We start from the raw sequence: 57671 nt of genomic DNA on the forward strand, positions 1-57671 counted from the left end.
AGTGTTTTCTCTCTAAGAATGTATCTCCCTAGAAAGGAGGTGATCCAGCCGCACCTTCCGGTACGGCTACCTTGTTACGACTTCACCCCCCTCACCCTCCACACCTTCGGCGCCTCCCCCCTCGCGGTTGGGCCGGCGACTTCGGGTGCAGACGACTCGGGTGGTGTGACGGGCGGTGTGTACAAGGCCCGGGAACGCATTCACCGCGGCATGCTGATCCGCGATTACTAGCAACTCCGACTTCATGGGGGCGGGTTGCAGCCCCCAATCCGAACTGGGGCCGGCTTTCCGGGATCCGCTCCCCCTCGCGGGGTGGCATCCCTCTGTACCGGCCATTGTAGCACGTGTGCAGCCCAGGGCATAAGGGGCATGATGACTTGACGTCGTCCCCGCCCTCCTCCGCCTTGACGGCGGCGGTCCCGCGTGGGTTCCCGGCATCACCCGATGGCAACACGCGGCGGGGGTTGCGCTCGTTGCGGGACTTAACCCAACATCTCACGACACGAGCTGACGACAGCCATGCACCACCTGTATGGGCTCCTCTCGGCCACGGGGTCTCCCCCGCTTCACCCATATGTCAAGCCCTGGTAAGGTTCTTCGCGTTGCTTCGAATTAAGCCACATGCTCCGCTGCTTGTGCGGGCCCCCGTCAATTCCTTTGAGTTTTAGCCTTGCGGCCGTACTCCCCAGGCGGGACGCTTAATGCGTTGGCTGCGGCACGGGGGGATCGTCCCCCCACACCTAGCGTCCATCGTTTACGGCTGGGACTACCAGGGTATCTAATCCTGTTCGCTCCCCCAGCTTTCGCGCCTCAGCGTCGGTCTCGGCCCAGAGGGCCGCCTTCGCCACCGGTGTTCCACCCGATATCTGCGCATTCCACCGCTACACCGGGTGTTCCACCCTCCCCTACCGGACCCAAGCCGCGGAGGTTCCGGGGGCTTCGGGGGGTTGAGCCCCCCGCTTCGACCCCCGGCCTGCCGGGCCGCCTACGCGCGCTTTACGCCCAATGAATCCGGATAACGCTCGCCCCCTACGTATTACCGCGGCTGCTGGCACGTAGTTAGCCGGGGCTTCTTCTGCAGGTACAGTCTCGTCTCTTCCCTGCTGAAAGCGGTTTACGACCCGAAGGCCTCCGTCCCGCACGCGGCGTCGCTGCGTCAGGGTTCCCCCCATTGCGCAAGATTCCCCACTGCTGCCTCCCGTAGGAGTCTGGGCCGTGTCTCAGTCCCAATCTGGCCGGTCGGTCTCTCAACCCGGCTACCCGTTGTCGGCACGGTGGGCCGTCACCCCGCCGTCTACCTGATGGGCCGCGGAGCCATCCCCTCCCGTCGGGGCTTTAGCCGGGGTGCCATGCGGCACCCCGGGGTATCCGGTATTACCCGTCCTTTCGGGCGGCTATCCCGGGGGAGGGGGCAGGTTCTCCACGTGTTACTCAGCCGTTCGCCACTCGCTTCCCTCCGGAGAGGGGTGCCGTTCGACTTGCATGTGTTAGGCGCGCCGCCAGCGTTCATCCTGAGCCAGGATCGAACTCTCCGTCCAAAATATATGGGCTTCGAGCCCGTCCGGTCCTCTCAGTCCATCGCTGATCGGTTCCGTTCGATTCATATGGTTCTATTTGATAGGAAAAGGAATTTCTCGGGGCCGCCTCTCGGCGGCCTTGCGAAAAACAAATCCAAGTTAGACCATTTCAAATGGTTCGATGTCTGCCCGGATGCGACACTCGTAAGTGTCCATCCTCGCAGTATCCGGTTCTCAAGGTGCACGCCTGGCGGCTGATCCGGTCCGACCGGGCTGCGCGGCAAGGAGATATATTGCCAGACCGCGAAGCGATGTGGGACGTCAATTCCACTCTTCACAAGTCCTACACAATGTATCGCTTCCTATATAAGAAATAGAAAGGCTGGTGCAGAAATACTGCACGTATCAGATGATGACCCTTCGGTTTAGAGATATATAAAGATCGGTCACCTGTAACTGTCTATCTACCCGCGCTTTTGCTAAATAAACCAGCGCTTTAGATAAAAAGAGGGAGCGCCGCGCACAGCGCGACACTCCCCTAGCGATTCAAGAGAATCAATTAGGCCTCGAGAGCCTTCTTGGCGATGGTAGCCAGCTCGTTGAAGGACTCGATGTCCTCGTAAGCCATTTGAGCCAGGACCTTGCGGTCGAGCTCGATGCCGGCAACCTTCAGGCCGTGCATGAACTGAGAGTAAGAGATGTCGTTCAGGCGAGCAGCAGCGTTGATACGGGTGATCCAGAGAGAGCGGATCTCGCGCTTCTTGTTGCGGCGATCACGATACTGATACTGCAGGGAGTGCTGGACCTGCTCTTTAGCATGCTTGTAAGTACGCGAAGCGGCACCGTAGTAACCCTTCGCACGGTGCATAACGGTACGGCGCTTCTTCTTGGCGGCAACAGCGCGCTTAATACGTGCCATGTTCTATCAACTCCTAGACGGTAAAACGAAAAATGGGAACGCGAACTTAGGCGAGACGCGACTTGATGACCTTGCGGTCGGCAGCGGCAATCTCGGTCTCCTGACGGAAGCCACGCTTACGCTTGGTGGACTTCTTGCTCAGGATGTGGCTCTTGAAAGCCTTGGCGCGCATAAGCTTGCCGGTACCAGTCTTGCGGAAACGCTTCTTGGTGCCGCTGTGGGACTTCATCTTAGGCATGAAATACTCCTTAATCGGTTACAGAACACTAGTTACTTGGTATCGCTTGCCGCTTTATCCTCATCGAAGGCGCCCTTAATCGGGGCGAGCAGCATAAGCATGTTACGGCCTTCCATCTTAGGCTTGGACTCGACCGTAGCGTAAGGCTTGAGATCCTCGGCGAGACGCTCGAGAACGTTAAGACCCTGCTCCGGGTGAGCCATCTCACGGCCGCGGAACATGATGGTGATCTTAACGCGTGCGCCCTTCTTGAGGAAACGCAGAACGTGGCCCTTCTTGGTCTCGTAGTCGCCAACGTCGATCTTGGGTCGGAACTTCATTTCCTTGACCTCGACCTTGGACTGGTTCTTACGAGCGGCCTTGGCCTTCATGGCCTGCTGGTACTTGAACTTACCGTAGTCCATGACCTTGCAGACCGGCGGCTCCGCGTTGGGAGCGATCTCGACCAGGTCGAGACCCTGATCGTCGGCGACGCGCTGGGCATCGCGGATGGCGAACAGGCCGAGCTGAGAGCCATCGACGCCAATCAAACGGCACGAAGATGCAGTGATCTCGTCGTTGATGCGGGTGTCATCAGACTTAGCTATTTTCCCTACCTCCATTCATAAAAAAATAACCCGGCGCTTCTTTGCAACCAGGTCGTACACATAGACATCCTCGGTATGAGGAAGGGAATCTAAGTTGTATGACCAGTCAGCTGCTCATTGGCGCCAAAAGGTGGGAACCCTCAGGTTCCTCTTTAGGGCATTGCGGGAACAACGCCTTGCGAATAATAACACGTACCGCGCGTTATCACATTACGTACACGAAAAAGGGGGCCGCAACCCCCTTGAAGCGCAGGTGCATGTATGGTGCCCGAGGCGAGACTCGAACTCGCACGTTGTTGCCAACGGTGGATTTTGAGTCCACTGCGTCTGCCAATTCCGCCACTCGGGCACGTAATGCGTGAGTTAGTTTATCACAGCTTTCTGTTGATTAGTCCGAAAATGGAACTTCGAGCATTTCGATGAGTTCGACCGAACGGAGCATCTCACGCTGGCGGCACCCGCGTCCGTTAACCGAGGCTTCGCCCATCTGGTTGTCGTAGGGATCCTCGCGCATGCCGTCGAAAGCAGGCACAAACTCAGCCTGGAATCGATCGTTGGCCACCATACGCCACGGGTCGAGATTGCCAAAGTAGTGACGACGACGCCACTCCTCCCCCATCCTGCGTGCGGAGGAACCAAACGATACGTCGGCGTTAAGCCAACCGGTCTGGGGTGTATAGAACTCGGCCCAGTCGTGCGGTCCCACCGAATCGGGCGCAACATACAGGCCGCTCTGCCAACGGGCAGGAACGCCCGCGATGCGGCACATGGTGATAAACGTGAGCGCCATAACGCCGCAATCGCCGCGGAGCGAGTGTGCGCAGTCGTCGGCAATAGATCCCAAAAGCAGGTACGGTGGCTGATAGCGATAGTCGATATGCTGTGTCAGGTAATCATAGATAGCACGGGCGCGATCGAGCGGATCCTCGAGCCCGTCAACGACATGTTCGGTCAGTTGTTGTAAATATGGCGTGAACTCAATGTGCGGACGGTCCTCGGAGGTGTCCTCGGGCAGCGGCGCGTCCATACACGGATGCGCCGGAAGCGCACCCCCATAGATATCGCGATAAGCGGCATCGATTTGATAGCGATAGGTCACTGAGAACGAGCGATCAGTCAAGGAGACCCACGAGGCAGTACGCGCCGAGGCGCTCGCAGGAGCAACGGCCCCCTCCGGCGTCATATCAAGCATCTCGACCTGAGATTGCTGGCGGCAGGCGGCGGCAACGGGAAGCCACGCGCGAACAGTCTCTCCCTCCAAAGCACCGGGGACAGACACGCATGCCTTAAGCGTGATGGCGCGAGACAGCCCGCCCCGCGACTCCATCTCCTCGAGCATCTGGTTGCGCAGCGCAATTCCATCCGTAGAATCGGGACGCAGACCCGGGACCTCCTTGGGGTACACGCGAAGTGAATCGAGGAAGTTATCGAGAACAAACAGCTCGCCATCGATAAAGCGCCAGTCAATACGCTTACGATTAATCAGGTCATCGAACTGCTCTTCGGTAAACTCAGGCCACTCCTCGCGAATCATCGCAATGGCCCGATCACGCGACACCGAAAAATGAAGCGGCGTCTCGAGCATGCGATACCGCTCTGCACGAACACAAGCAGCCAGCGAAGGCTCAGGGTTCTGCTCCAAAAGGCGATCGCAGGCAGCAACAGCCTGCGTCAAATATCCGGCATCCTTAAGACGAAGAATCTCAGGCGTTAGCCCAATATCGAGATGGCGAAAATCATCACAGCAAACATCGACAGAGCAACCAACAGGGCCCTCGTCAATAACCTTCTCATCCGAAGGCAGTACATCAATAACAGCCATACCAAACTCCAAGTCATTAGAACTCTTGAAGCACATTGTAGCGAGATAAAAAAGAAAGCCCCAATAAAGGAGCTCTCAACACCGATAAACGGTACCTCTAAAAATGAATTCAGACTTGTAAGCCTGCGGCGTTAAACGAAGGAAGCCCCGTCCCCCGGAACCGTTTCCTTGGCGCGACTTCTGGCGAAGCCAGTAGCCATTTTAATTCAGCCCAGTAACCCTGTAGCGAGTTAACAAAGGAGGCCCCGTTTCCCCGGAGCTGATTCCGTCGCGCGACTTCTGGCAAAGCCAGGTGAGCGCGAGGGAAACAGCGTAGGGGAAACGGGGCCTCCGGCGGGAAGTTAAACCGCTACTTACGCCTTGTTGACGGAGCCAAACTCCTCCATGAGCTCCTTGGTGCGGGCAACGATGTTGTCGCGACCAGGCTTGAGGAGCTTGCGGGGGTCAAAGCCCTTGCCCTGCTGATCCTTGCCAGCCTCGATGTACTCGCGGACGCCCTTGGCGAAGACGAGCTGCAGGTCAGTGTTGACGTTGATCTTGGAGATGCCCAGGGAGATGGCCTTCTTGATCTGATCCTCGGGGATGCCGGTGCCACCGTGCAGAACGAGGGGCAGGTCACCGGTCTGGGCCTTAATCTCGCCCAGACGCTCGAAGGAAAGACCAGCCCAGTCGGCGGGGTACACGCCGTGGATGTTGCCGATGCCGCAGGCGAGGAAGTCGACGCCCAGGTCAGCGATCTGCTTGCACTCAGCAGGATCAGCGAGCTCGCCGCTGGAGGTCACGCCGTCCTCGGTGCCGCCGATGCCACCGACCTCGGCCTCGATGGACATGCCCTTGGAGTGGGCAAGCTCAACGAGCTCCTTGGTGCGGTCGAGGTTAAGCTGGAAGGTCTCCTCGTGAGAGCCGTCATACATGATGGACGTGAAGCCGGCCTCGATGCACTTGAAGCAGTCTTCGTAAGAACCGTGATCGAGGTGAAGGGCGACGGGAACGGTAACGCCCGTGGCCTCGACGGCAGCCTTGACCATGTCGGCGCAGACCTTGAAACCGCCCATCCACTTAGCGGCACCAGCGGTGCACTGAAGGATCAGCGGAGACTTGGCCTCCTCGGCGGCCTGGAGAATAGCCAGGGTCCACTCGAGGTTGTTGGTGTTGAAGGCACCAAGACCGTACTTGCCGGCCTCGGCCTTCTTGAGCATGTCTGCTGCGTTGACGAGCATAAAAGAAACCTCCTGTAAGGTTGCTCCGATAACGCCTGAGATTTTACCACGGCGCACCCGAGCATAAACGTTCGTTTGTTCACGAATATCGTCCAAACAGACTTTTTTGACCGTTTGCCCTACGAAATCGACCCGTTGGGGAAAAATAGCTTGACGTTTGGACGCTTCTCGTGCTTCAAAAGCCGACTATTAAGCTACATCTGCATGAAAGGGCTCTGCATGAGCTCGCGTGCCATGGTGGTCGAATCGCCATGGCCGGTTAGGCAAACGGTATCGGGCGGGAGAAGCTGGGCGAGCTTGGAGAGCGAGCGCAGGATCGCCGCCTCGTCTCCTCCAGAAAGATCGGTGCGGCCATGCCCACCCGGGAATAGCGTGTCGCCCACAAAGGCAATGTTCCCCTGCTCAGTGGCGGCGAACAGAACGATGCCGCCCGGTGTGTGCCCGGGCACCTCAATTACCTGCAGGCAAATGTCGCCCAGCTCAATGGTGTCGCCCTCGGCAAGCAGCCGCGTCGGCTCACCTGGATCGGGCGTCTCGATGCCCCACATCGCTCGCTGCTCCTCGATATTCGCATGCGGCACTGCTGCGTCCTTGCCACACAGCTCGTACAGGACGTCGGCGCCAACGGCGGCCCGAACTCCAGCGACACCGCCAACATGGTCGGCGTGACCGTGCGTGCAAACGGCGCCGAGCACCTGCACATCGGGGTGTTCGGCTCGAATATGCTCCACCAAGCGCTCGCCTTCCCATGCGGGGTCGATAATCACGCACTCATTGTCCGAAATGACAGCATAGCTATTGGTCTGAATGGGACCGTTTACGAGCGTCTCGATCTCGACCGATCCCTTGGGAGTTAAATCCAAGGACACAGCACTCATGTCCCTCTCCTCTCTATAGAACTCGAGGCATCAAACGATGCCTCGAGTGTAGCGAATATCGATAATATGGCACGTTCGTCGCGACTAAACGCGGCGCTTAAGCTGGGCTCCACCCTCGCCGGGCATCAAGCGACGCGCGTCGTAGACCGAGTCAACGCTGCTGATAGAGGCCAGCAGCGGATCCAGACCACTCGCGTCCGAGATCTCGACCATAAAGCGCAGGGTTGCAATACCCTCGCGGTTGGTCGACGTGGCGGCAGAAAGGATATTGCCACCCGCATCGCCAATGGCAATGGTGACATCCTTGAGCAGGCCCATGCGGTCCAGGCACTCGACCACGATCTCGACCTGGAAGAGGGTGTCGGCAGCGCCGTCCCATTCCACATCGATCATGCGCTCGGGATGCTCCATAAGACCCTTGACGTTGGGGCAGTTGGCGCGATGCACCGAAACGCCACGACCGCGCGTGATGAAGCCGACGATGTCGTCGCCCGTCACGGGGTTGCAGCAATGGGCCAGACGGACCAGCAGGCCGCTGTTGCTCTCGCCCTTGACGATAATGCCGTTGCTGGCGCTCTTGCCGCGCTTTTGCGGCTTGCGGTTGGAGCCGCGGGCAGGCTGCTTGACGACCTCGGCGATAGCCTCGGCCTTGGTGAGCTGTTCCTCGGGTTTGGGGTCCAAGATTTGCTCGACCTTATTGCCAACGGCACGTGGGGCGACTTTGCCCGCACCAACGGCGGCAAACAGGTCCTCGAGCTGCTTATAGTTAAACTGCTCCGCCACGGCGTTGAGCGCACGCGTGGATCGTGGCGTAGAGATGCCATATCCGCGCTTGCGCAGGTCCTTAGCCAGTATATCGCGGCCGGCGGCAGCGTCGTCGTCCTTGGTCGCGGCGGCGAAGTAACGGCGGATCTTTGACTTGGCGGAAGGTGTCTTAACGATCTTGAGCCAATCACGCGACGGCTTGGAACTCTTGTTGGTCAGAATCTCGACACGGTCGCCCGTCTTGATCTCGTGCGTGAGCGGGGCCACCGCACCGTTGATCTTAGCGCCGACGCAGTGGTTTCCCACCTCGGTGTGAACGGCGTAGGCAAAGTCGAGCGGCGTGGAGCCGGCACGAAGCGCCATGACCTCGCCCTTGGGCGTAAAGACGAAAATCTCCTGATCGAAGAGGTCGACCTTCAGCGAATGCAGGTATTCCTTGGCGTCGGTGATCTCATCAGACGCAGCCCAATCGAGCGAATGTTTGAGCCAGTTAATCTGGTCATCCAGACGCTGGGCATCATTGGTCTTAGACGCAGACGATCCGCCCGATTTCTTATACAGCCAGTGGGCGGCAATGCCGTACTCGGCCTGCTCATGCATCTCGTAGGTTCGAATCTGAATCTCGAGCGGACGAGCCGTGGGTCCGATAACCGTCGTGTGAAGCGATTGGTAGTTATTGACCTTGGGCATGGCGATATAGTCTTTAAAGCGACCGGGCATGGGGTGCCACAGCGTATGCACCGCACCGAGCGTGGAATAGCAATCGCGCACCGAATGGGTGATGACGCGCAGCGCCACCAGGTCGTAAATCTCGGAGAACTCCTTGCCCTTGCGCTTCATCTTTTGATAGATAGACCAATAGTGCTTGGAACGGCCGTTGATCTGAAAGCCCTCCAGGCCAATGCGGTTGAGCTCATCGGTGAGCGTCTTGATAGTCTCGGCCAGATAGCGCTCGCGAACCTCGCGCGACTCGGCTACCATGCGCGAGATGCGCTGGTAGGCATCGGGCTCCAGGTAAAAGAAGGACAGGTCCTCGAGTTCCCACTTGATAGAGCTCATGCCCAGACGGTCGGCCAAGGGCGCGTATACGTCCATGGTCTCGCGGGCCTTAAACAGGCGACGGTCCTCGCGAAGGGCCGCCAGCGTACGCATGTTATGCAGGCGGTCGGCAAGCTTGACGATAATGACGCGGATGTCCTTGGACATGGCAAGGAACATCTTGCGCAGCGTGAGGGCCTGCTTCTCGTCCATGCTGTCGACTTCGATGTTGGTGAGCTTGGTCACGCCATCGACGAGCTCGGCCACCGTATCGCCAAACAGGCCGGAAACATCGGCAAGCGAGGTCTCGGTATCCTCGACGGTATCGTGCAACAGCGCGGCGCACACCACATCGCAGTCCATCTTGAGATCGGCCAAAATGATGGCCACCTCGACGGGATGGTTGATGTACATCTCACCCGAGCGGCGCTTTTGGTTGCAGTGCTTCTCGGCAGCAAAGCAATAGGCCTGCTCCACCTTAGAGAAGTCGTCCTCATTCATATATTTGAGGCACAGGCGCTCTAGCTTGTCGTAGCTGTCCGCCATAATCTCGGGCGGCAGCTCATCGGCATGCTTATAGTGCTCCATCTCCGAAAACGGCTGGAGGGTGGAATCATGGGCGGTACGGGCTGCGGCATCCATCGAGGTCCCCTTCCCCTAGGCCCGCGGTACGATCGGGCGGTTAACTTTGGCTAGCATATCAGAAGCGCACGAATCGAGCGCCCAGCTCCGGAAAGCCGAGAACTCCATGCGCGAGCGCAAGCCCTCCAAATAGCGAATTGACCTGCTCAATTGCACGCGGCCAGGGTTTTCGGCCATCGCGATGCGACGCGTATCGTCAAACCCCGAAACGCGACAGAAACCGAGCTCTTCGAAGATTCCCAGGCCGCTTTCCACCGAGCGCTCGTCGACCGGCGTGCGAGCATCGATGGCAAGGCACATCTGCGCAATGTCGATATCGCTTGCGCAGAATGAATCGTCCCCCGTCTTGCCACGGTTGGAGCGCCACATGGTCTGCAGCGCTCGATAGAGCGTGACAAGCTCATCGCGCTCGGGCGCGTAACAGTCGAGTAGGCGCTCGTTAATGCGAGCGTCACGCGACGAATAGAGCAGGTGAATCACGGCAGGTTGGCCGTCGCGACCGGCGCGTCCGCTCATCTGGTTGAACTCGATGGCGCCAAAGGGCATGTGGTAGAGCACGACATGGCGGATATCGGGCAAGTTCACGCCCTCACCAAAGGCAGAGGTCGAAACGATGCAACTGAGGTTTCCGTCACGAAACGCTTCCTCTACGCGGCGGCGATCGGAACGCGCGAGCCCGGCGTTATAGAACGCGATATGGGTCGCACAGTCTGGCACGCGTTTGCGCAACGTCTTGGCGAGCGCCACGGACTGGTCGCGCGAATTGACGTAAATGACGGTCTTCTCCCCCGTCGCCACGATCGACACCAAACGATTCTCGCGGCTCGCAAGGTCGCGGTCGTCCTCGAGCTGCAGGTTCTCGCGCACCGTCTCGTCGACCACCGTGCGAGTAATCGGCAGCATGCGGGCAAGCTCGGCCACGACCGGAGCCGTCGCGGTGGCCGTCGCAGCCATAACAACCGGGTCGCCCAGGGCTTTGAGGATATCGGGCATGTCGAGATAGGCGCTGCGGTCGCCGCCCTTGGCAAGGCCGGCGTGGTGCGCCTCATCGATAACGACAAAGCCGATGCGGCCCGAACGCGCGAAGCGGTCACGGTGGATAGATAGGAACTCGGGCGTCGTGAGCACGATACCGGTGCGGCCCGAAGCTAGGCCGGCGAACACATCATCGCGTGCGGCCTCCACGGTCTCGCCGGTCAGCACGCCAACGCCAATGCCAAGCGCTGCCATCGTCGACGAGAGGTGATAGGCCTGGTCGGCAACAAGCGCACGCAGCGGATAGACAAAGATGCTCGCACGTCCGCGAAGGACAGCCTCGCGCGCAGCATGTACATGGAAGATGAGAGACTTGCCGCGGCCCGTTCCCATAACGGCCAAGACGCTCTGGTGGTCGGCCAAGGCATCGAGCGCCTCAACCTGCGCGCGGTGCGGCTGGTTCGATCCGATAAAGCTATGGATAAGCGAGCGCGTGAGCTCGGTATAGGAAAGCTGGGCGAGCGTCTCGCGCTTACGCGACTCCAGGCGCAGGCCGGAATCCGCCGGCTGCACGCCACGACGAAGCTCGCATGCCGGATCGTCGACGCTGGGCAGCGTGGTATCGCGGACCAGAACATCCTTGATCATGAGCTTGGGCTTCACACGCCCCTGCCAATGCTCGGCAACGGCCTCGAACACCAAGTCGACAGCGCTATCGCAGTTGATGAGCTTATCGATTTGCGGCACGCGGAACATAATGGCCGGCACACTCGCGGCGCCATCGGTCGCCACAAAGCGCATGTGCTCGCCGGTTTTGCCCACCACGGCGCGGTCGCACATCGTCACGCCCTCGGCAGCCAGCAGCGGCACCTTGTTGCCCTGGCCAAACGGCTCAAGACGGGAGATCTGCTCGATGGTCTCGATATTCAGCTCGGAAAGGTCGACGGTGGCGGCGACCTCGTCGGTGTCTTCAAAGTCCTCGGCGGGAAGCTCCGATAGCACGGCGGAAAGGCGGCGGCGGAACTCATCGAGCTTGGATGCCTCGATGGTCACACCCACCGCACCGGCATGTCCGCCGCGACGAATCAGCAGGTCGGAACAACGCTCGACGGCGTCGAACAGGTTGACCTTGCCCACCGAGCGACCCGATCCGCGCGCAACGCCGTCCTCAATCGAGAAGAGCAGCGCCGGCACGTGATAACGGTTGGTCAGGCGGCTCGCTACGATACCCTTGACGCCCTCGTGCCAGCCCTCGCCACCCACGACGATTGCGCGACCGCCGTCATAGGTCTCCTCGACCTTTGCCATGGCGTCGCGTGTGAGCTCCGCCTCGATCTCGCGGCGCTGACGGTTGATTTCCTCGAGCTCGGCTGCCAGTGCACTTGCCTCGATAGGATCGCGGGCAAGCAGCAGGTCGAGCGCCAGCTTGGGATCAGCCATGCGGCCGGCAGCATTCAGACGAGGGATGAGCGAAAACGACAGGCCGTCGGCCGTAATGGTAGAAAGGTCGGCCTTGGCAAGTGCGGCAAGCGCGATATAGCCGGGACGGGCCGTCACGCGCATCTGTTGGATGCCCTCGGCGACCAGTGCGCGATTCTCGGGCGTGAGCGGCATCATGTCGGACACGGTGCCCAGCGCCGCGACCTCGATCAGCGAACGCCAATACGACGGCTTGCCCAAACGCTCGCCCAGGACCTGCACCAGCTTGAGCGCCACACCGGCACCGGCAAGCTCGCGCGAGGGACCCTCGTCCTCGAGCTTGGGGTCGGTCAGGGGCACGCCCTGCGGCACCTGGTCGGACGGCTCGTGATGGTCCGTGACCACCAAATCGATCCCCAGGCTCTCCAGATAGGAGACCTCCTCCTTGGCGGCAATGCCGTTATCGACGGTCACGATCAGGTTGGGTTGGGCGAGCTCGTTGACGCGGTCGAGCGCCGCACGCGACAGGCCGTAGCCCTCGTCAAAGCGATGCGGAATAAACGGCGTGACGTTGGCGCCAAACGAACGTAGCGCCTCGGTCAACAGACAAGTCGACGTAATGCCGTCGACGTCAAAATCGCCAAAGACCGCGATGTGCTCGTGGTTGCGAATAGCGCGCTCGACGCGGTCGGCAACGACCGCCATGCCCGGAATAATGAGTGGGTCGGCCCAGTCGCGATCGAGCGAAGGCGTCAAAAACAGCTGGCCTTCCTCGATGGATGTTATGCCGTGCGCAACCATAATGCGCGCCACCAGCCCGGGTATGCCCAGGCCAGCCGAAAGCTCCTTTTCGAGCTCGGGGTTTTGCCGAGCGACTGCCCAGCGATGCGTCGTCTTAAGCGATGACATAGGCGCCCACCCCCGATAGGGGCAGGTCGCCGCGATACCTCTCACGGTTCATAGCGATGAGTCCTCTGTGTATACCCGCTTCGGCAGGCAGATCTGTTGAACGGATTTATTATACCGTGCAGCGCGGACGCACAACGTCCAGCACGCCGCGGTTTCGATAAACGAGGGCGGTAATACCCTCGAAATAATCGAGCGTTTCTGACGCACGGACGCATGCGAGCGTCTAGCATATCCATTCAAAACGGATTCACGAGCAAAGGGAGTCACAAGAGCATATGAAGCAATGGGTTGGACTGGGCAAGTTTCTTGCGGGGCACATGCAGGTCATCGTTCCGATTTGCGTGACGCTCGGCGTGCTCTTTCCCCGGCAGATCGGCGTGCTCAAGCCCATCGTTCCCGCCCTGTTTGCCTTTATGACGTTCCAAGGTGCGCTCAGCAACACCTTTCACCAGGTGGCCGAGGTGTTCCGCCGTCCCCTACATTTGATTTTGGCGTTATTTGTCTCGGCCGTGCTCATCCCCATCGCGGCGTATGCCATGAGCTCACTGTTCTTTGGTTCCAACCCAAACCTTGTCTGCGGCATCGCGCTCGAGTACAGCGTACCCGTGGCAGTCACCGCCTTTATGTGGATTAGCATGTTCGGCGGCAACGGCCCGCTCGCGCTCACCATCATCCTGACGTCCTCGGTCATCTCGCCCGTGACGATTCCGCTCACGCTGAAGCTCCTGCTGGGTGCCACCGTCGCAATCGATGTTCCGGGCATGATGCAGAACACGGCCTTTATGATCGCCATCCCTGCCGTGTTCGGCATCGTGATCAACGAGCTCACGCGCGGATGGGGACATGAGAAACTCTCCCCCGCGCTTTCGCCCGCCTGCAAGTTCATGATGATGGGGGTCATCGCGTCCAACTCCACCGCCATGAGCGAGTACGTGTTGCACATGAATGTTGAGCGCTTGGAAGTCGCCCTCTTTATTTTGGTCTTCGCCATCAGCGGCTTTGTCGTCGGTTTTCTGGTCGCCCGTGCGTTGCACCTGCCGTATAGCGAGACGACCACCATGTGCTTTACCTGCGGCATGCGTAACATCTCTTCGGGCGCCGTCATCGCCACGCAGTACTTTCCAGGCGAAGTCGTGTTTCCCGTCATGTGCGGAACGCTGTTTCAGCAGGTGCTCGCCTCGGTTATCGGACATCTCTTTGAGCGACTGACCGGCGAGGAGCGCGCCGCCCAACGCAAGCGCGTCGAGGCCGGCCGCGACGCCATGGGACGCTAGACCGTCCGCGTTACGCGGGTGTTAGTCTTGCTATACGAGCGTTTCCAGATGCGCACGCAGGCGATCAGCATCGATATCGAGCGTGGTCTCGGCATTAACCTGGGCCAAACGATAGCCGACAAAGTAGGGCGAAACCACCCAACGCGGAAGCGCCTTGGCAATGGTCCGGCCGTCCATGTGGTAGAAGAACAAGTTGTACGACTCCGCGCGGCCGCCGTGGTGCTCGTGCAGGATATAGCGCAGGGCCACCTGAATCGCATCGGCAAACAGGTCCGCTTCGGCTTGGTCGCGGGCGTCGTCGCTGGCGGCGATTCCCTGTGGAGCCGAGACGTTGACCTCAAAGAATCCCATAATCGGTTCGGTTGAGATGTTGACCGAGATTCTCCCCTGCTGCCAGACAGCGATGCCTTCAAAGTTGGCTAAGGTCAGCGCCGCATAGCCGTCCTCCTGTTCCAAGCCCACAATCTGCATGTGTGGATGGACGAGGCTGCCGCCCGAAAGCGGACCTTTGTTCTTATACATGAGTACACTGCGGTACTGCTGGGAATCGATCATCTGCTGCCAACAGCCCAGAGCAAACCGCATCACATGGTGGAGTTCATCCGGCTCATAGGTCACCAAGTCGGCATCGTGATCTGCCGATTCAATCAACACGGTTTGACGGGTGGCGCGCAAGGTCTTGAACCTATTCTCGAGCCAGATGCAGTCACCATCGCGCTGGATGATGTTGGCGAGCCCCTCCGTGTCACAAAAGGGGCACGCGGTGCCAGGGCGACGATTATCGTCGGGCTTACCGCTCGCCTGCTGGACGTCAAATACCAGCGCCACGGGTTATACCTCCAGCGGCACGATCTTGGTGCCATGGAGTTCGGAGACGCCCAGTGCCGCCGCCACGGTATCGCGATTGGCCGTGGAAATGCCGCCACCGGGAAGAATGGTCAGGCGGTCGCCCGCATACTCGACAAGACGCGACAGGTGCTCCAGGTTGTCCTCGATCGGCGTTCCGGCAGCACCACCATGCGTCAGGATGCGCGTGATGCCGCAGTCGGCGAGTGTGTCAATGGCATCGAGCTGAGCCTCGAGCGAGAGCTGGTCAAAGGCCATGTGGAAGGTGATATCGATGACCCCGCGCTTGCACTCCTCGGTCGCGCAGCCCGTAGCCATCACGAGGGCGCCGAGGGTGAGCTCGTCGAGCGCCCAGCCGCCGGCACAGGGCTTGCAGCAGCCAAAGACCAGGCCGTCAACGCCGGCGCTCACGGCAAGACCCAAGTCCATCTCCATCATGCGCAGCTCGTCCTGATTGTAGTGAAAGTCACCGCCACGCGGGCGAATCATGCACATCACTCGCGCGTCATGCTCGTGAGCATAGCTGACCGTAGTGCTGATAACGCCGGCCGAGGGCGTAGTGCCACCAACGGCAAGGTTGTCGCACAACTCGATGCGCTTAGCACCGGCATCGATAGCCGCCGGCACACGCTCAAAGTTCTCGGCACAAAACTCGTACAGCATAGATAGACCCCCAAAGACAGCAGATGTTTTCCGACGGGCATTGTCACACACCCCCATGAAGTTGCGGTGGAATAAGGACTCTTTTGACCTCTGAGGCTCCCATTTAGTCCCTATTCCACCGCAACTTAAAGGGAATAGTCGTTGGCATCTGCCACAACGTCGATGTTTTGGCAACGACAGCGAAAACCCGCCAGAGCGAGCAAGGTGCCTTGAAACGAGGCGGCATTGACCTTCTGGTCATGCCGCCGAAGTTGAAAGGCAGATTGCCGCTCTGGCGGGCTTGCAGCGTCGAGCCGTTACGCGGTTTGGTAAAACCGCGTAACTAGTTAACCGCCCAGGTAGGCTTTACGCACGTTATCGTCGTGCAGGAGCTCTTGGCCGGTGCCGGTCATGGTGATCTTGCCGGTCTCGAGCACGTAGCCACGCGTGGCGATCGAGAGCGCCATCTGCGCGTTCTGCTCGACCAGAAGCACCGTGGTGCCGGCCTTGTGCAGGTCCTCGACAATCTGGAAGATCTGCTCAATCAGAATCGGCGCCAGGCCCATGGAAGGCTCGTCAAGCATGAGCAGTTTGGGGTTACTCATAAGGGCGCGCCCCATAACGAGCATCTGCTGCTCGCCGCCTGAAAGGGTGCCGGCGACCTGGCGACGACGTTCCTTCAGGCGCGGGAACTGCTCGTAGACGCGCTCCAGGCCCGGAGCCACCGTGGACTTGGGCTGCGTATAGGCACCCATCTCCAGGTTCTCCTCGACCGTCATCTGCAAAAAGGCGCGACGTCCCTCGGGAACCTGAGCCAGGCCCTTACCAACCAGCTTATCAGCGGGCGTATGGGTAATGTCCTCGCCCATAAACTTGATGGAGCCGGTCTTAGAGCGCAGCAGGCCCGAGACCGTCTTGAGCGTTGTGGACTTGCCGGCACCGTTCGCACCGATCAGGGCCACGATCTCGCCCTCGTTGACGTTAAAGGAGATGTCCTTGATGGCGTGGATGGCGCCGTACCAGACGTTGATGTTGTAGACGGAAAGCATCGGCTCTGCCATTTAGTTCTCCCCCTTATCCTGCTTGCCCAGATATGCCTCGATAACGGCATCGTTGTTCTGGATTTCCTCGGCCGTGCCCTTGGCGATAACCTTACCAAAGTTGAGCACGCAGATGCCCTCGCAGATGTTCATGACGAGCGACATATCATGCTCGATAAGCATGATGGCAATGCCAAAGGTGTCGCGAATCTTGACGATGTTCTCCATGAGCTCGGCGGTCTCGGACGGGTTCATGCCGGCGGCAGGCTCGTCGAGCAGCAGCAGCTTGGGGTTGGTGGCAAGCGCGCGGACGATCTCCAGGCGGCGCTGAGCGCCGTAAGGCAGCGAGCCGGCCTGTTCGCTTGCCAGATGCTCCATATCAAAGATGGACAGCAGCTCCATGGCACGCTCATGGGCGGCCTTCTCGTGCTTCCAGTACGTCGGCAGGCGCAGCACGCCCTCAAAACCGGAATAGCGCTCCTGGTTGTGCAGACCGACCTTGACGTTGTCCTCCACCGTCATGGTGTTGAACAGGCGGATGTTTTGGAACGTACGGGCGATGCCCATGCGGTTGACCTGATAGACCGACTTGCCCGAGGTGTCCTCACCGTCGAGCAGGATGGTGCCGTGCGTGGGCTGGTACACCTTGGTGAGCAGGTTGAAGACCGTGGTCTTACCGGCACCATTGGGGCCAATCAGGCCGGCGATCTCGGTCTTGCCGATAGTCAGGCTAAAGTCGTCGACTGCCTTAAGGCCACCGAACTCAATGCCCAGGTGGATGCACTCGAGCGCCGGGCGCTGGCCCAGATCGCGATCGGGAACGATGGCGCCAGAAGGATACGGGACCATCTTGCCCTTGTTGAACTCAAATTTACTGGGCATCGGCTGCCACCTCCTTCTTGGAAGCAAAACGGTCCTTGACGCGACCGAAGAACGCTTTAAGCTGCGGGTTGTTGGTAAAGATCATGACCAGGATCAGCACGATGGCATAGATGAGCATGCGGTAGTCCGAGAACTGACGGAGCAGCTCGGGAAGTACCGTGAGCAACGCCGCTGCGATGACGGAGCCGCGCATATTGCCCAGACCGCCCAAGACCACGAACACCAGAATCAGAATCGACGTGTTGAAGTCGAACTTAGTGGCGGAGAGCTGCGAGAAGTTGCCGCCGAAGAGGGCTCCGGCAGCGCCGGCGAGAGCGGCGGAAACCACGAAGGCGATCATGCGGTACTCGGTGACGGAGATGCCCACGGACTCGGCTGCAATCTTGTTATCGCGCACGGCCATGATGGCACGGCCGGTACGGCTGCGCACCAGGTTGAGCACGATCACGAGTGCGACCATGACCAAGATGGCACCGGCAAGGAAGGTCGAGTACGTCGACACGCCCGAGGCGCCCTGGGCGCCCTTGATGATGGCGGTGCCGTCCTCGAGCAGGTGCAGGTCGTCGATCGTGGAGTTGCCCGTGATGTTAAAGATCACATGCAGGCCGTGGGAGTCGACGCCCACGATAAGGCAGGTGACGATCTCTTTGATAATCTCGCCAAAGGCCAGCGTCACGATAGCCAGGTAATCGCCGCTCAGGCGAAGGACCGGGATGCCGATCAAGAAGCCCAGGATGGCGGCAGCGATGGCGCCGACCACGATGCTGATGACAAGACGTATCGGATCGGAGGGAACGGCGCTCTCGAGGGCGACCGCGGTAACGATGCCTGTATAGGCGCCGACGCTCATAAAGCCCGCGTGGCCCAGCGACAAGTCGCCCGCGATGCCGACGACGAGGTTAAGGGAGATAGCCATGACGATATAGGCCGTGATGGGAACCAGCTGACCGGCGATCATGCGCGGAATCATGTGGTTAGACTGCATAAAGAACACGATGGCGAACGCCACAAGGCACATGGCGTACGTAACAAAGTCGTGACGCGTCTGCTTGTCTTTAAGAAACTTCATAACGCTCACCTACACCTTCTCGGGGACGTACTTGCCCAAGAGGCCGGCAGGCTTGACGAGCAGGACGATGATCAAAACACCAAAGACGATGGAGTTGGCAAGGCTCGTGGAAATATAAGCCTGTGCCATCGCCTCGATGATACCGATGAGAATGCCACCGACAAAGGCACCGGGGATGGAGCCGATGCCACCGAAGACAGCGGCATCGAAGGCCTTGATGCCAGGCATGGCACCCGTCGTGGGCTGCAGCACCGGCGAGTAGGAGCACAGCAGCACGCCGGCGATGGCGGCAAGGGCGGAGCCGATGGCGAACGTCATCGAGATGGTGCGGTTGACGTTGATGCCCATGAGCTGAGCGGCGGCCTTGTCCTCGGACACGGCGCGCATGGCTTTGCCCATCTTGGTCTTGCCTGTAAAGAACATCAGGCCGGCCATGATAACCAGGCAGGCGACGATGGTGACGAGCGAGACGGCGCTTACGTTGAACTTGGCCAAGAACTCCGGCACCTGGAAGGTGACGAGCGAAGTGAAGTTCTTGGGCGTGGCGCCCCACAGAAGCTGCGCGGCGTTCTGCAGGAAGTAAGACACGCCGATGGCCGTGATCAGAACGGCCAGAGGGCCTGCTTGGCGCAGCGGCTTGTATGCCAGACCCTCGATGAGAACACCGAGAACCGTGCAGACCACACAAGAGAGAATTACAGATGCCCAGCCCGGGAGGCCGAGATACGACGTGGCGCAGAACGAGACATAGGCACCGACCATGATGACGTCGCCGTGAGCGAAGTTCAGCATCTTGGCGATACCGTAGACCATGGTGTAGCCCAACGCGATGATGGCGTAGACGCTGCCCATGGACAGGCCGTTGACCAGGTATTGGATAAAGACTGTCATGTTCCACATCCCCCTTTCGAATAGGTTTCCAGTTGATGTATGAAACAGGGACGTTACATCGTCCCTAGATACCAAGCAAGCAGGGAAGGCCAAAACCTCCCCTGCTTGGGATCAAAACCGCTCTATGTAAGGCGGCCTATTAGGCCTGTACGTACTTGCCGTCGGTGATGACGTACGCCGTGGGCTCCTTCTGGACCTGACCCTTATCGTTCCAGGTGAGCTTGCCGGTCAGACCGTCAACGGTAATCTTGAGCATAGCCTTGGACAGCTTCTCGGCGACCTCGGTCGGGTCGGCGTCGACACCAAGACCGGCCTCCTTGAGGGCCTCGGCCACCGCGTGCACACCGTCGTAGGCGTCAGCGGCAAACTGGTCGGGGGTATCGCCGTACTTATCCTTGTAAGCGTTGACGAAGTCGGCGTTCTTCTCGTCGTCGGCAGAGAACGGGGTCATGAGCAGCAGACCCTCGGCAAGAGAGGTGTCGAAGCCCTCAACGCCCAGGATGCCGTCCATGCCGTCGCAGCCCATCATCTTGACGTCGTAGCCCATGTCCTTGGCGTTCTTGAGCAGGACGGAGGCCGGGGTGTAGTAGATCGGCGCAAAGATCATGGTGGCGCCGGCCTGCTTGGCCTTGGTCAGCTGGTTGGTAAAGCTCGTGGCGGAGTCGTCCTTAAAGGTCTCCTCGTCGACAATCTCGAGCTTGGACTCAGCAGCCTGAACCTTAAAGGCATCCGCGACACCCGAAGAATAGGCGTCGCCGGAGTTATAGAACAGCACGAACTTCTCGTCCGCATACTTCTGCGCCAGGAACTTGGCAGCGTTGACGCCCTGGTTGGGGTCGGTGAAGCAAACCTGGAAGACGCAATCCTTGCCGTCGGTGACGTCCTCGGAGGACGCGGACGGGGTGATCATGAACGTCTTGGGGTCGTTACCACACTCGGCGGCAACGGCAACCGACGCGCCCGTGGTGGTCGGGCCGACGAGGGCCTGCATGCCCCAGTCGAGCAGGGTGTTGAAGGCGTTGACGGCCTTCTCGCCATCGGCCTGGTCATCCTCGGCCTTGCTGGCAAGCGGCAGCTCCTTGGTGGAGAAGTCCTTGCAGCCAAGCTCGACGCCCTGGGTAACAGACTTGCCGTAGGACGCGTTGGCGCCGGTCAGCGGGCCGATGGTGCCGATCTTAAACGAAGCGTCGCCCGAAGCGGAACCACTGTCGCCGCCGTTGGAGGAGCAGCCCGCTAGAATGGACATCGCCCCCAGACCTGCTGCGCTCGCGATAACGCTCCTGCGATTCATAACAGGGTTCAATGACTTACCGGTGAGGCTCGACATGCGGCTCTCCTCTCAAATCTCGTCGGGTTTTGGTTGCCCGACAGGCCATCCTTCGCCGTGTTCGGCGTTCGCAAAATAGTAGACGCTTTAGTTAGGAAAAGTGGCGATTATTTCAACTTTTCTTTGGATTTGTTCATTTATCCATATTTCTGCGTATTTCTATTTTTTTATGCAGTAATGCCACTTTATTGTGTAAAAGTAATGTTTCCATTCTGTTACAGGCGACCCCGCCCTGAATAAAACTGCCTCATCGGTTGCGCTTTATGCACACTTAGGCAGCGATGTACTTGCCGTCCTGAATCACATAGGCCGTAGCAGGCTTTTCGACTTGGCCCTCGTCGTTCCACGTGAGCTCGCCCGTCAGGCCCTCGATCTTGATTTTACGCATGGCCTTGGCGAGGTCGCCGGCAATGTCGGCGCCGTCGGCCGTAATATCGATGTCTGCCTTATCGATAGCCTCGACAATCGCATGGACGCAGTCATAGGCATCGGCGGCAAACTGGTTGGGCGTCTCGTCGTAGGCGTCCTTATATGCCTTGACGAAGTCGGCGTTCTTCTCATCGTCGGCAGAGAACGGGGTCATGAGCAGCACGCCCTCGGCAAGGGAGGTGTCGAAGCCCTCAACGGAGAGCAGGCCGTCCATGCCGTCGGTACCCATGAGGGTCATGTCGTATCCCATGTCCTTGGCGTTCTTGAGCAAAACGGACGCCGGCGTGTAGTAGATCGGCGCAAAGATGAGCGTGGCGCCGGCCTCCTTGGCCTTGGTGAGCTGGTTGGTAAAGCTCGTGGAGGAGTCGTCCTTAAAGGTCTCGGCATCGACGATATCAAGTTTGGACTCCTTGGCCTGCTCGGCAAAGGCATCGGCAACACCCGAGCTGTACGTATCGCCGGAGTTGTAGAACAGGGCGATCTTGGCGTCTGCATACTTCTCGGCCAAAAACTTGGCAGCACTCGCGCCCATGGTGGGGTCGGTAAAGCAAACCTGGAAAACCGTGGTCTTGTCCTTGGTGACGTCGAGGGACGAAGCAGAGGGCGTGACCATGAGCATATCGTCGGCGATCTCGCCCGAGACAGCGACGGCGGCACCAGTCGTGACGGGGCCGACGAGCGCCTGCATGCCCCAGTCGCACAGGGTATTGAAGGCGTTGATAGCCTTCTCGCCGTCGGCGACGTCATCCTCGGACTTAAGCGAGAGTTTGAGGTCCTTGGTCGAGAAATCCTTGGCGGCAAGCTTGGCACCCTTCTCGGCCGAAACGCCATAGGTTGCCGCGGCGCCGGTCAGAGGGCCGATAACGCCAATCTTGAAGGTCTTGCCGTCATCGGCGGTGCCGCCGTCCGAGCCACCCGACGAGCAACCAGCGAGTGCGGCGGTGCTGCCGAGCGCCGCAGCGCCGGCGAGAAAGTTCCTACGGCTGAGCGTGCTGTTGATGTTGAACATGGTGTCCCCTTTTTCGCTGGCCGCGGTGCGGCCGTCTTGCGGTACAGGGCAAACCTTATGGCGCAAACGTTGACAGTTTGTTACGGAAGTCCGTTTGTAGCGAGCGTGTTTCCAATGTTTCCGCAGCGTTTCGGGGGTGCCGTTTTGTGCGGCTCCTGTTGCCTGGCGAGCACGCGCCCCCGGTTCACGCTAGAATGCACTCAACCTTTAAGCGGTTAATCCATCCATAAGATGCACGAAGGAGCTATCTATGAGCGAATCCCTGCGCACCGTGAACGTCGGTCTGATCGGTCTGGGAACCGTCGGCGGCGGCGTGGCCCGTCTGATCAAGAGCCACCACGATGAGTACCTGGCAGCCTACGGCATCGACCTTAAGCTGACCCGCGCCTGCGCGCTTGCTTGGGAGCAGGCCGAGGCGGCAGGCATTGAGCGCGAGGCCTTTACGAGTGACTGGCACGACGTCGTCACCGACCCCGCCGTCGACATCGTCGTCGAGCTCATCGGAGGCGAGCATCCCGCAACCGAGATCTTTACCACTGCCTTCGAGAACGGCAAGCATGTCGTCTCCGCCAACAAGGCTCTGCTGGGCCGCCATGTCGAGACGCTTGCCGAGAAGGCGCGTGAGTGCGGCGTGCAGATTAAGTGCGAGGCCAGCTGCGGTGGCGGCATCCCCATCGTCAGCACGCTCGAGCACGACCTGGTGGGCAACAAGATCCTGACCATCGCCGGCATTCTCAACGGTACCACCAACTACATCCTGTCGCGCATGGACGCCGAGGGCGCCGATTACGCCGACGTGCTTGCCGACGCGCAGGCCAAGGGCTATGCCGAGGCCGACCCGTCCGCCGACGTCGACGGCTTCGATGCCGCCAGCAAGACGGCCATCCTCGCCTCCATCGGCTTTGGCACCCGCGTTACCACCGATGATGTGTACCAGCAGGGTATCCGTACCATCGGCGCCGAGGACATCGCCCAGGCCCGCGAGCTCGGCTACACCATTAAGCTGCTCGGCATCGCCCGCAACACCGACGCCGGCGTCGACGTCCGCGTGCATCCCACGCTGATCCCCGCCGACCACATGCTTGCCAAGGTCAACGGTGCCATGAACGCTGTCTACGTGGTAGGCGACGCCGTGGGCGAGACCATGTTCTACGGCGCGGGCGCAGGCTCCTTCCCCACCGCGAGCGCCGTCGTGGGCGATATTCTGTCGCTCTCCGAGCAAATCAGCCGCGGCGTGGCCCCGCTGCCCGAGATTGAGCCCTATGGCCACAACCTCGCCTTTAAGCCCATGGACGAGCTCCAGACCAAGTACTATGTGCGCCTGAAGGTCGCCGACCGCGTGGGCGCCCTGTCCGAGACGGTCGACATCTTTGCCAAGCACAACATCTCGATCTCGCTCATCAACCAGGTCGAGGACGGCAAGTCGGGCGTCAGCGATGCCTGCTCGGTCATCTTCCTGACGCACCGCGCACTCGAGAAGGACGTCCAGGCTGCCGCCGCCGAACTTGCCAGCGTCGACTGCGTGGCCGAGGTCGCCAACGTCCTGCGCATCGAGGACGTCGAGGCTTGGACCGAAGACGTCATGGCGAACTAACCCAACGCTCGCCCAGCAATACGCGCCTTGAGGGCTCCCGTCCGATGTGGGACGGGAGCCCTTTTGTCTCCTGCCCTAAGCACGACGGCAGAGCACATTTGCGCGAGCCGCTCATCGGTAACACGGGCTACCGTTCACCGATATGCAAACGCGGCCGATTCCGGCTACCGCTACGCTGTGCTGCGAATGTCCGCCCGCGATGAGAGGAAGCACCATGTTGCTCGAGGGCAAGAAAGCAATCATCACCGGAGGCACGCGCGGTATCGGCTATGCCATCGCCTGCCGTTTTATCGAGGAAGGCGCTGCCGTCACCGTATTTGGCTCGCGCCAGGAGACTGCCGATGCTGCCGTTGAGAAGCTGGAAGCTGCCTATCCCGAGGCCAAGGTCTGGGGCCGCTCCTGCGACCTCACCTCACTCGAGGCCGTAACCGAAGCCTTCGCCGCGGCTGCCGACGATATGGGCGGCTTGGACACCGTCGTCAACAATGCCGGCATCTCCCAGCGCTCCCCCCTTTTGGACTACACGGCCGAGGAGTTTGCAAAGGTCATGGACCTCAACGTCGTCGCTGTCTTTAATGGCCACCAGGCTGCCGCCAAGATCATGACCGAGGCCGGCCACGGCGGCACCATCACCACCACGAGCTCGATGGTCGCCAAGTACGGCCAGCCCTCCGGTGTCGGCTACCCCACGTCCAAGTTTGCCGTCAACGGCATGGTCCAGTCGCTCTCGCGCGAGCTCGCCCCCATGGGCATTCGCGTCAACGCCGTCGCCCCCGGTGTGACCAAGACCGATATGGTCGCCAACCTGCCCGAAGAGGTCATCAAGCCCATCATCGCCACCATTCCGCTGGGCCGCATGGGCGAGCCCGAGGATGTCGCCAACGCCTTTGTCTTCCTGGCGAGCGACATGTCCGCCTACGTCACGGGCGCCATCCTCCCCGTCGACGGAGCCGCCCGCTCCTAAAGGTCGCAAGCCACAGCTTTAAACCTCAACCGAGCTCAACGCAAGAAGGTGCGCTGCCTGCATCAACCGCAGGCAGCGCACCTTCTTCTATTCGAAAAGGAAACTGCGTCCCATAATTCCGGCTCAGAATGGGATGCGCTTTCCCTAACGAGCCTCTCGCGGAAACTGCATCCCACTCTGAGCGCCCATTCCGGGACACAGTTTCCCAACGCTCCCCGTTTCGGAAACCACATCCCGTTCCGAGCCTTCAAAGCGGGACGCGGCTTCCCCGAGAAAGTATCGACTACTTACCGTCGTCGTCTTCGGCTTCTTCGCGCGCATAGAGCTCCAGCATGCGGCGGCGGTATTCGCGCACGGCGAGCTTGGCGCGCTCCAGGCGGCGGCGCTCACGCGGAGTCAGCTCGGACGGGTCGACCTCGTCTCCATAGGTCTTATCGGCAAGCAGGTGCGCCGCGTCCACGATGCGGGCATCGATGTGGCCGCTCGCTGCCTCGGCGGAAAGACGCTCGGCAATCGTATCGAGCGTAGGCAGGCCCTCGAATACGCGACCACGGCCATGCGAGGTCAGCAGCTCGTGCTCGCGCGCGAGCAAGCTCGCTAGGTCGTGGTGGGCGCGCAAGATGTCGAGCGCATCGGATGGATGCTCGGCAACCTCTGCCACGGCGGCGACCGGTGCGGCATCCACCACGCGGTAGAAGAGCTGCGCGAGCAATGGCATCAAGAACACCGTGATGGCACCGGCGGCAACCATGACCGACGCAATATCTTGCGACAGCGCGCCCGCGTTGACGGCAACGCTCGTAACGGCAACGATGATCGGCAGCGCCGTGGTGCAGTACAGGGCCACGGTAATGCGACCATACGCCGACACATCGCGCGTCGCAGGACAAATGCTCATGGAAATAAGAATGGGCACGGCACGAATAATCAACAACGCCACGATAAAGCCCGCGAGCAAGCCCGGGCGCGACGCCACGGCCGTCAGGTCGATCTTTGCGCCCGACACGGTAAAGAACACCGGAATCAAAAAACCGTAGGCCAGACCGTCGATCTTGGTCTCGAGCGTATGGTTGCCCTCGGGGATGATATAGCGCAGGACAAAGCCAGCGGCAAAAGAACCCAACACGATGTCGAGATCAAAGACAGCCGAGAATGCCACGAGCGTGACCAGGATGAGCACCGTCAGGCGCACGAAGGTCTGCGACGTGGTATCGGCGCGCTCCTCAACAAATGCAAAGAAGCGGCTGCCGACGCGCTTGGAGCGGCTCGGGACCACGGCCAGCAACACGCAAACCACCGCAAACAAGCCAAGGATAACGAGCGTTTGGATGCCAGTGCGGGCAGACAACAGCACCGACATGGCGAGCACGGGACCGAGCTCGCCCCAAGTGCCATACGCGAGAATCGAGTCGCCCACGCGCGTGCCGGTGAGCGAGCGCTCACGCATGATGGGCACAAGCGTACCGAGCGCCGTCGAAGTGAGGGCAAGCGTCACGGCGATACCGTCGAAATGACTGACTGAGAACCACGGGGTAAAGCGCACGGCAAGCCAGGCGATACCAAGCGTGACGGCCCACGTCGCCAAGCCGTAGCGCCCCTCGACGCCTGTGATGCTCTTGGGGTCGATCTCAAAGCCGGCAAGCAGGAACAAAAAGGCCAGGCCCAGCTCGGACACAAGCGAGACCTCAGCATCTACATGGATGACGCCGAGCATATGGGGTCCCAGTACCGCGCCGAGCACGAGCAAAAAGACCGTCTCGGGAACGGGTTTTCCGGGAATCGCCGAGGCGATAAAAGGACTCGCAAAGGCCACGAGTGCGATGATGGCGAGCGAAACGAATGCCATGTGATGCCTTTCTCTTGTTTGCGCTTCACTGTAGCACCCTCGCCGTCCTCAACGCGCCGCGAGCTGTCGTATCATAGTGAGGTTTACAAACATGTGGCTCAAGGCGACCGCAGGGCAGACCCCGCAAACCGACCGCTGCCGCATACCGTACCGTACGCCCAACCGATCAGGAAGGCAGGAACCAATGGTCTCTCGTATCTACGTGGAGAAGAAACCCGGGTTCGACGTCGAGGCTCAGCAGCTCAAGGGCGAGCTGACCGAAATTCTCGGCATCAAGGGCATCGAGGCCCTGAGGATTATCAACCGCTACGACGTCGAGGGCATCGACAAGGAGCTTTTCCGGTCCTGCGTGCCGACCGTCTTTAGCGAGCCCCAGGTCGATGTGACCTACGACGAGCTCCCCGCAAGCGATGGCGCCGTCTTTGCCGTCGAATTCCTGCCTGGCCAGTTTGACCAGCGCGCCGACTCCGCCAGCGAGTGCGTGCAGCTCATCAGCCAGGGCGAGCGCCCCGCCGTGCGCTCCGCCAAGGTCTATATGATCTCGGGCGCTCTGGACGAGGCCGCCATTGATGCCATCAAGCACTACGTGGTGAACCCCGTCGAGGCGCGCATCGCCTCGCTCGACCTGCCCGAGACGCTGTACATGGAGACCCCCGAGCCCCAGCCCGTCGAGGTGCTCGACGGTTTCCGCGAGCTCGACGAAGCCGGCCTTGCCGCCTTTATTTCCGAGCGCGGCCTTGCCATGGACGAGGCGGACATCGCCTTCTGCCAGCAGTACTTCCGCGATGAGGATCGCGACCCCACTATCACCGAGATCCGCGTGATCGACACCTACTGGTCCGATCACTGCCGCCACACCACCTTCGGCACCGTCCTGGACGACGTGACGATCGACGACGCCGTGGTGCAGCAGGCCTTCGACCGCTACATGGAGATGCGCCACGAACTCGGTCGCGACACCAAGCCCGTCTGCCTCATGGACATGGGCACCATCGGCGCCAAGTACCTCAAGAAGACCGGCGTCATGACCGATGTCGACGAGTCCGAGGAGATTAACGCCTGCACCGTCAAGGTGAAGGTCGATGTCGACGGCGAGGACCAGGACTGGCTGTTCCTCTTTAAGAACGAGACCCACAACCACCCGACCGAGATCGAGCCCTTCGGCGGTGCCGCCACCTGCGTGGGCGGTGCCATCCGCGACCCGCTGTCGGGCCGCAGCTACGTGTACCAGGCCATGCGTGTCACCGGCGCCGGCGACCCCACCGTCCCCGTGTCCGAGACGCTCGAGGGCAAGCTGCCGCAGCGCAAGCTCGTAACCACCGCTGCCGCCGGCTACTCCAGCTACGGCAACCAGATCGGCCTTGCCACCGGCCAGGTCAACGAGCTCTATCACCCCGGCTACGTTGCCAAGCGCATGGAGGTCGGCGCCGTCGTGGGCGCTACCCCGGCAAACCACGTGCGTCGCGAGTGCCCCGCCCCCACTGACAAGATCATCCTGCTGGGCGGCCGCACCGGCCGTGACGGTATCGGCGGCGCCACCGGCTCCTCCAAGACCCAGAACACCGAGTCCATCGAGACCTCGGGCGCCGAGGTCCAGAAGGGCAACGCCCCGGTCGAGCGCAAGCTGCAGCGTCTGTTCCGCCGCGGCGACGCCTGCCGCCTGATCAAGCGCTGCAACGACTTTGGCGCCGGCGGCGTCTCGGTCGCCGTGGGCGAGCTTGCCGACGGCCTGTATGTCGACCTGGACACCGTGACCAAGAAGTACGACGGCCTGGACGGCACCGAGCTCGCCATCTCTGAATCCCAGGAGCGCATGGCCTGCGCCGTCGCCGACGGTGACGTCGAGGAGTTCATGGGCTACGCCGCCGAGGAGAACCTGGAGGCGACCGTTATCGCCGAGGTTACCGCCGAGCCGCGCATGCGCATGGCCTGGAACGGCGTCGCCATCGTCGATCTGTCCCGCGAGTTCCTCAACTCCAACGGTGCGCCCAAGCACCAGGTCGCCCACGTCTGCGCCCGCAGTGTGTGGCAGCCCAGCTGGGCCGGTACCACGCTCGCCGAGCGCATGACCTCGCTCGTCACCGACCTCAACGTCGCTTCCAACAAGGGCCTTTCCGAGCGCTTCGACTCCACCATCGGCGCCGCGACCGTGCTCATGCCCTTTGGCGGCAAGACGCAGCTCACCCCAAGCTCGGCCATGGTCGCCAAGTTCCCCGTGGACGGCGAGACCACCACGGCGAGCGCCATGGCATGGGGCTTCAACCCCTATCTGATGGAGGCCGACCAGTTTGCGGGCGCCTACCTGTCCGTGGTCGAGTCCATCGCCAAGCTCGTTGCCGCCGGCTTTGAGCACAAGCGCACCTACCTCTCCTTCCAGGAGTACTTCGAGCGCCTGCGCACCGAGGCCGAGCGCTGGGGCAAGCCCATGGCTGCCGTCCTGGGTGCCCTTATGGCCCAGGTCGACCTGGGTGCCGGCGCCATCGGCGGCAAGGACTCCATGAGCGGTTCGTTTGAGGACGAGGCCGGCGAGCTCAACGTTCCGCCGACCCTGATCAGCTTCGCCGTCGCCGTGGGCAAGGCCGCCCGCGCCGTCTCGCCCGAGTTCAAGGGCCTCACGCACCGCGTCGTCCGCATCGCCCCCGCCACCTATGGCGAGGACTACCGCCCCGATGCTCAGCAGCTGCTCGCCGCGTTTGACGCCGTCGAGGCGCTCACTGCTACCGGCAACGCCCTGGCCATCTCCACGCCCGGCTACGGCTGCGGCGCCGAGAGCCTCTTTAAGATGTGCGTCGGTAACCAGATCGGTATCGAGCTTGCCGAGGATGTAGACGTGGAGAGCCTCTTCACCCCGCTCTACGGCAGCTTTATTGTCGAGCTCGCCGAGGATGCCGAGCTGCCCGAGGTCGCCGACGGCGTTGTCGTCGAGCCCCTGGGCACCACCGTCGAGGGCTATGTCATCGACACCGGTTCCGAAGTCATCGAGCTCTCCGAGCTCCAGGAGGCCTGGGAGAGCGGCATCGAGGGCGTCTTCACCTACCGCAGCGCCGGCGAGACCCCCGAGGTCGAGACCATCGACTTCCGCGCCAAGGATATCCACGTGTACGGCGGCGCCAAGATCGCCCGCCCGCGCGTGATCATCCCCGTGTTCCCCGGCAACAACTGCGAGTACGACAGCGCCCGCGCCTTCCGTGCCGCCGGTGCCGAGGCCGACACCTTCGTGATCAACAACCTCACGCCCGAGGCCGTCGCCGAGAGCACCCACGAGCTTGCCCGCCGCATCCGTGCAAGCCAGATCGTCATGATCCCCGGCGGCTTCTCAGGCGGCGACGAGCCCGACGGCTCCGCCAAGTTCATCACGGCGTTCTTCCGCGCTCCCGAGGTCACCGAGGCAGTCCGCGACCTGCTCAAGGCCCGCGATGGCCTGATGCTGGGCATCTGCAACGGCTTCCAGGCCCTGATCAAGCTCGGCCTGGTGCCCTACGGCGACATCGTCGACGCCACGCCCGATGCGCCCACGTTGACGTTCAACACCATCGGTCGCCACCAGAGCCGTCTGGTGCGCACCCGCATCTCGTCCAACCTGTCCCCGTGGCTGTCGCAGTGCAGCCTGGACGACCCCTACACCGTCGCCATCAGCCACGGCGAGGGCCGCTTTGTCGCCAATGACGAAGTGCTCGCCCAGCTGATCGCCAACGGCCAGGTCGCCACGCAGTACGTGGGCGAGAACGGCAAGCCCAGCATGGATCTTTCCGTCAACCCCAACGGCTCCGCACTCGCCATCGAGGGCATCACGAGCCCCGACGGCCGCGTCCTGGGCAAGATGGGCCATGCCGAGCGTCGCGGCGACAACCTGTACCGCAACGTGCCCGAGCATGTCCCCGGCGATAAGTTCATGCCGATCTTTGAGAGCGGCGTGGCCTACTTCGCTTAAACCTTTCCCATCGGGTACAATCCCCTCGGGTAACAACACCCGCCACCGACACATCCGGTGGCGGGTTCTTTTTTGCTTCGCGCATGCAGGAAGGACATCATGGAAAGCCGCAAGCCGTATCTCGCCACCCTGCCCGGACTCATCCTGGGCTGTCTTGTTTGTTGCGCGCTCTGGGGATCGGCCTTTCCCTGCATCAAGATCGGCTACGCACTCTTTGGTATCCCGGCGCACGATAGCGCCTCGCAGCTGCTCTTTGCGGGCTTGCGCTTCACGCTTGCCGGCGCCCTGGTTATCGTTGGGATGAGTGCGGCCCAACGCCGCCCCCCTCATTCCGCAGGCTCGCGACATCAAGCCCATCTTTGTCTTGTCGCTCTTCCAGACTATCGGGCAGTACTTCTTTTTCTATCTGGGCCTCTCGCACGCCAGCGCCATGTCGAGCTCCATCATCGAGGCCAGCGCCAACTTCCTCGCAATCCTCTTTGCCGCCCTGGCATTTCACACCGAGAAGCTCAATACGGCCAAGGTGCTTGGCTGTGCGCTGGGCTTTGCCGGCGTCGCGCTCGTCAACCTCTCGGGCGCAGATGGCACCTTTGGCTTCAGGCTCGATGGCGAGGGCTTTATCCTAGCCTCCACAGTCGCGGGTGCTCTTTCGACCTGCCTGATCGGCATCTTCTCGCGCAAGCACGACGGCGTCTTGCTTGCCGGGTGGCAGTTCTTGGTCGGCGGCCTGGTCCTCACCGCCATCGGCTTTTTGATGGGTGGCGCGCTCTCCCCCACAGCGATTGTCCCCGCCATCGTGCTCATCATCTACATGGCGCTTATCTCCGCGGTCGCCTACTCGCTGTGGTCGCGCCTGCTTGCCGTCAACCCCGTCAGCCGCGTCTCGGTCTTTGGATTTATGAACCCGGTCTTTGGCGTACTGCTGAGCGCACTGCTGCTTGGCGAGGGCGCCGGCACGAGCCCCGTTACTGTCATCGTTGCCCTGCTCTTGGTCTGCAGCGGCATCATCATCGTCAACAAACCCAAAAAAGCCTAGAGAGCTCACCTTTTTAGGGAGAACCTTCACACACTTTAGCTTAATGGAATGCACTGGTTCTCGTTGATTTCGCACCGAGTCGCGGCGGCAGACGCCCGTCTTGCCGCACCGCGCCTGGGCATTATGACCGGTGGCCCCCACAAACGCAAAAGGAGCGCACGACCATCGCAACGGTCGTGTGCCCCTTTTCCTAGCGTATCTGGACGCCGGCTTTCTTCTTCTCGCGCTTTACGCGGTAGAGCTCCGCGTCGGCAGCACGAAGCAAGTCTTGCCAGGTATCGACGCCATCACCAACCCGTGCGTAGCCGATGGACATCCGCAACAGATACGAAACCTCGGCGCGCGCGAGCTCATCGTTGATTGTCGCGCACAGATGCATGATATCCTGTTCCGCCACTGCCTTTTGGAGCACCACGAACTCATCGCCACCATAACGTGCGATAAAGCCGCCAGACGCCGAGCAGACTTCTTTGAGCGCAGCGGATATGACCTGAAGAGCGTGGTCGCCCTCCACATGCCCATAGCGATCGTTAATCTGCTTAAAGCCGTCGGCGTCCATCATAAGCAGATATACATCTTCGGCCTGATCCACATTTGAGAAGAGCGACAGCATATAGGTCTCAAAACGGTTGCGATTGTTAAGTCCAGTCAACGGGTCGGTCGAGATGAGCTGCTCCTGGTAGATGATGTAGAGCAGCAACATGCTAATCATTATGCCGACACAAAGGCCGGGCACCGAGTATACGACCTGAAAGGTACCGCCCACCAGGGCTGGAATGGCGAAAAATGCCAAGGTTCGATAGATGGCCTTCGTCTGCAGGCTCTCGACCCTGCGAGATTGCACAAATGCATGCAGGGACGTATGTATAACGTAACAGTAGCTGACGATGGGCTGGATCATATAGGCAAAGCCGCGACGATACACGCCCTGCGAATCGATATAGAACAGGGCGTGCGTCCAGTAACTGGTAAACGCCAGCACGACCACCAGAGCCGTAGGCAACGCTACAAGCACCACCCTATAGCGCGAGGTCAAAAGGCGAGAACCCTGCACCGTCTCGGAATAGATAAACCAAATGAGACACGCGATAGCAAAGAGCGAAAACGAAACCGCGTTGGAAATCCAGTTGGCAGCAATGCCCAACGTGCCGTCCACACCGTCCGAAAGCGTCCAGATCATATCGAATAATATGTACGCGGCAGAGGTGTAGCCAAGCATGCTAAACAATAGCTGCTGGGTGCTCGAGAACAAGGAGCGACGACTTCGCACGGCAAGCCCGATAAGAACAATCATGCATAGCACGAATATCTCAATCTTGAGTGCCTTAACCACTAGCGCCATCCCTTCAATACCCAAGTGGTCAGAATCGCCCAATTCGAATCAGGGCAATAAACACCCCTTTACTCCGCAGGGGTAAAGGGGATAATAGCAGAGCGCCCGAACATCACTGCAAAACAGTTTCTGTTCGGGCGCCCATACGGCGCGAATTGCACACGCCGGCATCATTGATGGGTATCGATTGCTACTCGCCATCGATGTCAGTCGCGACGGCCTCCTCGATGGCCTCGACACCGACAGGCGACAGATCCTCCTTGCCTTGGCAGAACTTCTTGTCGACCCAGCCAGTCAGAATCGGAGCCATGATCGCCGTGATGATAACGGCGGTGGCGATCTGAGCGCACGCGGTGGGCGCAAGCTCGGCGTAGCGCGGTGCGACCTCGGCGAGGGCAACCGGTGTGGTCATAGCCGTGCCGGCAATGGTGGAGCAAGCCACAGCGGCCTTGCCATTGCCGCCGCACAGACGCTCGAACGCAAAGGTGATGGGACCGACGACAAACAGCGTGACAAGGCCCAGCAAGATGCCGGAAATACCGCCGGTGATAAAGCTCGACAGGCTCATGGACGCACCGAGCTGAAATCCGATGACGGCAATCGCGGGATTGGCACCGGGAACCAGCAGGTTCTTGATAAACGGGAACAGGTTGCCCAGAACCATGCCAATAACGAGTGGCAAGATGGAGCCGATAATGGTGCCAATGGGAATGTTGGCGAGGCCGGAAACACCGAGGATGATCATCGTGACGGCGGGGCCAGCCGTAAAGAACAGGATACCGACGGCGCCCTGCTCGGACTCATCGCCGAACTCGCCCATGATGCCCGTATAGAGCGCCATGTTGCAAAACGTGATGCCGCCGATGATAGACACGGAGCTCAGACCCAGGAAGTTGTCGTTAAAGCAATATGCCACGCCCAGGCCGAGAGCCGCTGCGACGACCAGCTTGGGGATCAGCACGACGATACCGGTCTTGATGGCACCCGGCGTGGACTTAAAGCTGATGCCGGCGCCCACAAACAGCAGGATCGCGGCGACGATGGTATTGGAGCCACCGCGGCAGGCAGCCGTAAAGAAGCCGCCGATCTCAAAAACCTGCGGGCAGAAGGTGTTGAGCAAAAGACCGACGATCATCGGATAGATCATGATGTCGCCCGGGATGCGCGGAACCTTGAATTTCTTTTGCTCGTTGGCGGTTGCTTCCTGTGCCATGAAACCCCCATTTCCGCTGACGGGGTACAAAAGCCCGCGTCACGCTTTGCTACAGTAAAGTTTGACCATGGTACCAGAAGAAATAGACCAGCTCGGTGAAAAATCCGACGAGTTGGGATGGAACGAGATTCGGCGCCCGCGACGCCACCCCTATATAAGGCTCAAGACAATATAGAGTACGATGCCCGAGACGCAGCACCACAGCATCGATTTTGTCTTGACCGCCACGACCACGACGCCGGCGGCCGCAATCCAGGGAACCAAGGCAGGCCAGAGTCCCGCGTCGAACGCGCCGGGGCTCACCAAGTCGTTGGCGACCAGCGCGGCAAAGGCGGCGGGCGGGATATAGCCCAGGGCCTCGGTAATGCGGGGCGACAGGGTCCGCCCGCGCAAGGCGAACGCCGGCGCGATGCGAAAGAACGCGATAGCAGCCCACGACGACAGCCACAGAACCAAGAACTCGTTAACGGGCATCGCGGGCACCTCTTCCGTCAAATACAGCATCGCACGCCAACGCAATGGCCATGCCGGCCACGACGCTTGCCGGCACGGCAATATTCGTGAGGCCCAAGAACTTGCATACGGCGACGGACACCGCGCCCGAAACCGCCGCGACAACGTTGCCGCGCGACAGCCGCTGCGAAAAGAGCAGGCAGATAAAGAGCGAGGTGCAGACAAAGGCTGCAATGGCGGTGGGAACATCGACAACGGCGCCGACGATGGCGCCCATCGTACACGAAACGCCCCATGTTGCGATGAGAATCACGTTGAGCACAAAGGACTCGCGCGGGCCCCAATCCTCCCCTTCAACCAACTTGGCAAGCGAGATGCCATATGCCTCCTCGGTAAGTGTCGCGGCAACAGCCAGCGTCTGACGCTTCGAGGCACCCGTCAGATGCGGCGCGATCGATGCCGAGTAAAGCGCAAAGCGCGAGGAGATGGCAGCAACGCTCGCGACGATCGATGCTGCAGGCACGCCCGCCAGCCACAGGTTGCAGATCATAAACTGGCCGCTGCCCGTCACAAACGTGCTGCTCAGGGCAAAGACCATCCAGGGTTCCATTCCCGTCTGCCCCATGATCATTCCGCACGGCGCGCCTATTGCAACATAGGTAAGCATCACCGGCCAGACGGTTTTAAAGATCCTAAGGACCATGCCACTCCCATTCTGGTAAGTCGTCTGCAGCGCACCTCGCAACGCAGCAGAAATATCAACCGGTGGCAATAAAGTTCGCCTACAATTGCCACCGGATCGAAAGACACAACTTTTTAGGAAGTCATTATGACAGCTATCGATCGAGACCAGGCGCGCGCAGCCTTCAAAAGCTACACCGATGCCTACGACGCCACCAACCCACGCATCGCGCTCAAAATCGAGCATACGTACCACGTGGCCGAGGCATGCGATGCCGTAGCGCGCGAGCAGGGCTGGTCGTCAGATGATATTGACTTGGCATGGCTTTGCGGCCTGCTGCACGATATGGGCCGCTTTGAGCAGCTGCGACGCTGGGACACCTTTAAGGACGCCGAGAGCATGGGCCATGCAGCGCTGGGCATCGAGGTCCTCTTTGGCGAGAATCCCGCCGATGCACCCGCCGTGACGAGCGTCCGCGACTTTATCGATGACCCGGCAGAAGATGAGCTCATCCGAGCGAGCATTGCCTATCACAGCGATTTCCGTCTACCCGCGCAGCTCGACGAGCGCACGCGGCGCTTCTGCGAGATCGTGCGCGATGGCGACAAGATCGACATTATGCGCACCATCGCCGACAGCACCGTCGACACCATCCTCAAGGTGGATGAGGACACGTTTCTCGCCAGCCACTTCTCGACACCGGCGCTTACCGCCTTTGACGAGCATCGCTGCGTCGCGCGTGACGAGCGCAACGAGCCGGCGGACTACCTGGTGGGACTCATCTGCTTTATGTTTGAGCTCGTCCATCCGGCAAGCCGTGCACTGGCGCGCGAGCAAGGCGATATCTATCGCCTGCTCGACGCGCCCTTTGGCATTACGCGACCCTTTACCGACCCCGCCGCGCAGACAACCTGGAGCCGCCTTAAGGACGAGCTGCGCCGCTGGCTGGCAAGCGCTTAGCACTCGAGCTGAGCCAGCAGTTCCTCAACAATCTCAACGGCATCGCCGACGACCTTGTACTGGGCGGCACCGAAGATGGGGGCATCCGGGTCCTCATTGATGGCGACAATGCACTCCGCCCCACCGATGCCGGCGAGATGCTGGATAGCGCCCGAGACACCGATGCTCACGAGGAGCTTGGGCGAGACCGATACACCCGTCTGGCCAATTTGGTGGCGATACTCCAGCCAGCCGGCCTCCACCACGGGGCGCGTGCAGCCAAGCTCGGCACCCAGAGCCTCGGCAAGCTTTCGCATCAGCGGTAGGTTTTTCTTGGAGCCGATGCCGCGGCCCACCACGACTAGACGCTCGGCATCGGCAATTGAGGCCTGCTGTCCCCACTCCTCGGCGGGAATCGAGATCTCGACACGGGCCTTAACGTCATCCGCTAGCACTACCTGGGCAATCGTGCCGGAGCGGCTATAGTCAAACTCGGGCGCCTTAAAGATGCCGGGGCGCACCGTTGCCATCTGAGGACGGTGGTTGGGGCAGATAATGGTGGCCATCAGGTTGCCGCCAAACGCCGGGCGCGTCTGCTGCAGCAGACCCGTCTCCGTATCCATCGAAAGCACCGTGCAATCGGCCGTAAGGCCCGTCTGCAAGCGCACGGCCACACCGGGCGCCAGCTCGCGACCAAAGGCGGTCGCGCCGTACAGAATGGCCTCGGGCTTGCGCTCGGCTACCAAATCGCAGATCAAGCGGGCGTAGACCTCCGCGTCGTTCTGACGCAGGCGCTCGTCACGACAGACCAGAACTTCGTCCGCACCGGCGCAAATCAGATGCTCCAGGTCCCCGAGTGAGCCCTCGGGGCTCATGCCGACCAGTGCCACCAGACGGCAGCCGCGGGCATCGGCAAGCTCGCGCCCCTTGCCCATGAGCTCGAAGGCCACGGATGCAACGGCATCGTGCTCGTCAGTCTGCACGAAGATCCAGATGTCTCGATATGCGTCAAGGTCTGCCGCGCCGGCGGCCTCGTCGCGCTCAATCGAGATGGCGTTGACGGGGCAGGCGTCGACGCACCCACCGCACAGGATACAGCCGTCGGTTACGCGGGCACAGCGATTGGGGCGCTCACCCTCCACCACAATGCCGCCCGAGGCGCAGGCGCGAACGCAGCGACCGCAGCCGATACAGGCTTCGCTATCGATAATCAGCCCGCTCATCTATGCCATCCCCTCAATAATCTTGGCAAGTTTTACCGCCTGCTCGGACGCCGTTCCCTCGACGGCCTCGCACGTTTGGTCACGGTCGGGCACAAACGAGCGCACGACCTGCGTCGGTGATCCGGCAAGGCCGCAACGCGAGGGATCGGCGTTTACGTCGGCAGCGCTGGCCACACGCACGTCTGCATCCTCGGCCGCGCGAATACCGGCAATACTCGGCATGCGCAGCTGGCCAATCTCCTTGGCAGTCGTCATCGCACACGGCATCTCCAGGTACACCGTCTCCTCGCCGGCATCGCAGCCGTGAACGAGCGCCAGCGAGCCACACGTCGTAAATCCCGCGCTCTGCACACAGCTCACGTCGGTCACGCAGGGGACCCCAAAGGCGCCGGCCAGCTCGGGGCCGATCTGGGCCGTATCGCCGTCCACCGCCATCTTGCCGCAGATGAGCAGGTCAAAGTCCTCATCGAGTGCCTCGATGCCGCATTTGAGGGCATAGGTGGTGGCTAGGGTATCGGCGCCCGCAAAGGCGCGATCGGTCAGCAGCAGCGCGTCGTCGGCACCGCGGGCGATGCAGTCGCGCAGCAGCGATTCGGTCGCGGGGATGCCCATCGACACCACCGTCACACGCACGTCCATGCCAAAGCCGATAAAGTCGTCCTTCAGCGCTAGCGCACATTCGAGGGCACTTGCATCGAAGGGATTAATGACCGCCTGCTTGCCATCACGCACGATAGTATTGGTCTTGGGGTCCATCTTGACCTCGGTGCTTCCGGGCACCGCCTTGACGCACACCACCATATGGAAATCACTCATCTTCACGCGCCCCCTTTCTGGACGAGTTCATCCAAGAGCTTCTCCGTAAACAGGTTGCCGCGACCCAACTGGCCGGCAGGATCGAGCTGGAGTTTGAGGCGCGCCGACTCGACCATGGCCTCGTGGCCGTACATCGTCTCCAAGAAGCCCGCCTTGATCTTGCCGACGCCGTGTTCGGCAGAAACGGCACCGCCCATGGCCGTGACCTCGGAAGCCCACTGGGCAAAGAGCTCTCCACCACGACGGTAGTCTTGCGCATCGCGCGGCAGGATGTTCACATGCAGATGGTTGTTCCCGATGTGTCCCCAGGCAGCAGACTCAAGCCCGCTTTCGGCCAGCGTGCGGCGATAGAGGGCCATGACATCGGCAAGGCGTGCATTGGGCACCGACATATCCGATCCCAGCTTGGTAATGGTGGGGTCGGTGCGGCGACGCTCGTCAATGAGCATGTTGACGCTCTCGGGCACCGCGTGGCGGAAGAACCGCTGGCACTCGCGATCGACTTCGGTGCGGGCGACCCATGTCGCATCGTCGCGGCCGCCCGCAAACTCCAGCACCCATCCAAGGTGGTACAGCTCCTCGGTCGCCTGCGCCTCGTCATCGCAGTCGAGCTCCACGTAGACACAGACCTTTGCCTCGTCGTCGAGCGCCGGCAGCGAGGCAAACGCTGTCGACTGCTCGCGCTGGCGACGCAGGATATCCAGGGCGCCAGCATCGAAATACTCAATAGCGGCGGCATGGGACAGCACGGGACGCACGGAATCGGTAAAGGACACGGCCTTGTCTTCGCTATCGAAAAAGCAACTCACACCCCATACGACCGAAGGTGCCGCCTGCAGGGCGATCTCGAGCTCGGTAATGACGCCGAGCGTGCCGCACGCACCGATAAAAAGATCGATGGCGTCCATATCGTCCGCAACAAAATACCCCGAGGCATTTTTGGTCTTGGGCATGGTGTAGTCAGGAAGATCAAGCTCGAATGTATGACCCTCTGCCGTCACGAGCGACAGGTGGCGGCCCTGGGCAAAAGCCTCGCCGCGCTGAAGCTCAAGCAAATCGCCATCAGCCAGCGCGACGTGGAGTCCCGTGATATGCGGGCGCATGGGGCCGTAAGCGTAGCTGCGGGCGCCGGAGGCGTTGCATGCCGCCATGCCACCCAGACAGGCAGATGCCTCGGTGGGATCGGTGGGAAAGAACTGCTCGGGGGACTCTTGGAACTCCTCGTAGGCCTCAAGCGATACCTGGTCCCAACCAGCGGTCGGCAGTACCTTCTTGCTCAGCTGCTTACGCAGCTCCGAGAGCACAACGCCCGGCTCCACGCGCAGCAGAAATTGGCCTTGTTCATCGCGGCGAAGGCCCAAGTAGCGATTCATACGGGAAGTATTGAGGATATGCCCACCGTGGGGCACGGCACCGGCGGCAAGGCCGGTTCGGGCGCCCTGAACCGTTACCGGGACACGCTCGGCATGGAGCGTTTCCAAAATGGCACGGACCTCGTCTTCCGTTGTCGGAAACGAGATGCTCGATGCTTCGCCCGATGCACGAGATTCATCGCGGCCATACTCTTCGAACTCATCGGTGAAGGGTTTAATGGTTGCAGACACGCGAACTCCCCCTTTAGCTAACTACAGTGTTTGCAGGGAGATGTTACCGCATCGTTTCGTCGACGTGTTCGAGACCGTCTCCATAATTGGCGATTTTTACGTTTGTGCAATTCGGCGAACGGCAAGGCTTCCTCGGCAGACGATGCTTTTGACACATATCGCCCCGCCGTCGCCGACCGCTCGATTGTCGCTCGAAAAAAGTTGAAGTAATTTTTCCACCTTTTACCTGCGGAGATGTCAAACCGTCAAGCATTTGGTCAGAAATTGGTCAAGTAGCGGCTGATACGGTCGGCGTCGACAGCCAAAACCGATAGAAGTTTTGGCCCCAGAAGCAGGGAGGTTCCCATGGCATATTACTGGCCCCAGTACGGCGTCGCCATCGAGGTCGACGACGATCCCTATCTCCTGCCTTTCGACGAAGAGGCGTTCCCCGATACGGCGGTCTACCACGTCACCACCGATGTTATCTGCGACCCCGAGTCGTTCTCGGCGCTCGCCCACCACATCGCGCGTATCCACGACATCGAGCTCCCTCACGACTTTGACGAGCTCATCTACTCGCGCCGCCTGATGCTTCACATGCTCTTTGGAGCGGACCCGTCCACGTTCGCACGTGTCTACACCACCAAGGACGCCGCATGAGTGCGAAGAAGCCGCCCCGCCTCGCAGGACTGGGGCGTCGCAAGAAACTCGTCGTTGTCTGCCTGGCTATCGCCTGCGCCCTCATCGCCGTAGGGCTATACGCCTGGCAGTCGCAGCCCGTGCCCGAAGCGGGCGCCTCAGTCACGACGGCAGAGGGTAAATCGCGACAAGAAATCCAAGATGAGCTCGATGCCATCGTCCGCGACAACATGATGACGATTTCGGTCGCGCCGGTCGCTCAGCTACAGGAGGACGGCAAGCTGCGCGTCAACGTGCAAAACGTCCAAGACAATAAATTTCCCCAGCGATTCCGCGTCATCCAAAACGACGAGACCATGTACGAATCCGGTGTGGTCGAGACCGGCAAGACAATCGAGACGTGCCCCGCCGGCGACATCAAAGAAGGCGAGGCATACATCGAGATCCAGGCACTCGATGCCAAGACCCTCGACAGCCACGGCAATCCGACACGTGTCAAGGTACGGGTTGAGCAAGCCGAGAACTAGCTTTTTCGGCCGACGCGACACCGCACGCAATTCACCAGCATTCGTCCAATCATCGCGGGGACGGCCCGCGGCGAATAGAAAGGAACGACCATGGACATCACCAGGAACATGAACGGAGCCAGAGCGCTCGTCGTGGGCGCAGGGCTCGCGCTCGCGCTCGCAATGGGCGCCGCCCCGACGCCAGCTCTGGCAGCCGGGCGCGTTGGAACCACGAAAGTAATGGTCAGGACCGAGATCGACAACGTAGAGTTCAAAGTTCCGACGGTTATTCCCTTCGTCGCCAAGGCCGACGGCACGCTTCAGGGCCCCTCAGAAGACGCGACCACCATCGACAATCATTCGGCCTACGGCATCCATGTCACCAACATGAAGATCGACGCCATGAACACCTGGACCATTGCCGCCGACGCCAAGGCCGGAACCGCGCAGAATTCCATCGACTTTAAGGTCGGCCCCGACGGCGCACTCCAGAACGCCAGCGCCGCAATGCAGGAGACGGGCCTCGATCTTTCCAAGAATGCAGCCTTCGACATGGGCTACCAGGGCATTGCCGGCGGCACGGACAAAATTAAGCTCAAGACAAGCGGAAACGTCGCCCGCGTCACGCGCGACATCTTCCGCGTAACCGGCGAAGGCGATCAGGTTGCAACGATCACCTGGACGGTCGAGCCCGGTGCGCACACGGCATAAGGCCGTCGCCCTGGCCGCCGTCAGTATCCTAGCGTTTGGGCCAGCCATGGCCTTTGCCCAGCAAGAACAGGCGCAGGCCGCCACGCAAGTGACGGTCGACCTCTCGGAGCTCGACCGCGGCAACCGCAAGGAACCGTTGGCACAGACAGACGACAGACGATGGCTCTTGGCAGCAGGCGCCACGGCAGCAGGTGCGGGAACCGCCGGCCTCGGTCTGCACATCAAACGCAGCCAGAAACGAAACACGGACAGGCCGCACTAAATTAGCTAAGGAGACCCCATGGCATCGAAGAACCTTTTGCCCGTCGTCGCACTCTGCGGCGCGCTCGCAACCGGAACGCCTGTCGCCGCTTGGGCGACTCCCGTCATGGCAGACTCCTTACCAGCAGCCCTAAGCTCCGCACCAAATCCGTCGAGCGCCATTGCGTGCAAGCGTTTTTCGTTCGCACAGGCCGCAATCTCAACCTCGGGATGCCTTCGTCGTAATACGGACGGCTCGATAGTCGTGGATATCAATCGTTCGAACAAGGCAAACGGCTCCCAGGCGGGGTGCGCCGTCTGCACATGGCGCTCGATTGTGCTCGATGCAGATGGCGATCCGTGCGATTTGGGGTTGCGCATCGATATCGCTTCGGTCGATGACTCGGCGAACGGAGCGAAGGTCGCCTTCGACGGTGCGTTTTTCGAGAAAGGAGGCGGTATATGTCTGGGCTGCGCCGCCGCGAATGCAGACGATGTGCAGCCCACCCTCTCATTCACGGCATCGCTGCGGCTGACCAAGGCGGGCACCGATGCCATCGCGGCGGGAGAAGCATCCCTGCTGTTCTACGCCGTCAGCACCAAAGACACAGACGCTCATTTCGAGAAGTCAGCCGGATCACTCAGCCTTACACGAGGGATAGAGGCAGGCCCTATTGAAATCGATGCCCACGCGCAAAGCAGGCAACGCATTCTTGCCGACCCGGCGCTTCTCGAAATGGAGTGGAACGGATCCGGAGCCATCGGGATTGTCCCCTCCGCGCTTGACGCCAAGACGCTCCCCTCAAACGACGAACCCATCAACGCAACCATACAAGAAGAGAGCACGGACAAAGAAGCAGGTGCGGGCGACACGCCGTCGCCGACAAACAGCGTCCCAGCTTCTTTCGAAGCACCGAATGAGCCCGCTACCGGTCCAAACGATCCCGAGCTCGCGGACAGTCTGGGACTTGCTGATCCTCAGGAGATCGATGAAGGTAACTGCTGCGTGCTTGCCGCCCTCGACCACACAGAGGTCATCGATGCTGCAAACATCGAAGTTGCCGCCGCCAATCAGCCCGTCCGCAAGTCGGCCATCATCGCATTTCCCGAATCCATCGAAGTCGTCTTTTTGCCATCGGGCGAGGTCGTGGCCCCAACACTGCTCACCTTGTTGGGCGCCAAGAATACTCGAAACGAAATTAAAAAGGTCACGGTTGTCGACCCTGCAACCACCGCTAAACTGCGTCTATACGCCGTTGCCCCAGACGGAGGCAAGACCTTGGAATTCGATGGCGACACACTTCTAGCCTGGCGACGTCTGGACATTATGCAAGACGTCTCGTATCAGATCGAACTCGAAGGGTTTGATCGTGCCCGCGATGCCAATATCATCGCCGCGGCTATTGAATCCCCGCAGCGGCTTATGACACTGCGCTTTGACTACTACCCCTATGTCCCGACAACCACCTGAGGCTTAAATGCTGCGCATCATTCCTAATACCACTTATATAACGTATTAGATGAGTCGCGATGTGCCTCGCATTTCGTTCTGCTACGATTGCCACGTTGGCATCAATACAGGAGGGCTCATGCCGGGCTTGGGAACAATCATCAACGTTGCGCTTTTAGTTGCGGGCGGTCTTTTGGGATTAGCGGGCGGCCGCTTCATTACACCGCGCATCCAAGACACGCTCATGAAAGCATCGGGGCTGTGCGTCCTGTTTATCGGCCTGGGCGGCACCATGCAAAAGATGCTCATCATCGATGGAAAGGCGCTAGCGACCACCGGTACCACCATGCTCATCGTCTCATTTGCGCTCGGTTCGCTCATCGGCGAGGCCATCAACTTGGAGGCCGCCATCGAGAACCTTGGCGAATGGCTCAAGCGCAAGACTGGCAGTGAGGGCGATAACGAGTTCACCAACGCTTTTGTCTCGACTTCACTCACCGTGTGCATCGGCGCCATGGCCATTGTGGGATCGATCCAGGACGGCCTGCTCGGCGACTGGTCAACGCTTGCCCTCAAGGGCGCACTGGACTGCATCATCGTCTGCACCATGACGGCCTCGCTTGGCCGCGGCTGCATCTTCTCCGCCCTGCCCGTCGCCGTGTTCCAGGGGACGATCACGCTGTTTGCCGGCGCGCTCTCCCCCATCATGACCACAGCAGCCCTCAACAGCCTTTCGCTCGTAGGCTCCATGCTCATCTTCTGCGTCGGCGTCAACCTCATCCGTCCTCAGACCTTCCGCACGGCCAATATGCTTCCCTCCGTCGTCATCGCCGTCATATACGCCCTCCTGTTCTAAATCTAGCAACGCAGCGGTATCTCGAACATCTGTTTGATGCTGTGCTATGATATGAGGTCACCGTAGCTGCGTTCGAGAGGAGGAGCGGTGGCCGACCAGGACATCAAGATGCTCATCGAGCGCATTATGGCCGAGGCCCGGACCCATCAGTCCGCCCGCTTCTCAAACGAAACCTACGCAGACGAGCCGATTCTCAAAACCGGCCGACAGATGCAGAATTTCCTCCCCGACCAGTACCGCAAAATGCGCGAGATATCGCGCTGGCAGGATGACCCCAAGGGCGGTGCGGGCCGCTGGCTTTCGGAAGCCGAGCTTTTTTACCGCCAGGGCCTGCTGATGGCCGACTTTGAGGACGACTGTCCCTACAACGGCACCTTTAAGTCGTACTTTCCCACCTACAACGCCATGAGCGACCGGCAACTGCGCGGCTACTTTACCTGGCGTGCCCAAGTGCGCCGCGGAACCGTCGAGGAAACGTCTACGTCCTTTGCCTTTCTGTATCTCTATGAGCTGATCTGCGGCATTGGCGTAGATAATCCACTCGATGGTTTTAACAAGATCAAGGCTTTTTGGGATGTCTATCGCGCCTTCGAGCCCGGCATCGACCGGTTTGCGCGCGTGTGGCTGCAAGATTACGCCGTGTTCCACGGGCTCGACCCCAAGCTGCTTCGCGACTCTAAAACCGTCATGTTCGATAACGCCCTTATCGAACTGCGGCGCGCGGCACGAGACCTTGTACCGGCACCGTCCGGCCAGACCCCTAAGCGTCGCAAAACCTCCGAGCCCACGCTCCCCCTTCCGCCCGATGAGGTGCGCGAGGAGCGACTCATGGCCGCCATCAACGCCCTCTCCACGTACAACCTAAGTAGCTCGCGGCTCGACCGCAGCCACCACCGTGATCTGCGCCACGTGGCGTGCGCCGTGTATGTCCGCATGGCGCGCTACTATGACACGCACCGAAAGACCGGCATCGTGGCAAGTTTATTTGGGGAGGAGACGGCCATGCCCTACACCATGTTTGCCTCGGCCGTATTCTTTGCGCCCGAGCGCCACGAGGACTGCGAATACCGTCTGGACCCCATCCATATCTACCGTTGCCAAAACGGTTTTTGGGAATGCATGCGGATTCACGGCAGCAGACAAAAGAGCAGCAAACTTGGCGAGATGATGCGCGCCTGCGACCAACGCCTGCGCCTGGCCCTGGACCCTGCCCATCCCCTTAAGGAAGAAAAGGTCCCCAAATATCTGGCCAAGATTATCGATGACGAGATTGTGGCATGGCTTTCGTGGGACGCCGCACACCAGCCCGTCAAGATCGATATCGATCTGAGCCAGCTGGGGCACATTCGGAGCGCTGCCGCACAAACGCGCGAAGCGCTTTTGATCGACGAGGAACGCGAGGACGGCGCGTCCGCAGAAGCCGAGGCAGCGGACTCAGGGCAACCGGAAGCCGAGCCCGTAGCCGACGCGACGGTCGAGGCGGTCGCGGCGGCCGCAGGGCAGGACGAGTCCGACGAGCCGACCATATCCACCGAACAGTTTGGTGTCGTGGCACCGCTTCTCGCGCCGACGCCCGCGTTCGCAGCTGCTACGCCCGCTGACGCCACAAACGAACTCGCGCCCGCCGCAGACGCCTATCTCCGCGCGCTGCTCGAGCACAACGCAGTACAGGCGGAATCGGCGGTAGTGCAATCGGAGCAGAGCGAGGACATGCTCGTCGATACCATCAACGAGGCGCTCTTTGACCTGGTGGGCGACACCGTAATTGAATTTAGCGCAGCAGGGCCGCAGATTATCGAGGACTACGAAGCAGACGTGAGAGGATACCTAGACCATGAGTGATACCGCATCCGCAGCACCTCGCGTGCCCAAGCGCGTCGCTGCCGTCATTCTCAACTCGCTCAAGGGCGGCGTGGTCCCGCGCATCGGCCTTCCTTACATCACCGTAGGGCGCGAGGTCGAGATCCGCGCCCTGCTCACCGATCTGAGTCTCATCGCCGACGGTGGCGCGAGCTTCCGCTTTCTGGTCGGTCGTTACGGCGCCGGCAAGAGCTTTTTGCTCCAGACTATCCGCACGCACGCCATGGGCGAGGGATTCGTCGTCGCTGATGCCGACCTGTCGCCCGAGCGCCGCCTGCAGGGCGGTCAGGGACAGGGCCTTGCCACCTACCGCGAGCTCATCCGCAATATATCGACCAAGACGCGCCCCGAGGGCGGTGCGCTCAACCTTATTCTGGATCGCTGGGTCGCCTCGTGTGCCGACGTCGACGAGTCGGTCGTCAATGCCCAACTGGCCCCGCTCGAGGAGATGGTCCACGGCTTCGACTTCACCCGCATGCTCCGCCGCTATCGCATGGCCGCATCCGGGGGCGACGAAGAGACCATGAGCCGCGTGACCAAATGGATTCGCGGCGAATACCGCACCAAGAGCGAGGCACGCGCCGAGCTGGGCTCCTCAACCATCATCAGCGATGACGACTGGTACGACTACGTCAAACTCATCGCGCGTTTTTTGGTCTGCAGTGGCTACAAGGGCATGCTGGTGCTCATCGACGAGCTCGTGAATCTGTATAAGATTCCCAACGCCATCACGCGCCAATACAACTACGAGAAGATCCTGACCATGTACAACGACACGCTCCAGGGCAAGGCGCAGTACCTAGGCATGATCATGGGCGGCACGCCAACCTCCATCGAAGACCGCCGCCGCGGCGTGTTCTCCTACGAGGCCCTGCGCAGCCGACTCGCTCAGGGCCGCTTTGCGCGCGAAGACCTTAAGGACATGCTCGCGCCCATCATCCGCCTGCAGCCACTCACCTACGAGGAGCTGCTGGTGCTGATCGAAAAACTCATGCAAATTCACGCCGGCTACTTTGGCTGGACGCCCACGCTTACCGAGAACGACTTGGTGGACTTCCTCAAGATCGAGTTCGGTCGCGTGGGAGCCGACACGCATCTGACGCCGCGTGAAGTCATTCGTGACTTTATCGAGCTGCTCGACATCCTATGCCAAAACCCCGACGCCAACGTGGCCGAGCTGCTGCAAAGCGTCGGCGGCGACGCGTTGGCGCCGGCAACCGCAACAGGCGACACCGGCACCGCAGGCGGCGACCGCAACTTCGCCGAGTTCACCATCTAACCCACCAAAAAGGGACAGGTTTATTTTGGCAGGTTTTATCTGGGCAAACGTTGAAGCAGTAATGCAGCAAGCCGTTGCCAGCCGCGTTGAGAGATTCGTTGTTGAAAGGAGGCCCCGTGAACGCCTTTGACCGCTACGCCCCGTTTATCCAAGACTTCATCTACTCCCACGATTGGGAGAGCTTGCGCTCTATCCAGGTTGCGGCGGCAGATGCCATCTTCAACACACAGGACAATGTGCTCCTGACGGCATCCACGGCTTCCGGCAAAACCGAGGCAGCCTTCTTTCCCATCCTGACCGAGTTTTGGGAGAACCCGCCCGCAAGCGTGGGCGCCCTCTACATTGGCCCCCTCAAGGCGCTCATCAACGACCAATTCTTCCGCCTCAACGACCTGTGCGAAGAAGCCGATATCCCCGTCTGGCACTGGCATGGCGATGTCTCGCAATCACACAAGGCCAAACTCATCAAAAAACCGAGCGGCATCCTACAGATTACGCCCGAGTCGCTCGAGGCACTCCTGATCCATAAGCACATGGCGATCCCGCGCATGTTTTGCGACCTGCGCTATGTGGTTATCGACGAAGTCCATTCGCTCATGCGCGGCGACCGCGGCGGGCAGACGCTCTGTCTTATCGAGCGCCTCTCGCGCATGGCAGGCGTGCAGCCCCGCCGCATTGGCCTTTCGGCCACCATCGGCGACCCCGAGCGCACGGGCGCCTTTCTCTCGCAGGGAACGGGGCGCGACTGCGTTATCCCCCGCTTTGAGGAACCGCGCCGCGTGTGGCGCATCTCCATGGAGCACTTCTACAACTCGGGCCCCCAGGCTCAGCAGCGGGGATTCATGGGCACAGGTCCTCAAGAGGCCGAAGTACTCGCGTGCGAGCGCATCGAGGCAGCGGCATCCGCGGCGCTGCCCGCCGGCGCCCAAGACATGCGTCACAGCGGACAGCTCACACAAGAGGAGCGCCATCAACGTCGTGAGCGGGCACGGGGCAAGGCCGCTCCCAAGGACCGCCAAACTTCCTCGGCCCCCGAGGGCGAAGTCGACATCCCACGAGCGACCGAGCAGGCGCTTCTCAACCCCACCGACACGGCGCCCGACAACGCCGACCCCGGCATGGGCTATATCTTCGAACACACCCGCGGCCGCAAATGCCTGGTCTTTGCCAACTCGCGCGAGGAGGCAGAGGCCGTATGCTCCATGCTGCGTAGCTACTGCGAGAGCCGGCACGAGCCCGACCGCTTTCTCATCCACCACGGCAATCTTTCGGCATCGCTGCGCGAGACGGCAGAAGAGCTCATGCGCGACGAGGAACAGACACAGACGACCGTCACCACCTCTACGCTGGAGCTCGGTATCGATATCGGCCGCCTGGAGCGCGCCTTCCAGATTGACGCGCCGTTTACCGTCAGCTCCTTTTTGCAGCGCATGGGGCGCACAGGCCGTCGCGATCTTCCGCCCGAGATGTGGTTTGTCATGCGCGAGGAAGAGCCCGAGCCGCGCACGATGATGCCCGAAACCATTCCCTGGAAGCTCCTGCAGGGTATCGCGCTCGTACAACTCTATCGCGAGGAAAAGTGGGTCGAGCCACCCGAGCTCGATCGTCTCCCCTACAGCCTGCTCTATCACCAGACTATGTCGACCCTCGCCAGCACCGGCGAGCTCACGCCGGCCGAACTTGCCCAGCGCGTGCTCACGCTCAGCTATTTCCACCGTGTCTCGGCAGACGATTACCGTGTGCTGCTACGTCACCTCATTAAGATCGACCATATCCAGGTCACCGAAGGTGGCGGGCTCATCGTGGGTCTCGCGGGCGAGCGCATCATCAACAACTTTAAGTTCTACGCCGTGTTCCAGGAAAACGAGGAGTTTACCGTCCGGAGCGAATCGGCCGAGCTGGGCACGATCGTTAATCCGCCCCCGCCCGGTGAGCGCATCGCCATCGCCGGACACTGCTGGATTGTCGAGGAAGTGGACTGGAAGCGCCACACTGTCTTTGCCACGCAGGTCAAGGGCCGGGTGCCGGCCTACTTTGGCGACTGCCCCGGCGACATTAACACGCATGTGCTCGAGCGTATGCGCCAAGCGCTCACTGAGCACGCAGCATATCCGTACCTTATGGGTAACGCACGGGCTCGCTTGGCGCAGGCTCGTCATACCGCCGAGATTTCGGGCGCGGGAACTAAGCCGCTCATCAATCTGGGTGGCGACACCTGGGTGCTCTTCCCCTGGTTGGGCAGCTACGCCTTCCTAGCACTCGAGCGCATGCTTAAAATCAAATGCGCCGCTGAGCTGGGCCTTCGCGGACTCGACCCGTCACGCCCGTACTTTATGCAGTTTAAGATGAAGGCCGACGAGGAGACGTTCTTTGAGGTGCTCGCCGCCGAGGCCGAAAAGGACTTCGATCCCATCGAGCTCGTCTATCCTGGCGAGGTGCCTTACTTTGACCGCTACGACGAGTTTGTTCCCGAAGAGCTCGTGCGCAAGGGCTTTGCCGAAGGCGTGCTCGACATAGAGGGCATGAAGCAGCGTGTCCGCAGCTGGCGCGACCACGCCTGAGACCAGTCTTTCTGGGACGGGGCTTGTTGAGCTACTTCTTGGCCAGGCGCCGGCAGCATGATTTTTCTGGGACGGGGATTAAAAAATCATTCTGTACCTAATGATTTTTTAATCCCCGTCCCAGAAAAATCATGCCCGTAGCTAAAAAAGCCCCGTCCCAGAAAGACTGGTCGCAGGGAAACGCGCTAGTCATGGAGGGTAGCGCCGAGAAAGTCGGCGTCGAAGGGCACGGCTTCGGCAAAGGCGTAGTCGCCGTCGCTGACAATGAGCAGGTGGTTTTCCTCGCCGCCGAACTCCGTATCGCCACATGGGACCACCCAAACGTGGTCGAACACCTCGAGCGCCGTGGCGGCGCAATCGCGCAGGAACGTCACGTCGCTCCCCTCGTTCGCGCTCACAATATTAGCCACGTAGATGCCGCCCGGGTTCAAGCTACCCCGCACTAAACGCAACGCCTCAACGGTTGCCAGCTCGCGCACGGGCTCGGCACCGCCAAAGCAATCGCTCACGACCACGTCGTAGCGACGATGACCCACGCTCGTCACGCCCAGATACGAGCGAGCCTCAGCGGTAATCACCCGCAAGCGGTCACCCACCGCGCGCTCCAGCTCGTCTAGGTAGAACCAGCGGCGCGCCAGGCGCGTAATCTCTCCGTCATACTCAATAACGTCCATGCGCAAGCCCTCGTGCGACATCAGCGCAAACTTGGGATAGGCAAACCCGCCGCCGCCCAGCATGAGCATACGGTCGATACCATGCCCGTAAGCATCACGCATTGCGCCCTCGGCCTCAAACACGTCATCAAACGCGCGATAGTACGTAAAGACGGGCTCTGCCCAACGCTCGCCAACGTAGCTCGCGCTTTGGTAGACGCCGCCCTGCACGAGCACACGGACCTCGTCACCGCTCTCATCGTGCATGCGCTTCACGCGCGCCAACCCATTGCGAGTTCGCGCAACCTGCAGACAGGCAGCACGAACAGCGACAGCGGCCGCACCAAGCGCCGCGGCTCCCAGAGCAACGCCGGCAACGACGCCGGCAGAAACACTCGGCTTGTTCATCTAGAGCTCCTTTTGCAGATAAAGGCCATGGTCATAAAATCCAAGATGGCGATAGTACTCGCGTGTGCCAATCGCGCTAATCACGTTGATGCGCGCATAACCCGCATCCCGGGCAATCTCGCATGCATGCTCTACGAGCAAACGCCCCAAACCGTGATGCTGCGCCGCCTGGCCTTGATCCCCCACGCGCGCCGCCATGCCATACACGTGCACCTCGCGAATCATCGCCTCGTCCGGCATCGTCGGCAGCTCGTCCGCATGTGCGGCAACAAAAGCGCGATCGGGCAGCGACAACCGCAAAAAGCCCGCGATCTTGCCCCGCGGCGTCACCCACTGCAAAAAGCGCTCGTAAGTCACCGGCGTCTCGTACGCTACTTCCTCATCAAGAGATAGCTCATCCAAGTCGGCACCCGCCGTGCTGATCTCGCGATAGCGAATCTCACGCACCGTCGCACCGTCACCCCGAGCAGCCAGGCGGTTCTCGACGAGCTGACGCAGGTTGGGCTTCTTGTTGCCCACCATGATGTCATCGGAACTAAAGTCGCGAATCATGCGGCTGATGCGGCAGAATGCCGGCGTCACCACGATGTCATCGGCCAGCACATCGAGCAGTTCTTCCTCGGTATAGGGGCGCCACTCGCCGCGCTCGTAGCAGCCCACCAGGCGCGAGCCCTCGATGAGCGCGCACGGGTAGACCTTGACCTCGTCGGGCATAAAGGCGCCCTCGGTCACAAAGCGCTCGTAGTCGCGCTTGTCCCCCTCGGGCGTAGCGCCCAGCAAGTTGAGCATAAAATGCGCGTGGATCTTAAAGCCAAACAGGCGCGCGAGCGAAAACGCCCGCTCGATCTGTGCCACCGAAATGCGACGCTCGTTGATATCGAGCAGGTGTTGGTCGAGGCTCTGGATGCCCATCTGGATCTTGGTGCAGCCCAGACGGCGGATGAGCGTGAGCGCCTGCGGCGTTACGGCATCGGGGCGCGTCTCGATAACGAGCCCCACCACGCGATGCTTCGCCGTCTCGTTGATGCGCTGCTGAAGCTCGAGCTCCTCCATCGTTGCCGCCTGCCACTCGGCGACCTCGCCCCACGGCGTACCGGGGCCGTACAGACGACGCACCGCGCGGTTATAGCCGCCCACGGCAGCATCCACGCGCTCCTGTTCGCCGGCAACACCGCTCGCAAGCTCAGCCTCATCGGTCGCAATACCGGCAGCGCGATAGCGTTCGCGTCGCTCCGCCACCACCGGCGGCAGCGTATCGGCGGGAGCGCCATCGAGCAGGCGCCCTGCCTCGGCACGGCTGATGCCCGGACGCGCCAACATGGGGTTAGCAGCCACGCCGGCAACGGCATCGTCATTGAGCGCACGGAAAAGCTCCGACATAAACCACGTCTGATAGCCTTGCGGATAGTCGCTCCAGGTACCGCCGAGCACGATGAGCTCAATCTTATCGGTCGCATGTCCCATCTGCGAAAGCGCGGTCAGGCGAGCGCTCACCTGCAGATACGGGTCGAAGCAGTTTTGCTCCGCACGGGCGCATGCCGGCTCGGCGTGCAGATAGCTCTTGGGCATGCGCAGGTCATTGGGGCAAAACAGGCAATCTCCCGAGCACGGCCACGGCTTGGTGATGACGGTAATGGTCGCCACGCCCGAAGCCGTGCGGCGGGGCTTCATGCGCAGCACCTGCAGCAGTTGGCGCTCTAGCTCGGCGTCGACATTCCATGCCGTCCAACGAGCCGGCTCCTCGCGTTTCACCCGCTGGTAAAACGGCAGCAGGCGACGCTTGGCCAAATCGCGCTTGTCGGCACCCTCACGGCGCGCCTCGGCATGTATCAATTTGACGAGTACCTTGTCGTCCACGGTCTCACCGCGACGCAGGGCATCGAGTATGTTCAAAATAATCTGTTCCATGACCCCATTGTAAAGGCAAAGGCGCCGGAGCCGATCTCGGCTTCGGCGCCTTCATCAAACAGCGCGGCTACGTTTGCGGGTCTCCGAAAACCACCCGTCACTCCGAATCAAACGACACGTCACCCGAACCAACCTCAAAACGATACGTGGCAGACTTATCACCGTTGTCGAATTCAAGATTTAATATGGTCTCGCCATCGTAGCCAAGCGGAAGGAAATCGCTCTCGAAGTCACCGCTGCCCACGGCGAGGCTCGCCTTAAAGCCCGTAGAGTTCGGAACCGTCATCTCCACGTCGCCCGAGCCCACGCTCACGTCCATCGACTTCGCGGGCGCCTGGTAGAGCTCGAACGTTGCATCGCCCGAACCGACCTCGGCATTCAGGGTGTCGGTCACGGTGCCCGTAAACGCGACGTCTCCCGAGTCCAACGTCAGGTTGAGGTCATGACACGCAATGTCCGTGACCGTTAGATCGCCCGATCCTACATTCGCTGTAATGCCCACCATGTTATCGGCAACATCCCGCGGCAGCTCGATGGTGACCGAACGATCGATAGCGCGCTCGTCATCGCAGTCGAACTGGCTAATCGTGAGTGTAGAACCCTTGACCTCGGCCAGATTCTGAGTGGCAGCATCGTAGGTAGCTACCCCCTTTGCAACACGACCGCTCTCGATGACACGCACCTGCCCGCCGGAAACGCACTTGATCTCAACCTCACCCGATGTCACATCCAGGTCAAGGGACTGGAATGAGTCGGCATCAAACGTTTCGCTCGAAAGCTGCCGAGACTGAGCGGAATAGTTACCGCCATCCAAAGAATCGTCCCCGTCAACCACATCGTCCATACCGAACAAACCGGATGCAATATCGCCGAGATCCCACGGGCCATCAAAATGAAACAATATCCGCGAAGTGCCAAAGATAAGCCCGATGATGAGCACGAACGCTCCGATACCGACGCCCAGGCGGACCTTGGACTCATGCGAGAGCTTCATCATTCATCACCTTCTTTGGCGCTCGGCTCAGCGGCGGTCGAGGAAGCCACGTCAGTATCAACCGCAGCGGAAACATCCTGAGCCTTAGCCGCCTCCGGCGCCGGACCAACCTGAATATCCCCGCGTGCCCAATCGCCATCGAGCGCACGCGCCACCCAGTGATAGATGGGGATTGTAAAGAAGATCAGCGCGGCAAAGGAGCCACCAAACAGGAACATCAGCAAAAAGAACAGCAGCCAGCACACGGCCCAATACGGAAACGACTGGAACGGACCTTTCAACGGAGTCGAGCCAGCTGCGCCGCCACTCGTCACCTGCGCCGTAGCGGCATTGGCGGCCTGCGCACTCCAGCTTGCCGCTTGCGCCGCCTTGGCCGCAGCATCACTCGCCTGCGTAGCTGCCTCCGTGGCGCGCGCCGCCGCCTCATGGGTGCGGGCACGTTCTGCCGCCTCGGCCTCGCGCTGACGGGCGCGGTCCTCGTTCTCAAACTCGATATCGTCCTCGATCTCATCGCTCGGATTGAGGAGCTCGTCCAAACTCACGCCATAGAGTTTTGCGAGCGAGATCAGGTTCTCGGTATCGGGCGAGCTCTCCGCACGCTCCCATTTACTGACCGCCTGGCGCGACAGCCCCAGCTTTCGCGCCAGCCCTTCTTGGCTAAAACCCTTGCTGCGACGAAGGTCGGCGAGCCGCTGCGCAGTTTCTACATTCATGGTTCCTCCTATGCGATGCCAGCCGTGCCGCCGGACCGTTTTTGTTCTTAAGGCGCCTTGCACAGTTAAAAATCTATCCGCCACCGTCAAAAGCATGCCACCTATTCTAGTGAGATTTTTGACAACCGGCGGTTGCGGGCATATATGAGCTGCGGAAATGTGTCCAAACAAAGCAATGACCCGCAGCTCGGTTGTCCCCGTTGCGGCGTTAACGGTAGTATGGTCGTACTGTTTATTCCGCACCGCCAACGGAGGGAGTTCCGCGCCGTGAACCGCGATTTCGCCTCATCGCTCATTCAGCTCAACAATACGTTCTATCGCGAGCACTCCGCCTCCTTCTCCGATACGCGCCAGGCACCGTGGCCCGGCTGGGTACGCACCATGGACATAGCGCTCGAGCAGCTCGACGTCGCCACGATCGAGCATCCCGTCCGCGTCTTCGATCTCGCCTGCGGCAATATGCGATTCGAGAACTTTGCCGCCGGCGGCGCACTTGCCGCCAAGGGCGTCGACGGCACAAACCCCTCGGCAGACGCCAGTTGCCCGTTTGAGTTCTATGGTGTTGACTCGTGTCAGGATTTGGCTATCGATGCGCACGGTCACGCCCTGCGCATTCCCAACCTGCACTTCCAGGAACTCGATGTGCTCGACGCCCTCATGAAGCTCAACCCCGCCAAGACACCCGACGTGCTTTTCAACGCCCCGCTCGCCGACATCTCGGTCTGCTTTGGATTTATGCACCACGTGCCGTCGTGCGAGTACCGCGTACGCGTGCTCGACGCCCTGGTGCGCCAGACGCGCCCAAGCGGCATCATCGCCATCAGCTTTTGGGAGTTTATGAACGACGGGCGCATGGCGCGCAAGGCCGTTCGTGCCGAGGCCCGCGCCGAGCTCACCCCGCCGTTTGAGGGTTACGATTCCGCGCAGTTTGAAGCCGGTGACCACCTCATTGGCTGGCAAAACGACCGCCACGCCTACCGCTATTGCCATCACTTTGACGATCAGCAGATCACCGACCTGGTGCGCGGCGTCCGTACGTTCTACAAGAGCGGCGAGGTCCCCGTGCGCGAGCTTGAGCGCTTCCATGCCGACGGTCGCAGCGGCGATCTCAACCGTTACGTGATTCTCAAGCGTCTATAGGCGTCAGCGACTCGTCGCTGAGCCGCACCGCATCTTTCGGGCAAACCATGCCCACCCTTTTTCAACCCATTGACGGAACGCGCCTGCAATGTGTTCCATACGTATGACCAAGGAGCCTCATGGGAGCCGTCCACGTTCGCACGCCTAAGAACTTTGTGCTCGAAGAGCGCCTGGGGCGCTACGCCGATGCAATCGAGACGAACCCCGAGGCCTATGCCGGAGATTGGCGCGAGGCTTGCGCGCCAGTTGGCAGCAAGCCCTTCGAACACCTTCACCTGGATCTTGGCTGTGGCAAGGGAACGTACCTTGTAGAGCGTGCGGCGCACGAGCCAAACACCCTCTTTATCGGTATGGACCAGGAGCCCATCTGCATCGCCTATGCCGCACAGAAAATCTGCGAGCAGGAGCTATCCAACGCACTCGTCCTGCCCCGAGGCGCCGCAACGTTGCCGCAGCTGTTTGCCGCAGGCGAGCTCGACGCCATAACCATCAACTTTCCCACGCCGCAGCCCAAGGCCAAGTACGCCAAAAAACGACTCGTCCATGTCGACCATCTGATGCTCTACCGCCCGCTCTTTTCAGCCGGCGCCACCGTCACACTGCGAACCGACAGTAAGCCATTGCGCGACTACGCCCTGGGGCAGTTTGCCGCGGCCGGCTACGACACGCTTTGGGTAAGCGACGACGTCCGCCGCGACCATCCCGAGCATCCCGAGACCGAGTACGAATGCCGCACGCGCGAGATGGGTGCCGTCGTCTATGGCATTTGCGCCACACCCGGCGCGCAGCCCAGCAATGAACAGCTCGCGGCGGGCCGCGCGCAGGAGCAAAGCCTTGCCTGCTACCTGCCCGAAAACCTCGATGAGCTCACCTATGTACCTCTGGGCATGGAAGAGGCCGTCGAGAACTTTAGAAACCGCACCCGCAAAGGCAAAAAGCGCCTTCCGCAGGAGTCATAGGGGCTTTTGACAGTCACGTCGCCAGCGAGCAAGCGCAAATAGGCACCGACGAACGACCCTCAAGCCTAAGTGAGTAGACTTTTTAGCAATAGCCAAGCACAACCCGCATAGGAACAAGTAAAACCGCAGGTAAATCCCTTACGCAAAAGCCATGTGCTGGCGAAATCGCAAAAAGTCTACTCACTTAGCTCGCGGCCGCACCAAACGGCTGAGCAGGACGCCCATTTCCTGCATTTTCTTTCGCGCTGGCACCCCGCGCCGCCGCTACGCCATAATAGTTGGCGGACAATCGCGAGAGAAAGCAAACACATGGCACAGACCACGACAGATATCGCCGCCAGCACCGTCTCCGGCGCCGGAGCCGCCAGTTCATTCTCGGGCGGCACGGGAACCGAAGCCGAATTCGGCTCACTCGGTGCGCTCTCCCCCACCTGGTGGGAGCCCGAGGACGGCAGCGAGCCCGAACCATGGCTCACGCCCGATCAAGCCTTCGAACGCTTCTTTGAATGGACGAGCGACCGCGGCATCGAGCTGTGGGATCACCAAGAAGAGGCCCTCATGGACCTGGCCGCCGGCGATCACGTCATCTTAGGCACGCCGACCGGCTCGGGTAAGTCACTTGTTGCGCTGGGCATGCTCTTTATGGGCATGGCACAGGGCAAGCGCTGCTACTATACGGCTCCTATCAAGGCTCTGGTCAGCGAAAAGTTCTTCGATCTGGTACAGGTGCTCGGCCGCGATAACGTCGGCATGATCACCGGCGACACGCATATCAACACCAAGGCACCCGTCATCTGCTGCACGGCCGAAATCCTTGCCAACGATGCGCTCCGCGAGGGC

Annotated in this window: 46 protein-coding genes, 1 tRNA gene and 1 rRNA gene (1 of these 48 running past the window's edge); 18 read left to right on the forward strand and 30 right to left on the reverse strand. The window is 60.7% G+C overall.

What is annotated here, in order from left to right:
* Window positions 1-32: 32 nt before the first annotated feature.
* The 10 genes from DW136_RS02365 to recJ all read right to left on the reverse strand — a co-directional run bounded on the left by DW136_RS02365 (window position 33) and on the right by recJ (window position 12929).
* A 16S ribosomal RNA gene (locus tag DW136_RS02365) occupies window positions 33-1538 on the reverse strand.
* Between the two features lie 538 nt (window positions 1539-2076).
* The gene (gene rplT / locus DW136_RS02370) at window positions 2077-2436 is read right to left on the reverse strand and encodes a 50S ribosomal protein L20 (RefSeq protein ID WP_006234421.1); all 360 of its coding nucleotides are present in this window, start codon (window positions 2434-2436) and stop codon (window positions 2077-2079) included.
* A 46-nt stretch (window positions 2437-2482) separates the two neighbouring features.
* A complete protein-coding gene (rpmI, locus tag DW136_RS02375) occupies window positions 2483-2674 on the reverse strand; it encodes a 50S ribosomal protein L35 (protein WP_006234422.1) in 192 nt (63 codons plus the stop codon).
* Between the two features lie 32 nt (window positions 2675-2706).
* A complete protein-coding gene (gene infC, locus DW136_RS02380; RefSeq protein WP_006234423.1) occupies window positions 2707-3276 on the reverse strand; it encodes a translation initiation factor IF-3 in 570 nt (189 codons plus the stop codon).
* A gap of 247 nt (window positions 3277-3523) precedes the next feature.
* Window positions 3524-3610 (reverse strand) — tRNA-Leu (locus tag DW136_RS02385).
* Window positions 3611-3649: 39 nt separating this feature from the next.
* Window positions 3650-5083 carry a transglutaminase-like domain-containing protein gene (locus DW136_RS02390; RefSeq protein WP_117582921.1) on the reverse strand — a complete coding sequence of 478 codons (1434 nt, stop codon included), beginning with the start codon at window positions 5081-5083 and terminating at the stop codon, window positions 3650-3652.
* Window positions 5084-5436: 353 nt separating this feature from the next.
* A complete protein-coding gene (gene fba / locus DW136_RS02395; protein WP_035137086.1) occupies window positions 5437-6303 on the reverse strand; it encodes a class II fructose-1,6-bisphosphate aldolase in 867 nt (288 codons plus the stop codon).
* 194 nt (window positions 6304-6497) lie between these two features.
* Window positions 6498-7181: an MBL fold metallo-hydrolase gene (locus DW136_RS02400; RefSeq protein WP_117629661.1), complete on the reverse strand. Its 684-nt coding sequence runs from the start codon at window positions 7179-7181 to the stop codon at window positions 6498-6500.
* Between the two features lie 84 nt (window positions 7182-7265).
* Complete coding sequence (locus DW136_RS02405) at window positions 7266-9626, reverse strand: bifunctional (p)ppGpp synthetase/guanosine-3',5'-bis(diphosphate) 3'-pyrophosphohydrolase (protein WP_117582919.1); 2361 nt, start codon at window positions 9624-9626, stop codon at window positions 7266-7268.
* 15 nt (window positions 9627-9641) lie between these two features.
* Window positions 9642-12929 carry a single-stranded-DNA-specific exonuclease RecJ gene (gene recJ / locus DW136_RS02410; RefSeq protein WP_117582918.1) on the reverse strand — a complete coding sequence of 1096 codons (3288 nt, stop codon included), beginning with the start codon at window positions 12927-12929 and terminating at the stop codon, window positions 9642-9644.
* Window positions 12930-13204: 275 nt separating this feature from the next.
* Between recJ and DW136_RS02415 the strand changes: the two genes are divergently transcribed.
* Window positions 13205-14203: a bile acid:sodium symporter family protein gene (locus tag DW136_RS02415; RefSeq protein WP_117582917.1), complete on the forward strand. Its 999-nt coding sequence runs from the start codon at window positions 13205-13207 to the stop codon at window positions 14201-14203.
* Between the two features lie 30 nt (window positions 14204-14233).
* Here the strand turns inward: DW136_RS02415 and DW136_RS02420 are convergent, their stop codons facing one another.
* From DW136_RS02420 to DW136_RS02455, 8 genes are all read right to left on the reverse strand, one after another.
* On the reverse strand, window positions 14234-15031 hold the full coding sequence (locus DW136_RS02420) for a DUF4931 domain-containing protein (RefSeq protein ID WP_117582916.1): 798 nt from the start codon (window positions 15029-15031) through the stop codon (window positions 14234-14236).
* Between the two features lie 3 nt (window positions 15032-15034).
* Window positions 15035-15712: a copper homeostasis protein CutC gene (locus tag DW136_RS02425; protein ID WP_117582915.1), complete on the reverse strand. Its 678-nt coding sequence runs from the start codon at window positions 15710-15712 to the stop codon at window positions 15035-15037.
* Window positions 15713-16038: 326 nt separating this feature from the next.
* On the reverse strand, window positions 16039-16740 hold the full coding sequence (locus DW136_RS02430; protein ID WP_035137222.1) for an ABC transporter ATP-binding protein: 702 nt from the start codon (window positions 16738-16740) through the stop codon (window positions 16039-16041).
* A gap of 12 nt (window positions 16741-16752) precedes the next feature.
* Window positions 16753-17613: an ABC transporter ATP-binding protein gene (locus tag DW136_RS02435; protein ID WP_117582914.1), complete on the reverse strand. Its 861-nt coding sequence runs from the start codon at window positions 17611-17613 to the stop codon at window positions 16753-16755.
* Window positions 17603-18682: a branched-chain amino acid ABC transporter permease gene (locus DW136_RS02440; protein ID WP_117582913.1), complete on the reverse strand. Its 1080-nt coding sequence runs from the start codon at window positions 18680-18682 to the stop codon at window positions 17603-17605. The genes DW136_RS02435 and DW136_RS02440 overlap by 11 nt, the downstream gene beginning before the upstream one ends.
* Before the next feature lie 9 nt (window positions 18683-18691).
* Window positions 18692-19573, reverse strand: a complete 882-nt coding sequence (locus DW136_RS02445; RefSeq protein WP_117582912.1) for a branched-chain amino acid ABC transporter permease — start codon at window positions 19571-19573, stop codon at window positions 18692-18694.
* A gap of 139 nt (window positions 19574-19712) precedes the next feature.
* Entirely contained in the window at window positions 19713-20900 is a 1188-nt protein-coding gene (locus DW136_RS02450; protein WP_117582911.1) for an ABC transporter substrate-binding protein, read from the reverse strand.
* Between the two features lie 271 nt (window positions 20901-21171).
* A complete protein-coding gene (locus DW136_RS02455; RefSeq protein ID WP_117582910.1) occupies window positions 21172-22338 on the reverse strand; it encodes an ABC transporter substrate-binding protein in 1167 nt (388 codons plus the stop codon).
* 250 nt (window positions 22339-22588) lie between these two features.
* Here DW136_RS02455 and DW136_RS02460 point away from each other — a divergent pair, with 250 nt between their 5' ends.
* Both DW136_RS02460 and DW136_RS02465 read left to right on the forward strand, forming a co-directional pair.
* Window positions 22589-23932 carry a homoserine dehydrogenase gene (locus tag DW136_RS02460; protein ID WP_117582909.1) on the forward strand — a complete coding sequence of 448 codons (1344 nt, stop codon included), beginning with the start codon at window positions 22589-22591 and terminating at the stop codon, window positions 23930-23932.
* 214 nt (window positions 23933-24146) lie between these two features.
* Window positions 24147-24896, forward strand: coding sequence for an SDR family NAD(P)-dependent oxidoreductase (locus DW136_RS02465; RefSeq protein ID WP_117582908.1), 750 nt, complete (start codon window positions 24147-24149; stop codon window positions 24894-24896).
* 283 nt (window positions 24897-25179) lie between these two features.
* Here DW136_RS02465 and DW136_RS02470 read toward each other — a convergent pair whose 3' ends face one another.
* Window positions 25180-26742, reverse strand: a complete 1563-nt coding sequence (locus tag DW136_RS02470) for a cation:proton antiporter (RefSeq protein ID WP_118288987.1) — start codon at window positions 26740-26742, stop codon at window positions 25180-25182.
* A 184-nt stretch (window positions 26743-26926) separates the two neighbouring features.
* On the opposite strand from DW136_RS02470, the gene DW136_RS02475 reads away from it, so the two are divergent.
* Window positions 26927-30673: a phosphoribosylformylglycinamidine synthase gene (locus tag DW136_RS02475; protein ID WP_117790665.1), complete on the forward strand. Its 3747-nt coding sequence runs from the start codon at window positions 26927-26929 to the stop codon at window positions 30671-30673.
* A gap of 304 nt (window positions 30674-30977) precedes the next feature.
* Window positions 30978-31709, forward strand: coding sequence for a DMT family transporter (locus DW136_RS02480; RefSeq protein ID WP_233540251.1), 732 nt, complete (start codon window positions 30978-30980; stop codon window positions 31707-31709).
* Window positions 31710-31899: 190 nt separating this feature from the next.
* Here DW136_RS02480 and DW136_RS02485 read toward each other — a convergent pair whose 3' ends face one another.
* The 4 genes from DW136_RS02485 to DW136_RS02500 all read right to left on the reverse strand — a co-directional run bounded on the left by DW136_RS02485 (window position 31900) and on the right by DW136_RS02500 (window position 35411).
* Window positions 31900-33042, reverse strand: a complete 1143-nt coding sequence (locus tag DW136_RS02485) for a diguanylate cyclase (RefSeq protein ID WP_158565755.1) — start codon at window positions 33040-33042, stop codon at window positions 31900-31902.
* Window positions 33043-33232: 190 nt separating this feature from the next.
* Window positions 33233-34255 carry a 2-keto-3-deoxygluconate permease gene (locus DW136_RS02490; protein ID WP_117790667.1) on the reverse strand — a complete coding sequence of 341 codons (1023 nt, stop codon included), beginning with the start codon at window positions 34253-34255 and terminating at the stop codon, window positions 33233-33235.
* Window positions 34256-34405: 150 nt separating this feature from the next.
* Complete coding sequence (locus DW136_RS02495; protein WP_035137063.1) at window positions 34406-34729, reverse strand: AzlD domain-containing protein; 324 nt, start codon at window positions 34727-34729, stop codon at window positions 34406-34408.
* Complete coding sequence (locus DW136_RS02500; protein WP_158551185.1) at window positions 34719-35411, reverse strand: AzlC family ABC transporter permease; 693 nt, start codon at window positions 35409-35411, stop codon at window positions 34719-34721. Before DW136_RS02500 ends, DW136_RS02495 begins: the two co-directional genes overlap by 11 nt.
* Window positions 35412-35537: 126 nt before the next feature.
* Here DW136_RS02500 and DW136_RS02505 point away from each other — a divergent pair, with 126 nt between their 5' ends.
* On the forward strand, window positions 35538-36350 hold the full coding sequence (locus tag DW136_RS02505; RefSeq protein ID WP_117790668.1) for an HD domain-containing protein: 813 nt from the start codon (window positions 35538-35540) through the stop codon (window positions 36348-36350).
* On the opposite strand, the gene DW136_RS02510 is transcribed toward DW136_RS02505, so the two are convergent.
* Genes DW136_RS02510 through DW136_RS02520 form a run of 3 tightly spaced genes read right to left on the reverse strand, consistent with a single transcriptional unit; the run spans window position 36347 to window position 39972 of the window.
* On the reverse strand, window positions 36347-37552 hold the full coding sequence (locus tag DW136_RS02510; protein WP_117790669.1) for an electron transfer flavoprotein subunit alpha: 1206 nt from the start codon (window positions 37550-37552) through the stop codon (window positions 36347-36349). The two genes, DW136_RS02505 and DW136_RS02510, sit on opposite strands and share 4 nt — an antisense overlap.
* Window positions 37553-38368, reverse strand: coding sequence for an electron transfer flavoprotein subunit beta/FixA family protein (locus DW136_RS02515; RefSeq protein WP_089573320.1), 816 nt, complete (start codon window positions 38366-38368; stop codon window positions 37553-37555). It lies immediately after the preceding gene.
* Window positions 38369-38370: 2 nt separating this feature from the next.
* Window positions 38371-39972: an FAD-binding oxidoreductase gene (locus DW136_RS02520; protein WP_117790670.1), complete on the reverse strand. Its 1602-nt coding sequence runs from the start codon at window positions 39970-39972 to the stop codon at window positions 38371-38373.
* A gap of 345 nt (window positions 39973-40317) precedes the next feature.
* Between DW136_RS02520 and DW136_RS02530 the strand changes: the two genes are divergently transcribed.
* The 9 genes from DW136_RS02530 (at window position 40318) to DW136_RS02570 (ending at window position 50056) form a co-directional block, all read left to right on the forward strand.
* Window positions 40318-40614, forward strand: coding sequence for a hypothetical protein (locus tag DW136_RS02530; protein ID WP_089573322.1), 297 nt, complete (start codon window positions 40318-40320; stop codon window positions 40612-40614).
* A complete protein-coding gene (locus tag DW136_RS02535; protein ID WP_117629648.1) occupies window positions 40611-41120 on the forward strand; it encodes a hypothetical protein in 510 nt (169 codons plus the stop codon). Before DW136_RS02530 ends, DW136_RS02535 begins: the two co-directional genes overlap by 4 nt.
* 90 nt (window positions 41121-41210) lie before the next feature.
* Window positions 41211-41810 (forward strand): hypothetical protein, encoded by a 600-nt coding sequence (locus tag DW136_RS02540; protein WP_089573324.1) that lies wholly within the window; start codon window positions 41211-41213, stop codon window positions 41808-41810.
* Window positions 41794-42072, forward strand: a complete 279-nt coding sequence (locus tag DW136_RS02545; RefSeq protein WP_117790671.1) for a hypothetical protein — start codon at window positions 41794-41796, stop codon at window positions 42070-42072. The genes DW136_RS02540 and DW136_RS02545 overlap by 17 nt, the downstream gene beginning before the upstream one ends.
* Window positions 42073-42090: 18 nt before the next feature.
* A complete protein-coding gene (locus tag DW136_RS02550; protein ID WP_117645731.1) occupies window positions 42091-43521 on the forward strand; it encodes a hypothetical protein in 1431 nt (476 codons plus the stop codon).
* 118 nt (window positions 43522-43639) lie between these two features.
* On the forward strand, window positions 43640-44356 hold the full coding sequence (locus DW136_RS02555; protein ID WP_172622415.1) for a DUF554 domain-containing protein: 717 nt from the start codon (window positions 43640-43642) through the stop codon (window positions 44354-44356).
* Window positions 44357-44443: 87 nt separating this feature from the next.
* A complete protein-coding gene (locus tag DW136_RS02560) occupies window positions 44444-46198 on the forward strand; it encodes a TerB N-terminal domain-containing protein (protein WP_233540252.1) in 1755 nt (584 codons plus the stop codon).
* Entirely contained in the window at window positions 46191-47495 is a 1305-nt protein-coding gene (locus DW136_RS02565; RefSeq protein ID WP_117790672.1) for an ATP-binding protein, read from the forward strand. The genes DW136_RS02560 and DW136_RS02565 overlap by 8 nt, the downstream gene beginning before the upstream one ends.
* Before the next feature lie 116 nt (window positions 47496-47611).
* Window positions 47612-50056, forward strand: coding sequence for a DEAD/DEAH box helicase (locus DW136_RS02570; protein WP_117629644.1), 2445 nt, complete (start codon window positions 47612-47614; stop codon window positions 50054-50056).
* Between the two features lie 185 nt (window positions 50057-50241).
* Here the strand turns inward: DW136_RS02570 and DW136_RS02575 are convergent, their stop codons facing one another.
* The 4 genes from DW136_RS02575 to DW136_RS02590 form a co-directional block, all read right to left on the reverse strand.
* A complete protein-coding gene (locus DW136_RS02575) occupies window positions 50242-51117 on the reverse strand; it encodes a spermidine synthase (RefSeq protein WP_117629643.1) in 876 nt (291 codons plus the stop codon).
* Window positions 51118-53025, reverse strand: a complete 1908-nt coding sequence (locus DW136_RS02580) for an elongator complex protein 3 (RefSeq protein ID WP_117629642.1) — start codon at window positions 53023-53025, stop codon at window positions 51118-51120. It lies immediately after the preceding gene.
* Window positions 53026-53122: 97 nt separating this feature from the next.
* Complete coding sequence (locus DW136_RS02585) at window positions 53123-54019, reverse strand: DUF4097 family beta strand repeat-containing protein (RefSeq protein ID WP_158551306.1); 897 nt, start codon at window positions 54017-54019, stop codon at window positions 53123-53125.
* Complete coding sequence (locus DW136_RS02590; RefSeq protein ID WP_117629640.1) at window positions 54019-54732, reverse strand: helix-turn-helix domain-containing protein; 714 nt, start codon at window positions 54730-54732, stop codon at window positions 54019-54021. The genes DW136_RS02585 and DW136_RS02590 overlap by 1 nt, the downstream gene beginning before the upstream one ends.
* Before the next feature lie 267 nt (window positions 54733-54999).
* On the opposite strand from DW136_RS02590, the gene DW136_RS02595 reads away from it, so the two are divergent.
* The 3 genes from DW136_RS02595 to DW136_RS02605 all read left to right on the forward strand — a co-directional run.
* A complete protein-coding gene (locus DW136_RS02595) occupies window positions 55000-55872 on the forward strand; it encodes a hypothetical protein (RefSeq protein ID WP_118288988.1) in 873 nt (290 codons plus the stop codon).
* Between the two features lie 119 nt (window positions 55873-55991).
* Complete coding sequence (locus DW136_RS02600) at window positions 55992-56831, forward strand: tRNA (guanosine(46)-N(7))-methyltransferase TrmB (protein ID WP_117629638.1); 840 nt, start codon at window positions 55992-55994, stop codon at window positions 56829-56831.
* Window positions 56832-57140: 309 nt separating this feature from the next.
* A protein-coding gene (locus DW136_RS02605) for an RNA helicase (protein ID WP_117629637.1) crosses the window boundary here: on the forward strand, window positions 57141-57671 show its 5' portion. 2151 nt of this gene lie beyond the right edge of the window; the window shows 531 of its 2682 coding nt (coding positions 1-531); the start codon lies at window positions 57141-57143; its stop codon lies beyond the right edge, outside the window.

The organism is Collinsella sp. AM12-1 (assembly GCF_003472325.1).
Classification (GTDB): domain Bacteria; phylum Actinomycetota; class Coriobacteriia; order Coriobacteriales; family Coriobacteriaceae; genus Collinsella.

Excerpts from the sequence above, each read along its gene's own strand:
- rplT (WP_006234421.1), bottom strand. The coding sequence starts at position 2,436 with ATGGCACGTATTAAGCGCGCTGTTGCCGCCAAGAAGAAGCGCCGTACC.
- rpmI (WP_006234422.1), bottom strand. The coding sequence starts at position 2,674 with ATGCCTAAGATGAAGTCCCACAGCGGCACCAAGAAGCGTTTCCGCAAG.
- infC (WP_006234423.1), bottom strand. The coding sequence starts at position 3,276 with ATGGAGGTAGGGAAAATAGCTAAGTCTGATGACACCCGCATCAACGAC.
- DW136_RS02390 (WP_117582921.1), bottom strand. The coding sequence starts at position 5,083 with ATGGCTGTTATTGATGTACTGCCTTCGGATGAGAAGGTTATTGACGAG.
- fba (WP_035137086.1), bottom strand. The coding sequence starts at position 6,303 with ATGCTCGTCAACGCAGCAGACATGCTCAAGAAGGCCGAGGCCGGCAAG.
- DW136_RS02400 (WP_117629661.1), bottom strand. The coding sequence starts at position 7,181 with ATGAGTGCTGTGTCCTTGGATTTAACTCCCAAGGGATCGGTCGAGATC.
- DW136_RS02405 (WP_117582919.1), bottom strand. The coding sequence starts at position 9,626 with ATGGATGCCGCAGCCCGTACCGCCCATGATTCCACCCTCCAGCCGTTT.
- recJ (WP_117582918.1), bottom strand. The coding sequence starts at position 12,929 with ATGTCATCGCTTAAGACGACGCATCGCTGGGCAGTCGCTCGGCAAAAC.
- DW136_RS02415 (WP_117582917.1), top strand. The coding sequence starts at position 13,205 with ATGAAGCAATGGGTTGGACTGGGCAAGTTTCTTGCGGGGCACATGCAG.
- DW136_RS02425 (WP_117582915.1), bottom strand. The coding sequence starts at position 15,712 with ATGCTGTACGAGTTTTGTGCCGAGAACTTTGAGCGTGTGCCGGCGGCT.
- DW136_RS02430 (WP_035137222.1), bottom strand. The coding sequence starts at position 16,740 with ATGCTTTCCGTCTACAACATCAACGTCTGGTACGGCGCCATCCACGCC.
- DW136_RS02435 (WP_117582914.1), bottom strand. The coding sequence starts at position 17,613 with ATGCCCAGTAAATTTGAGTTCAACAAGGGCAAGATGGTCCCGTATCCT.
- DW136_RS02440 (WP_117582913.1), bottom strand. The coding sequence starts at position 18,682 with ATGAAGTTTCTTAAAGACAAGCAGACGCGTCACGACTTTGTTACGTAC.
- DW136_RS02445 (WP_117582912.1), bottom strand. The coding sequence starts at position 19,573 with ATGACAGTCTTTATCCAATACCTGGTCAACGGCCTGTCCATGGGCAGC.
- DW136_RS02450 (WP_117582911.1), bottom strand. The coding sequence starts at position 20,900 with ATGTCGAGCCTCACCGGTAAGTCATTGAACCCTGTTATGAATCGCAGG.
- DW136_RS02455 (WP_117582910.1), bottom strand. The coding sequence starts at position 22,338 with ATGTTCAACATCAACAGCACGCTCAGCCGTAGGAACTTTCTCGCCGGC.
- DW136_RS02460 (WP_117582909.1), top strand. The coding sequence starts at position 22,589 with ATGAGCGAATCCCTGCGCACCGTGAACGTCGGTCTGATCGGTCTGGGA.
- DW136_RS02465 (WP_117582908.1), top strand. The coding sequence starts at position 24,147 with ATGTTGCTCGAGGGCAAGAAAGCAATCATCACCGGAGGCACGCGCGGT.
- DW136_RS02470 (WP_118288987.1), bottom strand. The coding sequence starts at position 26,742 with ATGGCATTCGTTTCGCTCGCCATCATCGCACTCGTGGCCTTTGCGAGT.
- DW136_RS02475 (WP_117790665.1), top strand. The coding sequence starts at position 26,927 with ATGGTCTCTCGTATCTACGTGGAGAAGAAACCCGGGTTCGACGTCGAG.
- DW136_RS02490 (WP_117790667.1), bottom strand. The coding sequence starts at position 34,255 with ATGGCACAGGAAGCAACCGCCAACGAGCAAAAGAAATTCAAGGTTCCG.
- DW136_RS02495 (WP_035137063.1), bottom strand. The coding sequence starts at position 34,729 with ATGCCCGTTAACGAGTTCTTGGTTCTGTGGCTGTCGTCGTGGGCTGCT.
- DW136_RS02500 (WP_158551185.1), bottom strand. The coding sequence starts at position 35,411 with ATGGTCCTTAGGATCTTTAAAACCGTCTGGCCGGTGATGCTTACCTAT.
- DW136_RS02505 (WP_117790668.1), top strand. The coding sequence starts at position 35,538 with ATGACAGCTATCGATCGAGACCAGGCGCGCGCAGCCTTCAAAAGCTAC.
- DW136_RS02510 (WP_117790669.1), bottom strand. The coding sequence starts at position 37,552 with ATGAGCGGGCTGATTATCGATAGCGAAGCCTGTATCGGCTGCGGTCGC.
- DW136_RS02515 (WP_089573320.1), bottom strand. The coding sequence starts at position 38,368 with ATGAGTGATTTCCATATGGTGGTGTGCGTCAAGGCGGTGCCCGGAAGC.
- DW136_RS02530 (WP_089573322.1), top strand. The coding sequence starts at position 40,318 with ATGGCATATTACTGGCCCCAGTACGGCGTCGCCATCGAGGTCGACGAC.
- DW136_RS02535 (WP_117629648.1), top strand. The coding sequence starts at position 40,611 with ATGAGTGCGAAGAAGCCGCCCCGCCTCGCAGGACTGGGGCGTCGCAAG.
- DW136_RS02540 (WP_089573324.1), top strand. The coding sequence starts at position 41,211 with ATGGACATCACCAGGAACATGAACGGAGCCAGAGCGCTCGTCGTGGGC.
- DW136_RS02550 (WP_117645731.1), top strand. The coding sequence starts at position 42,091 with ATGGCATCGAAGAACCTTTTGCCCGTCGTCGCACTCTGCGGCGCGCTC.
- DW136_RS02555 (WP_172622415.1), top strand. The coding sequence starts at position 43,640 with ATGCCGGGCTTGGGAACAATCATCAACGTTGCGCTTTTAGTTGCGGGC.
- DW136_RS02565 (WP_117790672.1), top strand. The coding sequence starts at position 46,191 with ATGAGTGATACCGCATCCGCAGCACCTCGCGTGCCCAAGCGCGTCGCT.
- DW136_RS02575 (WP_117629643.1), bottom strand. The coding sequence starts at position 51,117 with ATGAACAAGCCGAGTGTTTCTGCCGGCGTCGTTGCCGGCGTTGCTCTG.
- DW136_RS02580 (WP_117629642.1), bottom strand. The coding sequence starts at position 53,025 with ATGGAACAGATTATTTTGAACATACTCGATGCCCTGCGTCGCGGTGAG.
- DW136_RS02585 (WP_158551306.1), bottom strand. The coding sequence starts at position 54,019 with ATGAAGCTCTCGCATGAGTCCAAGGTCCGCCTGGGCGTCGGTATCGGA.
- DW136_RS02590 (WP_117629640.1), bottom strand. The coding sequence starts at position 54,732 with ATGAATGTAGAAACTGCGCAGCGGCTCGCCGACCTTCGTCGCAGCAAG.
- DW136_RS02600 (WP_117629638.1), top strand. The coding sequence starts at position 55,992 with ATGGGAGCCGTCCACGTTCGCACGCCTAAGAACTTTGTGCTCGAAGAG.